We start from the raw sequence: 54,440 nt of genomic DNA, 5'->3' as shown, positions 1-54,440 counted from the left end.
CGCCTGGGCGATGCTCAACAACCGCCGCAGCCGCGCCGAGAAACAGCGCACCGAGGAAGCGACGCGCATCCGCCGCGAACAGGAAGACCGCGACCAGAAGGCGCGCGAGGCGGAGGGCGGCGCGGCCTGACGCGCGCCATCGCGCCGCGCCTCCGCCGGGGCTAAACGCCCCGGCCGCGCGGCGAACCGCTGCCGGGAACCGCGGCGCCATGCTATGATGCGCGGCGAAAGGAGAAAGCCCATGCAGGCCGTAACCGAAGGCGACCGCCGCAGGGAGGTGAAGATCCTCCTCGACCGGATCCGGGCGCATCCCGAGCGCGACTGGAGCGAAGCGCGACGACGCATCGCGACGCTCAACAAGCTGATCGTCGCCCCGCCGCGCGCGCATACGCACTAGCCGAGGGCATTTATCGAGAGGAGCGGTGGAGCCTCAGCCTCCGTTCTCGCGCCCCCCCCTCGCCATTCGTCGCCCGCGAGCGGCCGCTCGTCGCATTCGGGCGCGGCGCGATGCAACGAGCGGAGTTCGCGCCGGTTTCTCCGTCGAAGGCATCGTCGCCGCCCTCTTCCCCCCCCCCCCGGGGCGTCGACGATGCCGACCCATCATGGAGAGAGAGATGCGCAAGCCCCCCGCTCTTGGCGCGCTGGCCCTTTTGGCGGCCGCCCCCGCCCTTCTCGCCGCAACCCCCGCGCTGGCCCAGGCCACGTCCGCCGCGTCCGCGTCCGATGCCGCGATCGGCCGCGACGGCGTCGCGAACGTCAACCTTGTCGGCAAGGTCGGGCTGGGCGGCAATGCCGCGGTTCAGGACGCGACCGACCCCGTCGGCGGCATGGTCGATCAGGTCGATGGCGCGGTGCAGAAAAGCGTCGATGCCGCGAACCTGACCCTCGCGACGCGCGAACAGGTGCGCGCCGGCGCCGAGCTTTACGGCACCGACGGCAACAGCGTCGGCACGGTGCAGAGCGTCGAGGGCGACACCGCGGTCGTCGTCCGCGGCGGCAAGCTCTACAATGTGCCGCTCGCCGAAATCTATCATGGCGCCGTCGGCGCCACCCACGGGCTTGTCACCAAGCTGTCGCAGGCCGAAATCCAGGCGCGCACGACCGCCGAGGTCGAATCGCGCTGACCCCACAAGCCGCGGCGACCTCCCGCACGGAGAGATGTCGCCGCGCGCTGGGGGAGCCGGGTGCACCTGGCTCCCCGCCCGACAGATTTTGAAGAGACCGCATCGCGTCCGCGATCGGGGAGGGAGCCGGAATGCCGGCTCCCTTTCGCCGTTTCAGCCGCCGCCGTTTCAGCCGCCCGGAAATCGCGGCCCTGCGGTCACGTCGATCGCGGTGTCGCCGCCCGTCGGGATCACGGTGCGGCCGAACCACACATAGCGCGCCGTCGGCTGCGTCAGGTCCTCGTCGTATCGCGCCGCGACCGCTGCCGGGTCATAGCCCATCCACGCCAACGTCGCGGGAAAGATCTGGCTCGTCGAATGCCCCCTGCGCGGCGCCCCGGCATGGCGCGCCGCCTCGCCGGCGGGCAGGAAGGCGAGCAGCGGCACGCGAAACTCGTCGGCCACCGCCTCGCGGCTGCAATGCGGCAGCGCGCCGGGGGTCAGATTCTGCCCATGGTCCGATGTGTAGACGATCGCCACCGTCTCGCGGTCGACCCCCGCCAGCAATCGCGCAAAGAAACGGCGCTTCGACCATGAAAGCGCAGCATCATATTGCCGTCGCACCGGGCTGTCCGCCGCGATCGCGCCTTCGGGATAATGGTCGCGATACTGGAAATGGACCCCGCGCAGCACCGCAAAGGTGAAGCTGCGCCCGCCGCCCTTCATCGCGGCATTGAGCGCATCGGCGATCTTCAGGTCGGTGTCGATCCCGCCCGGCATCGGCCGGTAATCGTCGATCAGCGCGCGCTCGGGCGGCAGCATCAGATTCTGCGGCGCCCCCGACGTCTGCCCGTCGATCAGCAGCGTCCGGTATCCCGCCGCCTGGGCATAGGCCCAGATCGACGGCGTCGCGCGAAGATCCGTCGCCGCCGACACGCGCCGCACATCGACCCCCGACCGCAGCGCGACCTGCGCCGGCGCGCTGCAATGCCCCATCGCCGCCGCGATCCCGAAATCGCTGTGCGGCACATGGGCGATCGTCGGCGCGATCAGCCGGCGGAACGGCGCCTCGGCGACGCTCTCGTCGATCACCCAGACGATATGCCGCGGCGTGTCGGCGCGGGCTGCGGGCTTCAGCGTCACCGGCGCGCGCGCCGGCGGCGGCGGCGCGGTGGCGAGGTCCCAGCCGAGCCCGTAAAGATTGCGTTCGGCGGCTTCCGGCCACACCGCGGCGTGGCGATAGAGCGCGCCCGGCACGACAAGCAGGATCGGCAGCATCGCCGCGATCGCGCGCCCCCACGGCATCGTCGCCGCGCCGCGCGCCAGCGTCCGCGCCGCGACGAACAGCGCCAGCGCCGCCGCGACCTGCGCCGCAACCCACAGCAATTCGGCGCCGAACTCGCCGGCGGCATTGCCCGCCTGCGCCGTCTCGGCGAGCAGCCATGCCAGCGAGCCCGCATCGAGCAGCGCGCCGACGATCTGGCTATAGCCAAGGTTGATCAGGATCGAGCCGCCCGCGAGCGTCAGCAGCGCCGCCGCCCAGCGGCGCGGGAACAGGAACAGCGCCGCCATCAGGATCGCCGCCTGAAACGCCAGGAACAGAAAGGCCGTCAGCGCGCTTTGCGGGTCGCCTGCGGCAAGGCGATAGGCAACGCTTTGCGTCAGCTGGAACCGGTTCGCGATCGCATATCCGGCGCCGAACAGCAGCGTCGCCGCGATCAGCCGCCACCGGCGACCGCGCGGCCGCGTTTCTTGTCCCCCCTGTGCCATCGCGTGGCACCCTAAAGCCGGGACGTTCAAAATTCACATAGGAAAATGGCCCGCCCCAGGGGAAAGGGCGGGCCAGTTCGGTGCCGGCGCGCCCGATTGCGCCTCCGGCCCTCTGTTGTTCGCGGGTTCGGCTATTCGGCTTCCTCGAACAGGTCGATCGCGTTGGCGGCGTTCGCCGACAGGCGCACCGTGTCGCCTTCGACCGCGGCGACCAGGCCCGCAGGCAGATAATGATGCTTGCCATCGACGCTGTCGGCCTTGGTCAGCTTGATGCGTTCGCCTTCGAGATGGTCGACGGTGCCGAGATGGACGCCGTCGGCGCCCACGACATTCATATCTTCCTTGATCGCGCTATGGTCATGCTCTGCCATGGTCATTCTCCTTGCCGCTCCGGGGAGGGAGCCCGCCGATCATACGCATGGAATCCGAGTCGGCTCCATAGAGCAGGACAGGGCGCCCGAAAGCCGCGCCGGCTTTCCAAACGGCGGCCGCGAGGCTAGCCTCCGCCCATGCGCCTTCTCCTCTCCGCCGCCGGCCTCGTACTCTTCGCCGCGCCGCTTCCCGCCCTCGCCTGCTCGGTTGCGCCGGGCTATCGCGTGCCGACCAACTTGGAACTCGTCGAACGCAGCGAGCTCATCCTGCTCGCCACCGTCGCCCCCGGCGATGTCGAACGCGGCAGCGACGAACAACCGACGATCGCGATCGAACCCGTCGCGGCGCTGAAGGGCGCGATGCCCTCGACCCCGATCGCCCTCTCCGCGATGATCGCGACCGGCGACGAGGTGCAGCTCAGCAATCCCTATGAACTCAAGGAGGCGCACCCGCAAAGCTTCGCCGGCGCGTGCACGCGCTATGCCTTTCCCAGCGGATCGCGCGTGCTCTTCTTCCTCGACCGGGACGAGGGCCAGTGGCGCGGCGCCGGCGGCGCGTTCAGCCGCTGGGCCGAGGATGTGCTGACCGATGACGCGCCGTGGCTGCAGGCGGTGCGCTTCTACATCGAGGTCGCAAGCCTGCCGGCGGACGAGCGCCTCGCCGCGCTGGCCGCGCGCCGCGACGAGCTCGGCGCGCTCGGCGACGATCCTGTCGCGCAACTGGTCGCGGCGGACATCGGCCGCCAGATGGCAGGCCCGAACGCCGCGCTGCGCGGCGAACGCCCCGCGCCGCCGGACGGCGACGCCGCGACGGCCTCCGACGACGCCGAACCGGCCGCCCCCGGCCCCGAAGCCTGACGCCGATGCGGCTGCCGACCTATGTCTACAGCCTGATCTACCCCGCCTTCCTCGGCAGCTTCCTCTACGGCTCGCTGACCGCACCTTTCCCCGACGCGCTTCACGTCTGGGCCGCGCTGCTGATGCTCCTCTATTTCGGCGCCCAATATGGCGAGGGCGCGATCGCGGCTTTCCCCGGCGCCGACGGCGTGCCGCGCTATGGCGCGCCCGAAGCCGCGGTCGATCTTGCCGAAACGCTCGCGATGACGGCGATCATGGCGGCGCTCGGCGTGTTCGGCGGCGCCCCGACGGGGCTCGTCGGGCGTCTGTTCGACGCGGGCAACGACCGCGACCACTGGCTCTGGATGGCGCTCGCCTTCGCGCTGCCGCCGATCATGCGCGTCGCGCTGTCGATCGTCGGCCGCGCGCCCGACCGGCGCAGCCACGATGTCAAGGCGCACGCACGGTTGACCCTGCTCTCGCTCTCCGCTGCCGCAGGCGCGATCATCGGGCTCGTCGTCAATCCGGTCGCGGGGCTCGTCGTGATCAGCCTCGCGCTCGGCGTCTATCTTGTCGCCTTCATCTTCAAACCCGCGCTTGGCCGCGGCACGGTGCACGAGGCGCTGTGGGGAACCCCCGGCGAGGATTAGGGCGGCGGCGAGGCCCTTCGCTCAGGGCGCCCCGCGCGGTTCGTCGTCGTCGACCCCGCCGGGGCCGAGTTCGTCCTCCTCATCGTCGTCGCTGCGTTCGCCGCGATAGGCATCCATGTCGATGCGGCCCGACCGCTCCATCTGGCGCATATGGTCGACCAGATCCTGCACATCGTCATTCGCGTCGCCGCTGCGCTTCTTGTCGCTGTCCTCCAGCCGCGCCTCGCCCCGTGCGGCGGCCGCGACGCTCTGCGCCTGCGCCTCCTCATCGTCCTGCTCGCGGTTGCGAGCCTCGGGGGCATCTGCTTGGGGCTTGCGGGAATCGTCGATCATGGCCGGCTCCTTTCAGGGGGTGGCCGGAAAACGCGCAGGTCGGCGCCGACGTTCCTCAGGCGGCCGCCGCCAGCACCTTATTCTCGATCACGCGAATGAAAACCTCGGGATCCTGCGCGCCCGGAACCAGCATCCGCCCGCCGAGGATGAAGGCGGGCACGCCGGTGATGTTCCGGTCCGCCCAATAGGCTTCCTCGGTGCGCACCATTTCGCCGAATTCGCCCGAGCCCAGGATCGCGGCCGCCCGCGCGCGGTCGAGCCCGACCGACGCCGCGATATCGGCGAGTACCTGCATGTCGCCGACATCGCGGTTGTCGGTAAAATGCGCCTGGAACAAAGCCAGCTTCAGCGCGGTCTGAACGCCGGTCGGTCCTTCCTGTTCGGGTTCCTCGATCGCTCCCGCCCAGGTCAGCAGGCGGTGCGCGTCGAAACTGTTGCGCATCCGGAAATCCGGACCGCGGTTGAAGGTGAAACCCAGCTCGCCCGCGATGGCGGCGAGCCGCCCCGTGTTCGCGCGGCTCTGTTCGGCGCTGATGCCATATTTGCGCATCACATGGCTTGCCGCATCCTCGCCTTCGGGCGGCATGTCGGGATTGAGCTCGAACGGATGCCACTGGACGCGAAAGTCCAGCCGGCCCGCGAAATGATCGATCACCTTGCGGAATTTCAGCCAGCCGATGATGCACCAGGGGCACATCACGTCGGACACGATATCGACGCTGAGGCGCGGCACGCGCGGTTCGGTCACAATTCTTCTCCTGCCGGCGCGCGCCGCCGCGCTCAGTCGGAGCGACGATCCTTGTCCGTTCGCCGGTCGCCCTTGCGACGATCCGGCCCATTGTAATTCGGGTCTTCGGCGACGCGGCGGTTGCCCGCCCGCCGGTCCGTACTCGACCTCTTGTCCTCTTCGCTCGTCATACGCTTCCTCCCCACCACAAAGGAAAACAGAAGCGACCCGGCCCCCAGTAACTCACATAATGGTTAAAAAGACAAGCAACGCCGGAATTCCGGCGATTATGGACGGGTCGGCTTTGGGGGTAGAAAGCGGACATAGCTTTTGCGCTTGGGAGTGCCTTCAATCAAAGCCTAGATTGATTGAGAAGCGTCAGCACCTTCGGCCATTTCTGGTACTCGCTCCACCCTCTCAGGGTTTTTCCGTCTGCGGGCCTAACCGCCCCCATGTCAGCGCCGCGAGAAATGAGCAATAGCGCAACCTCTTCATCTGAAATGTTGAAAAGGACATGTTCTCCTTCATTGTCCTTGAAGTCTGGATTGGCTCCAGCGTCCAACAGCAGTTTCGCGACGCCAGCGTCACTCACCTGCCACAAGACGCTATCGCAGTAGCCGTTTTGGCAATGCTCGATGTTTGCTCCCGCAGCCAATAGCAGCCGTATAACTGCTCTGCGATCGGTGGTGGCAGGATGCTTTTCGTCATTGCTCATCAAACCGTTGGCAGCTTCAAAGAGTGGAGGGTCGATTGGAGTGCGACTACCGTTATCTCCGTTCGGGTTCGCCCCCAGTCGGAGCATGTCGCTAACAATCTGGGGGTCTGCGTTCGCAGCCGCACTCGTTAGAAGCTTTGTTGCGAAGGCGCGGTCAATCCCACTGGAATTCTGCGGCTGATACAAAGCGTCGTACGCGGCGTGATTATCTGAATCCACTGCCTCCTGCAGCGCGCTCTTCCGCTGCGCTGCGTCCGCGATCCCTCCGTTAGCAATCAGCCATTTGATCGCATCGCGATGTCCTTCGTAGATTGCTGTTCTTAGTGGGCTCGGCCCTTCCGCGAGAAAAACCGGAGCCCCCAAATCCTTCAAGCGCTGCATCGTCCGCACGTCGTTGCGCTCGGCCGCAGCGTCCATGAGTTCGAGCCCCAACGTACCCGCGAAGTCAGCGCCCTCTTCTTGAAGCATCGGGATGACCTGCGGTGTCCCCTTGATCCAGCGATCAGTTCCCGCTGCCGTATCAATTGCATCTTGAAGCGCTGTCACCGACGCAGGCATCCCCGCTTTCTTGCCGACATAGTCGACGAGCGATTTCTTGCCGTTGCCAGTATCAATCGTCACCACATAGGTTGGGTTGTCAGTAACCTCCGCTCGATACTCATCGCGGAGGGAGAAGAATCGAGCTTCTTCGAATTGTGCCAGAAGTTGGTCGATCACCTGTGGCTCTACGGTCGTCTCGTGAGTGCCGGGGACTCGGACGCCACTTTCTGTCGAGTTTGCGCGATGAACATTCGCTACGTCATCGAGGGCGAGATGTGGCGCGGTTTCAAAAACCACGCGACCGCTTCCTGTGATTGTGACCTTGTAATCTGGACAAGATCCAAAGCAGGCAGTCCTTTGGAGGCTGATTACAAGCTTATCCCTGTTAACATCGGGAAAGGGAGCGCTCAAGAAATGGCAGGCACTTAGCGACAAACTGCAAATTCCAATCAAGATGGCTCGCAAATTTGCACTCCTACACTTCATTCGCGCTCGCTTGCTTATCAAACAAATGACGAATGTCGGCACTAATACCCTGCCCCTGCCGCCGCATCGACCGGCGGCCGCGACAGCACCCACCAGCTGCCGATCATCAGCAGGACCGACAATGCCTCGACGATCATGCCCTGCACGATGCCGAAGTTGGTCGGGTCGCCCATCGCGACGCCGATCAGCCGTCCCGCCAGCGCGGTGCCGTAAAGCGCCGCGGGCACCAGCAACGCGCGTACCCACGCCGGGACCAGCGCGCCGAGCGCCGCAGCGCCCGCCGAGACGAGAAAGAAGGACGACAGATCGGCGCGCAGCGTGTTGATCGCGACGCCGCTGATCGTGAAGCCGAAGGTCTCGGTATAGCTCGCCGGGTCCAACAACCCGCGCGCGCCGACGATGCCAAAGAACAGCGCCCACAGCAGGACGGCGCCGCGCAAGACCATATTGACCATCATTCTTCTCCCCTGTTTGCGCAGCAGGCTGCGGCATCGGGGCGAAAAGTTCAATCTATTCCGCTGCGAACGTCTCTTCGATCCAGCCGCCGCCGAGCACGCGCGCGCTGTCGGCCGGGTCGTACAGCACCGCCGCCTGCCCGGGCGCAACGCCATATTCGGCCGCGGCAAAGATCAGCCGGTCGCCCGCCACCCGCGCCGGCACCGGCTTCGCCATGCTGCGCACTTTCGCCAGAACCTCGCGCCCCTCGACCGCGGCGAGCCAGTTCGCCTCGCCGAGCCGCGCGCCCGAAACGCCAAGCGCGCGCCGCGGCCCGACGATCACTTCCTTCTTCGCCGCATCGAGCCGCACCACATAAAGCGGCTCGGCCTGCCCGCCGATCTCGATCCCGCGCCGTTGCCCGACCGTATAGTGGATCAGCCCCTTGTGCGCGCCGAGCACATGGCCGTCGACATGGACGATCGCCCCCTGGTCGTCGGCCTCGGGGCGCAGCTTCTTCACCAGCGTCGCATAGTCGCCGTCTGGGACGAAACAGATGTCCTGGCTGTCGGGCTTGCTGGCGACGCCAAGGCCCAGTTCGCGCGCGATCTCGCGCACAACGCTCTTCTCCATTCCGCCGAGCGGAAAGCGCAGGAAGTCGAGCTGCTCCTGCGTCGTCGCGAACAGGAAATAGCTCTGGTCGCGCGCCGGATCGACCGCGCGGTGCAGCTCGGCGCCCGCGGGCCCCATCACGCGCCGGACATAATGGCCGGTCGCAAGGCAGTCGGCGCCCAGATCCTTCGCAAGGGCGAACAGGTCGGTGAACTTCACCCCCATGTTGCAGCGCACGCAGGGGATCGGCGTCCGTCCGGCGAGATATTCGTCGGCGAACTGGTCGATCACCGTGTCGCGGAACCGGCTTTCATGGTCATAGACATGATGCGCGAAGCCCAGCCGGTCGGCGACCGCGCGCGCGTCGCGAATGTCCTGCCCGGCGCAGCAGGCGCCGACGCGCTTCGCCTTGGCGCCGTGATCGTAGAGCTGCAGCGTCACGCCGATCACTTCGGCGCCCGATCGCGCGGCGAGCGCGGCGACGACGCTCGAGTCGACTCCGCCGGACATGGCAACGACGATTCGCCGGTCCTTCAGCGGCTCGGCCAGCTGAAAGTCGGCCCGGGCGAGCCCGGCGGGGGTGGAAATCGTCTCGATCATGGTCGGCGCCATCTAGGGATGCGGAGGGCAAAATGCCAGCTTTTCCGCGCACCCTGTCAAGATATTGACGCGGGTTAAGCTTCGCTAACAGGTGCTGAAACAGGCATTTACGGGACTTTAGCTCCTCTCGCGTAGACGAGTCGCATGAACCTTGACCCGTCCGATCTTCCGCGCATCGCCGGTGCGGCCCGATTGTCGAAGCCCGGCTTCGACATCATTCTGGCCGTCTCCAGCACGCGTCAGGCGACGCTGCCGACGGTGCGCCACTTGCGGGCGCAGGCGCAGCGCGATCGCCATGCGGCAAAGCTTAATGCGCTGCGCAGCATCCTCTGCGGCAGGCGCGGTTCGGCGGAACAAAAAGCTCCGTCCGTCGTTCGCTTTCTCGATTTGTCGGAGGATGCGAACGCCCTGCCCGAAACTATGAACGACCTGTTTACCAGAGGATTTCAGCCGATGTTGAATCCCTCTGTTCTAGAGCAAGAAGCGTCGGACACACCCCCCTCCGACGTTGCAAATATGGAATGAAGCATGATCGAGAATCAGAAAATCCGTCCCGCACAGGTCATCGGCCCCTTGGGCGAACCGCTGACGCTGGACTCGCTGCCCCCGCCCTCGACGACCCGCTGGGTCGTGCGTCGCAAGGCAGAGGTCGTCGCGGCCGTCAACGGCGGGCTCCTGTCCGTCGATGAAGCGTGCGAACGCTATGGGCTGACCCTCGAGGAATTTGCCAGCTGGCAACGGTCGATCGACCGCAGCGGCATGCCCGGGCTGCGCGTGACGCGCATCCAGCACTACCGCGACCTTTACGAGCGCCAACAGCGCTTCTGACGGGCCGCGGGACCGGACCAGGCATGAAGGAGGGCGCTTCGGGCGCCCTCTTTTTTTTGTCCTCAGCGGCTGGACAGGTGACGGGCGCGCCCGCTACCGGCGCGCCATGTCTATCACCGCGACGATCATGAACACCGCCACCGGCCAGCCGATCCAGAAGATGAGCTTCGGCCGCATGCCCAAGCCGTGGGCCAGCTTCAACCTCGCGACCGGCGAGCTGGTCACCGCCGAGCGCATCGACGTCACGCCGCCCGCGCCGGGCAAGTTCGCGGCGACGGTTCAGGTGTGGGTGAAGGTCAAAACAGGGGCCTGACCACCCCGCTCCAATAAAAACCCATTATTTCCCAACAGCTTGACAATTTTGTTGCAACCCAAACGTTCATCCCGCGTTAAGCCCCCGAGTCAACTTTGGGAGTCACTCAATATGCGCAAGATGTTCATCACCCTCGCCGCCACCTCGGCCCTCGCTCTCGGCGCCTGCCAGAGCCCCGCTGCCGACAAGGTCGAGGATCAGGCTGAGGCCCAGGCCGAAGCCATCGACGATCAGGCCGACGCCATGCCCGAAGGCGCGGCAAAGGACGCCATGGAAAACAAGGCTGACGTCGTCGAGGAAATGGGCGAGGAAAAGGCCAACGCGATGGACGACAACGGCGAGATCGCCCCGTCCGAAAGCGGCGTCGGCGACACGCAGACGAAATAAGGGCTGCCTTCCCTAAAGGGCAGGGCGAAGGGCGCCGGTTTGTTCCGGCGCCCTTTGTTTTGCGCGCGATATATTCGGGCCATCCTGTGATCGCCGTCACCGCCGCGTCCTGCCATCAGGGTTAACACCGGATTCGGGACGTGCACCCGCTTTCAGCGACCGCTTTACGGACCACCCTTCCGCCGTCCCAAGCGACCCGGGGCGGCGGGAGGGACTAGCCGTTCGCCCGTTCGAGCGCCTTGAGCACATCCTGGACGCCCGGCGCGTCCGCGTCCGCCCGCAACGCGTCAAGACCTGCGGCGACATCGAAACGATAGTCGGCCACCCCGGCGGTTTCGCCCGCCCAGGTCGCGCCGAGCGCCTTGACGAGGCGCCGCGCCGCCGCATTTTCGGACAGCATATGCACGTCGAGTTCGACCAGCCCCTCGGCGCGGCAATGGACGAGCAGCGCCGCCGTCATCATTCGCGCGAGCCCCTGCCCGTGAAATTCGTCGAGCACCGCGACCGAGAACTCGCCCACCGGCCCGTCGGCGCGATGCCGTACCGCATGTACGGCGCCGATCGCCGGCCGATCGGGGCATGAACTGCAGATTGCCCCCCATGCGATATGATTGTGTCCATCGACGTCGACGAGGCGGTCGATGACCGCGTCGGGCAACGTCGCCGCCGGCGAAAAGAAGCGCAGATAGCGCGACTCGGCCGACAATCTGGCGATGCCTTCGCGGATCAGCGGGGCATCGTCGGGGGTGATCGTGCGCAGGCACACCGCGGTGCCGTCGTTCAGCCGGCTGTGCACCGCGATATCCTCGATCCGCGGCGGCCTTTTCCCCGCCCGCTGCCTGTCCGTGCCGGTCATCGCAGTCTCCCGATGCGCCGACGATAGGCAAGACAGGTCATCACCGCAATCGCCTGCACCGCCAAGCCCTCAGCAATTTCCCCGGCCGCGATCGGTGAAATGTTGAAAGCGGTTGGGGCTTAACTTCGCTATTGTTGCATCCCCAAGTCCGAAAGGTTGCACCTCTGTGATCCATGCCCACCCGGACAACAGCCTATCCTACGAGGTGCTCGGCGACCGGCTGGCGCGGCTGCGCCAGGCGCGGGGATATAGCAAGACCGATCTCGCCGACCGGCTCGGCGTCACCGTGACCTCGATCTGCTATTGGGAACAGGGCCGCTCGCGCCCGCGGCTCGCGCGGCTTCAGGCGCTCGCCGATCTCCTCGGCACCTCGCCGACCGAGCTTCTGAGCCGCGACACTCCGCCGAGCGGCGACCATCTCGCCGATCTCGTCAGCCGGATGCGCGCCGAAATCGCTTATGCTGCGGGCACCACCCCGTCGAAAGTACGCATCACGATCGAAATGTAGGCCGCCCCGTCTCTACAGCCGGTCGATGCGCAGCCAGCGCCGGTCGCCGAGCCACGCCTTCGACAGCGCCTTGCCCGCCGCCGCGGCCTCGAGCCGCTTGCCCTGCATCGCCTCGCTGCGCTGGAGGCCATAGAGCGCCCAGCCATTGTTCGGCGTCTGCGCCAGCGCGCCGCGGAACGCCTCGCTCGCCTCGCCATAGCGCCGCTGCCGGAACAGCGCGGCGCCGAGCGACTGCCGGACCGGGAAATACCAATAGGCGGGCTCCTGATAAGGCAGCTTGTCCTCGATCGCGATCGCCTGGCGATAGAGCCCGGCCGCCTCGTCATACCGCCCCTCCCCCGCGGCAAGGCGCCCGCGCGCGACCGCTTCGGCGAGCAGCACCAGGTCGGGGCCCGGCACGCCCTGATCGACCATCGCCTGGAACGCGCCCGACGTGCGCAGCGTCGCCATCGCCGCCAGTTCGCCGTCGAACCCCTTGCGATCGCGCAGCCGCGCAAAGGCGACGGCCCGCGCATAATGGCGCATCGCGGCCGGATAGGGCAGCCGCGCGTCGGGTGCGGGCATCGCCAGGATCGCCTTCGGCTCGGCGAACTGCGCCATCGCGAAATAAGGCGCGGCGTCGATCGACTGGATCCACGCGATCGCCGCCGACGTGTCGGGGTCGAGCAAGGTCCGCAGCCGCCGCGCCTCCTCGATCGCGGTGCGAGGGTCGCCCGCCATCTGCGCCGAGGTCACGATGAAATGGACATTGTGCGGATAATAGCCATAGCGCACGAGCCCCTGATCGCCCGCATCGCGGATATAGGCCTCGTCGGCGCGCGCCGCCGCGACATTGACGCGGATCGAATCGGCGTGGCGCCCGCGCCGCTGATAGATATGCCCCGGCATATGGACGAGGTGCGCCGCGCTCGGCGCCAGCGGGTTCGCCAGTCGGTCGGCCGCCGCCTCGGCGCGCGCCGGATCGCTCGCCTCGACGAGGTGGATATAGAGATGGTTCGCCTGCACATGATCGGGGTTGCGTGCGAGCACGCCCTCGACCAGCCGCACCGCTTCGCCGCTCCGCCCGATCGGCGTCCGCTTATCCGCCTCCCAATAATTCCACGGCGTCGTGTCCATCGCCGCCTCGGCCGCAAGCACCGCGACATCGTCGTCGCCCGGAAAACGGCGCGCGACCTCCAGCATCGCGTCGGCATAGGCGGCGTCGAGCGCCGCGCGATCCTGCTCCGCCGCGCGCGAATAGCGCAGCGCCACCGCCTCGATCAACGCGCGCTCCATCGGCGTCGCCTCCGCGCGCAGCGCCATCGCGCGGTCCATCGCACCCAGCGCCGCCGCCCGGTCGCGGTCGTCCATCGGCGCGTTGATGTTCGGCCCCAGCGCCACCGCCTCGCCCCACCAGCACATCGCGCATTCGGGGTCGAGCCGCTGCGCCTCGCGGAACGAGCGCACCGCGCCCGCATGGTTGAAGCCATAGGACATCAGCAGGCCCTGGCTGAAATAGCGCCGCGCCTGTGCATCGCGCGTCGTCACCGGAAAGGGCGATGTCCCCAGGTCGGGATAGAGCGCGATCGTCCGCCCCGCGCTCGCCGGCGCCGCGACCGCCGCCGCGATCAGCAGCTCGTTCGCCAGCATCGACCCCGCGCGCCGCGCGCCGCACGACAGGCTCGCGATCCGGCTCGGGTCGAGCGCGTCGAGCGCCGCCGCCGAAAAGCCCGCAGGCGGTGTGAAACTCGCGGCCGACAGCCCGATGCCGAGGGCCGCGGCGATCTGGAACGGATGACGCATGACAATTCCCCTTCCCCAGGGTGAACCGAAGCAGCGTGCCGTCCTTACCACGAAAGCCGGGGCGCCCAAAACCCCGGACTTTTCCCCATTTCGCGGACGATAGGGGAAAGAGGGTCAGGCCCTGACCCTAGGCATCATCCCCCATCCGCAGCGCGGCGATGAACGCCTCCTGCGGAATGTTCACATTCCCATATTCGCGCATCCGCTTCTTGCCCTCTTTCTGCTTTTCGAGGAGCTTCTTCTTGCGGGTCGCGTCGCCGCCATAGCATTTGGCGGTCACGTCCTTGCGCAGCGCGGCGATGGTTTCGCGGGCGATCACCTTGCCGCCGATCGCCGCCTGGATCGGGATCTTGAACATGTGGCGCGGGATCAGGTCCTTCAGCCGCTCGCACATGCCGCGGCCGCGGCTTTCGGCGCTGCCGCGGTGGACGATCATGCTCAGCGCGTCGACCGGCTCGTTGTTGACGAGAATGCTCATCTTGACGAGGTCGCCGGGGCGATGGCCGATCTGGTGATAGTCGAACGACGCATAACCGCGGCTGATGCTCTTCAGCCGGTCATAGAAGTCGAACACGACTTCGTTGAGCGGCAGTTCATAGGTGATCTGCGCGCGGCCGCCCACATAAGTGAGGTTCTTCTGCACCCCGCGGCGGTCCTGGCACAGCTTCAGGATCGGGCCCAGATATTCGTCGGGGACATAGATCACCGCCTCGATCCACGGCTCCTCGATCTCGTCGATGCGGTTGGGGTCGGGCATGTCGGCGGGGTTGTGGAGCTCGATCTCCTTCGTCGCCTCATTCTTGGTATGACCCAGCTTCAGCTTGTAGACCACCGACGGCGCGGTGGTGATCAGGTCGAGGTCATATTCGCGGGTCAGCCGCTCCTGGATGATCTCGAGGTGGAGGAGCCCCAGGAAGCCGCAGCGGAAGCCGAAACCGAGCGCGGCGCTGCTTTCCATCTCGAAGCTGAAGCTCGCATCGTTCAGCCGCAGCTTCTGGATGCTCTCGCGCAATTTCTCGAAATCATTGGCGTCGGTCGGGAACAGGCCGCAGAAGACGACCGGCTGGACTTCCTTGAACCCCGGCAGCGGCGTCGCGGCGGGTTTCTTGGCATCGGTCACCGTGTCGCCGACGCGCGCCTGCGCGACGTCCTTGATCTGCGCGGTGATGAAGCCGATCTCGCCGGCGCCGATCTCGGTCAGCTCCTCGCGCTTGGGCGTGAAACAGCCGACGCGGTCGATCAGATGGGTGGTGCCCGCCTGCATGAACTTGATCTGCTGCCCTTTTTTCAGCACGCCGTCGATCACGCGGATCAAAATCACAACACCCAGATAGGGATCGTACCAGCTGTCGACGAGCATCGCGACGAGCGGCGCGGCGGCGTCGCCCTTCGGCGGCGGAATTTTGGTGACGATCGCTTCCAGCGCTTCCTCGATGCCGATCCCCGCCTTGGCGGACGCGAGCACCGCGTCGTCGGCGGGCAGCCCGATGATGTCCTCGATCTCGGCCTTCACCTTGTCGACGTCGGCCGCGGGCAGGTCGATCTTGTTGATCACCGGCACGATCTCGTGATCATGCTCGATCGACTGATAGACGTTGGCGAGCGTCTGCGCCTCGACCCCCTGCGCCGCATCGACGACGAGCAATGCGCCCTCGCACGCCGCGAGGCTGCGCGACACTTCATAGGCGAAGTCGACGTGACCGGGCGTGTCCATCAGGTTCAGCTGATAGGTTTCGCCGTCGTGCGCCTTGTATTTCAGGCGCACCGTCTGCGCCTTGATCGTGATCCCGCGCTCCTTCTCGATGTCCATATTATCAAGGACTTGCGCCGACATCTCGCGCGCGGTCAGCCCGCCGGTGAACTGGATCAGCCGGTCGGCGAGCGTCGACTTGCCATGGTCGATGTGCGCGATGATCGAAAAATTGCGAATATGCGAAAGGGGAGTCGTCATCGGGCGCCGTTAGCAGCGGAAAGCCGCGCTGTCAGCAGGCTTGACCATCGGCCAGCCAACGCGCGCAATCATCGCGCACCCGCGCGTCTGCATCGGCCATCCCGCGTTCGAGAACGCCCCCCGGATCGACCACAACCGCCGCCAGCGCCGCGATCGCATTCGCGCGCACCCTCGGCACCGGGTGCGCTCTCGCGAATTGTTCGGCAATGTCCCTGCCATTCCCGGTCAGATGCACCGCGCAGCGCAGCAGCATTTCGCCGCTGGTCAGCGTCGGGCGCCGCGCGATCGTGCCGCGCTCGTCGGTTTTCTGCCCGAGATCGACGATATATTGGTCGCGCCAGGGGACATGCTCGCCCTCGTCCATGATGTTGAGGCTGAGTGACAGGCTTTCGGGCGGGAGCTGGCGGTGGATGTCGCGGTGCGCGCGGTAGAGTAGCATCCTGCCTTCGATGAGGGTGCTGCGCTCGACGAAGCGCAGGTCCAGCGGCTCGCCGAGGCGGCCGTCGATCGCCTCGGGGTCATGGTCATAATAGTCGCTGACATAGCCGGGGCCGAAATAGCCGGCGGTCAGAAAGCTGAAATTATGGTCGTGCGGGACGCCGTAGGAAAAGGCCGCGGGGCCGCTCGCGGCATAGACGGCGTCGGTCGCGGCGGGCCAGAGGTTGGCGCGCAGGTAAAAGCCGCGCGGGCTGCGGTGGAGAAGGAAGACCTGCGCCGAATAGCGGTTGATTTCGAGCTGGTCGGCGTAACTCGCCTGAAGCGCGGCGATGACCCGGGTTGCGAGGAAGTCGCGGTTGCGCTGGAGCCCGGCGAGCAGCGCGGCGCACCGCGCGATAGTGTCCTCTTGCGTCAGGTCGACCCCGCTTTCGTCGAGCCGCGCCGCGACTTCGGCAAGGTCGAGCGCGGAGCCGGCCGGCGGGTCGATGGTCACGGGCATGGGGATTCTCCTGCTCCCCTCGCGCTTGCGGGCGGGGATGAAAGGAACGCCAGCGTCGCTTGCGCCGCCTGGCGCACCTCGGGATGCGGATCGCCCGCCGCCATCGCGGCAAGATGCGGGCGCGCGGCGGCGGGATCGAGCGCGACCAGCTCGCGCAGCGCGTGCCAGCGCGCGGCGAAATCTTCGCTTTGGGCTTCGGCGACGAAAAGCGGCGCCGCGCCGGTGCGGCCGAGGTGACGGAGCAGCGTCAGCGCGACCCCACGAAAGCTGCTGTCGCGGCGCGACGCGCTGACATGCGCGAGACGGCCGCTCGCGACGTCATAGGCACGGATCGGCAGCGGCGACGGCGGCTGGACCGCGAGTTCGAGCAGCAATATGTCGCGGCGCGCGCCGATCAGGCTGTAGCTTTGCCGCGCGGTATCGAGGCGGATGAGCTCGCCGGTGCGCAAGGGGCGCGGCGGCTCGCTGCGGCACGGTGCGGCGGCCGACGCGGTGAAGCCGCCCGCTTCCTCGGCGCCGCCGACCGCGACATGGTGCGCGATGAGCGATGCGCCGCCGCTCGCCAGAATGCGGATCGCGGCGCGGCCGGGGACGAAGACGGCGCTGGCGGGCGCCGCGGCGCAGCTCCCCGCCGGACGGACGAGCAGCGTGAGGCGAACGCCGCCGCGATCGGCGAGGACGAGTCCGCCCGCGCCGCCTTCCCCGCCGCCCACGAGCCGCAGCGGGGGTCGCGCGAAGGGATCGGCGGCGAGCAGCGCGAGCGCGTCGTCCAGCCGCGCTTGCAGCCACGCCATGTCGTCCAGCCACGGCAGGAGCCGCGCGAGCGCGATGTCGGGGACGGCGTCCCGGGCCGCGTCGATCGCGGCGAGCAGGCCGCCGGGCGCCTTGTCGGCGGTGCGCCATGCCGCGTCGGCGGCGGCGACGCTTTCGCGGATACGGCGGCGGCGCGCGCCGTCTTCGCGAGGGAAATGGTCGTGACGCGAGCGCGCGGCGGTCATGCGAAACGCGGGGCCGGGCGAGCGGGCGAACCCGCCGCCCGGCCCCGCCCGCGATCAGTCGTGGACGATCAGCGCGATGGTGACCGCGATCTCGAAGACCGATGGTCCCGACGTCGCGCTTTCGCCGACCAGCGACCCGAACAGCCCGACCGCGGTGTCGAGCAACGGCAGCGCGGCGATATCAACGGGTGGCAATTCCATAATCCCCCTCCTGTCTGACAGGCGGCGCGACCTGCCGCCGTGGGAAGGGCTAGGTGCGCGCGCGCCGAACGCCGAGTTAACTTTGCTTAATTCGTCTATGTCGCCGGTCGAAGCGCGGTTGCCGCGACGGCGGCGCGGGGTAGGATGCGCCATCACCACCGGGAGATTGCCCATGCGCCGTGCCGTCATCGCCGCCCTCTCCGCCCTTTCCGGCGTCCTCGTCGCGGCTCCCGCGGCCGCCGAAACGCTGCTCGTCGGCAACAAGGGCGAAAACACGCTCAGCGTCATCGCGCTGGACAGCGGCGCGGAACTCGCGCGGTTGCCGACGGGCCCGATGCCGCACGAGATCGCGGTCTCGCCCGACGGCAAACAGGCGGCGGTGGTCGCCTATGGCGGGACGACGATCGATGTGTTCGACGTCGCGACGCGAACGAAGCTCCGGACGATCGACCTCAGCCCCAACCGCCGGCCGCACGGGCTGCTGTGGCTCGCCGACGGGCGGCTCGTCGCGACGGCAGAGGGCAGCACTTCGGTCGCGGTGGTGGCGCCCGACGGCAAGCTCACCTCGATCCCCACCGGGCAGGAGGGCACGCACATGGTCGTCGTCGCCCCGGACAATCGCACCGCCTACACCGCCAATATCGCGGCGGGGACGGTGAGCGTGCTCGACCTCGCCGAAGGCCGGAAGCTGCGCGACCTGGCGGTCGGCGGCAAGCCCGAGGGGCTGGCGCTGACAAAGGGCGGGCGCGAGCTGTGGGTCGGCGATTTGGACGCGCCGCGCGTGTCGATCTGGAATACCGCGACCGGCGAGAAGGTCGCCGAGCAGCCGGTCGATCCGGTCGCGATCCGCGTGCTCGCGAGCCCCGACGGCAAGCTTGTCGCGACGAGCAACATCGCATCGGGCACGATCAGCCTGTTCGACGCCGAAACGCGCGCGCCGCTGAAGACGATCACAGTGTCGGGCGAAGCGGCGAAGGGACAGGTGACCTTGCTGTTCAGCCCCGATTCGAAGCGGCTCTATGCCGCCGAGACGGGGCACGACAAGATCGCCGAGATCGACGTCGCGAGCGGCGAAGTGCTGCGCCGGATCGCGGCGGGGAAGAATGGCGACGGACTGGCGATCGCGCCCTAGGCGGGTCGGGATGGGGAGCGGCCGCTTACCCCGCCAGCACCTTCGCGATCATCCGTTCTTCCTTGGCGATCCACGGCGCCATGCTCGGCCGCGACAGGATCGCCTCGCTCCATGCCGCGATCTTCGGGTGCACCGCCGCATCGATGCCCGCGCCGCAGTGGCGGAAATTCATCAGCGGCGACGCGACCGCCAGGTCGGCGAGCGTCAGCCGGTCGCCGACGAGGAAACCCGACGCGGGAATCGCGCTTTCCAGATAGGCGAGCAGCTTCGGCAATTCCTCGCTCTCGGCGGCTGTCGCCGCGGCCAGATCGCCCTCGCGCCCCAGGAATTTGGGCGCGACGATGCGGTTGAAGAATATCTTGCCGCTGCACGCCGCGAACACCGTGTCGGCGAATTCCTCCCACCAGATCACCCGCCCGCGCTGCTGCGGGTCGGCGGGGATCAGCGCAGGTTCGGGGTGCTTCGCCTCGATATATTGGATGATCGCGCTCGAATCGGCGAGCAGGAAGCCGTCGTCGTCCATCGCGGGCATCTTGCCGAGCGGCGACGCCGCGCGGAACCCCGGATCGGGGTCGCCGATGCCGACCCCCTTCAGTTCGAACTCGATCCCCTTCTCGCCCAGATAACCGAGCAATTTGCGCACGAACGGCGATACCACCGACCCGTAAATGATCATTGTACATCCTTTCCCAGATTCGACCCGACCATATGCGAAAGGTTGCGGATCGCAACCCGCGCATCGCTGCCGCATGGGCACGAAATAAACTTGCCATCGGCGGCGCGGCATGGAACATCCGGGATCAGAGGGGGGCGCTGCCGCGGCAGCCATCAGGCAGGATGAATACATGCGCCCTTCGTTGTGGGCAGATCGGCTGCTGGCGCTTTCCGCCCGCTTCGTGGGTCTTGTCATACTGATCGCCACGCTGCTCGCGGCGGGGGCGAGCTTTCTCTATAATCGCGGCGAAGAGGCCGACCGCGCCGACCGCGTCGCGATGCAGGTCAACATGCGGCTGCGCGATCATATCGCGGTGCTCGAAGGCGTGCGCGCCCTCTATCAATCGGACAGCCAGTCGAGCGGGCCCGGCATCCGCGCCTATCTCGCGTCGCTGCGGCCGCAGGTGCACGCGCCGGGGATGGAGGGGATCGGCATCGCGGTGGCGATGCGGCAGGGCACCCCCGCGGCGGCGGAGGCGCTGCTGCGCCAGAATTACGGGCGCGACATTCGCGTCTGGCCCGCGACCAGCCAGCCGATCGGCTTTCCGATCGTGCTCGTCGAACCCTATACGCCGCGCCGCAACAGCGCGCTCGGCTATGACATGTACAGCGAGCGGGTCCGGCGCGAGGCGATGCGCCGCGCGTGGCAGACCGGCCAGCCGGCGGCGAGCGGCATCGTCGAGCTCGTCCAGGAACAGGGCGTTTCGACGCGGCAGCCCGGTTTCCTGATCTATGTCCCCATCTATGCCGGCCGCGCCGCGCCCCGCGCGGCGGAACGCGCCGACGAACCGCCGCCGCAGCCGCCCGCGGTCTTCGCCACCGCGCCGAACGCGCGGCCGATCGAGGCGTTCGTCTATGCCCCCTTCCGCATCCGCGACCTGATGGCCGCGGTGCTCGGGCCGCAGCTCGACGCGATCGAGGGGCTCGAAATCTACGCCGGCGAGGGCCCTTCGGCGCCGCTCATCTTCCGCCACGGCACGATGGGCTGGGACACGCACGAACAGAAGCTGCGTATCGCCGACCGCCAATGGACGATGCGCATATCCTACGGCCGGCTGCTCGAGCGGATCGGGCGGCCGTTCGCCATCTTCCTCTTCGGCTTCGCGATCATGCTGCTCGCGATGCAGCTCCACCGCCTCCAGCAACGCCGCGTCGGCGCCTTCCAGGCGCTCGCCGACGAACAGGCGCTGCGCGCCGCCGACCGCGAGCTGATGATCGGCGAGATGGCGCACCGGATGAAGAACGCCTTCGCGCGCATCGGCGCGCTCGCGCGCATCACCTTGCGCGAATCGACGAGCCTCGAGGATTTCGAGGCCAGGTTCGACGGCCGCATGCGCGCGCTGTCCGATGCCAAGCAGATGCTCGTCACCGGCGCGCTCGACAGCGTCGATCTTCGCCAGATCGTTCACCGCGAACTCGAGCTCGCGGGCGTATCCGCCGAACAGCTTGCCGCCATCGCCGGCCCCGACGTGCGCCTCGACGACGAGGGGGCGCAGGCGATTTCGCTCGCGGTCCACGAATTCGTCACCAACAGCATCAAATATGGCGCGCTCGCGGGGCAGGGCCGCCTCGCGGTCGGCTGGCATCGCGACGGCGGCGACATCGAGCTGAACTGGGTCGAAAGCGACCTCGCCGAAACGCCGCATATCGAAAGCGAGAGCTTCGGCACCCAGTTCATCCGCACGCTGATCGAGCGGCAGCTGAAGGGCAGCTGGAGCCGCACCGCGGTTGACAACAGCCTCGCCATCGTCATTCGCTGGCCGGACAATGTCCCGACAAACTGACGAGTGCTGGCACATCTGGATCGACCGCGGCGGCACCTTCACCGATGTGGTCGCGCGCAGCCCCGACGGCGGCGTCGTCACCACCAAATATCTGAGCGAAGACCCCGCGCGCCCCGGCGACGCCGCGGTGGGTGCGATCCGCGAGCTGACCGGCGCAGGCCAGGGCACACTTCCCCCCCTCGCGATCCGCATGGGGAGCACCGTCGCGACCAATGCCCTCCTCGAACGCAAGGGCGAACCGACCCTGCTCGCCATAACGCGCGGCTTCGGCGACGCGCTCACCATCGGCTATCAGGACCGCCCCGACCTCTTCGCGCGGCGGCTCGACCGCATCGCGCCGCCGCATGCCGCCGTCGCCGAAATCGCCGAACGCATGAGCCCCGAGGGCGATGTGCTGACGCCGCTCGACGAAGCCGCCGCCCGCGCCGCGCTGCAAGCCGCGCGCGACAATGGCCTCACCAGCATCGCGATCGTGCTGATGCACGGCTACGCCCACCCCGCGCACGAGGCGCGCCTCGCCGCCATCGCCGCCGAAATCGGCTTCACCCAGATCTCGACCAGCCACGACGTCAGCGCGCTGATCAAGCTGATCGGCCGCGGCGACACGACGCTCGCCGACGCCTATCTCTCGCCTGTCCTCCACCATTATGTCCGACAGTTCGTCGCGCAGCTCGGCGGCGGGCCGGAGGGGGACGCCCAGCCGCAATTCATGAAGAGCTCGGGCGGCCTCGCATCGGCGGCCGCCTTCCACGGCCGCGACGCGATCCTCTCGGGGCCCGCGGGCGGCATCGTCGGCATGGTCGGCAGCGCCGCGCCCTTGGGCAAGACGCGGCTGATCGGCTTCGACATGGGCGGCACCTCGACCGACGTCAGCCATTATGCCGGCCGCCTCGAACGCGACAATGAAACCATCGTCGCGGGCACGCGCATCCGTGCGCCGATGCTGCGCATCCACACGGTTGCCGCAGGGGGAGGCTCGATCTGCCGCTGGGACGGCGCGCGCCTGCTCGTCGGCCCCGAAAGCGCGGGCGCGAACCCCGGCCCCGCCGCCTATGGCCGCGGCGGTCCGCTCACCGTCACCGACTGCAACGTCCTGCTCGGCAAGATCCAGCCCGCGCATTTCCCCCAACTCTTCGGCCCGAACGGCGACCAGCCGCTCGACCGCGATGTGGTCGTGCGGAAATTCGCCGCCATGGCCGCCGAAGTCGGCAATATCACCCCCGAAGCGCTCGCCGAAGGCCTCCTGAGCATCGCGGTCCAGCAGATGGCGAACGCGATCAAGCGCATCACCATCGCGCGCGGCCATGACGTGTCGCAGGGCTACAGCCTCGTCGGTTTCGGCGGCGCCGCGGGCCAGCATGTGTGCCTCGTCGCCGACGCGCTCGGGGTCGACGAAATCCTGCTCCACCCGCTCGCGGGGGTGCTCTCGGCCTATGGCATGGGCCTCGCGCGTCCCTCGGCGATCCGCGAGCGCACGCTCGGCCTCACGCTCGACGGCGATTGCACCGCCACGCTCGCCGACGTCGAAGCCGAACTCGCCGCCCACGCGCGCGCCGACCTGTCGCCCGACGCCGAAACCAGCCGCGAAACCCTGCTATTCGTCCGCCTCGCCGACAGCGACAATGCGATCGAACTCCCCCTCGCCCCGCCCGCCGAGGTCGCATCGGCCTTCGCCGCCGCCTTCCGCCAACGCTTCGGCTACGCCCCGCACGCCAACCTCGTCGTCGACCGCATCCGCGTCGAGCTGACCGAGGCGGGCGATGCGGCCGCCGCGCTGCCCACGCCGTCTGCGACGTCCGAAACCCTACCCGAAACCGTCACCGCCTGGCTAGCCGGCGCCTCGCACACCGTCCCCCTCCACCAGCGCAGCGCCCTCGCCCCCGGCCGCACCGTCGCCGGCCCGGCAATCATCATCGACGCGCTGTCGACCACCATCGTCGAACCCGGCTGGCGCGCCGAGGTCCAGAGCGAGGGCACATTGCTCCTCGCCCGCACTCGCGCGGCCGAAACGCACGCCGCCGCAATCGACGACCTCACGCAACCCGACCCGATCCGCCTCGAAATCTTCAACAGCCTGTTCATGGCGATCGCCGAGGAAATGGGCGGCGCGCTCCAGCACAGCGCCTCGTCGATCAACATCCGCGAGCGGCTCGACTTCTCGTGCGCGATCTTCGACGGCGAAGGGCGCCTCGTCGCCAACGCGCCGCACATGCCCGTCCACCTCGGCTCGATGGGCGAAAGCGTGCGTACCATCCTGCGCCAGCGCGCCAAAGACGACCGCGGCATCCGGCGCGGCGACGCCTATGCGCTCAACGCTCCCTATGACGGCGGCACCCACCTCCCCGACATCACCGTCATCATGCCGGTGTTCGTTGGCGACGCGAGCGCCCCCGCCTTCTTCGTCGCCGCGCGCGGCCACCACGCCGACCTCGGGGGCATCGCCCCCGGCTCGATGCCCCCCGACAGCAAGAGCATCGAAGACGAAGGCATCCTGTTCGACAATTTCCTCCTCGTCGACGACGGCCATTTCCGCGACGCTAAAGTCCACGCCCACCTCACCGCCGGCGACTGGCCTGCGCGCAACCCCGCGCTCAACATCGCCGATCTGAAGGCCCAGGTCGCCGCGTGCCAGCGCGGCGCGAGCGCGCTCGCAGACCTCTCGGCAACGCATGGCGCCGCGACCGTCGCCGCCTATATGGCGCACGGCCAGCGGCAGGCCGAGGCGGCCGTCCGCCAGCTCATCGCGCGCCTCGACGACGGCGCCTTCCGCTACGCGATGGACAATGGCGCCGAGGTTGTCGTCGCCGTCAAAGTCGACCGCAAGGCCCGCCACGTCACCATCGACTTCACCGGATCCAGCGCCACCCTCCCCGACAATTTCAACGCCCCGATGCCGGTCGTCCGCGCTGCCGTCCTCTATGTCCTGCGCACGATGCTCGACGATCCGATCCCGATGAACGAGGGCTGCCTCGCCCCCGTCACGCTGATCGTCCCGCCCGATTCAATGCTGTCCCCCACCTATCCCGCCGCGGTCGTCGCGGGCAATGTCGAGACGAGCCAGGTTATCACCGACGCACTCTTCGCCGCCTTCGGCGCGATGGCGCCCGCGCAGGGGACGATGAACAACTTCACCTTCGGCAATGCCGCTTACCAATATTATGAAACGATCGCCGGCGGCTCGGGCGCCGGTCCCGGCTTCGACGGCACCGGCGTCATCCAGACGCACATGACCAACAGCCGGATGACCGACCCGGAGGTTATGGAAACGCGCTTCCCCGTCATCGTCGAAGAATTCTCGATCCGCCAGGGCTCGGGCGGCACCGGCCAATGGCACGGCGGCGACGGCGCCACCCGCCGCATCCGTTTCCGCGAGCCGATGGCGGCAAACATCCTCGCGAACCGCCGCCAGATCGCGCCAAAGGGTCTCGCGGGAGGCCAGGATGCCGCGCCCGGCCGCAACTGGGTCGAGCGCGCCGATGGCTCGGTCGAAATACTGGGTGCAACCGGCAGCGCGAACCTCGACGCAGGCGACGCCTTCGTGATCGAAACCCCCGGCGGCGGCGGTTATGGCGAGGCGGGGGGAGATTAATTTGAGATCGGCATCACCCAAACCGTCGTCATTCCCGCGAAAGCGGGAACCCAGCGAGCTACCGTTGCAACTGGGTTCCCGCTTTCGCGGGAATGACCAAGGGGGATAGTCCATGCTCGTCCTGATCGGCATCCTCATCATCATCGCGGGCTTCCTGCTCCGCTTCAATCCGTTGCTCGTCATCATGGCCTCGGCGCTCGCCACCGGGCTCGCCGCGGGGCTCGATATCGCCGCGATCATCGCCGCCTTCGGCAAGGCGTTCAACGACACGCGCTATGTCTCGATCATCTGGATCGTCCTTCCGGTCATCGGCCTGCTCGAAGCATATGGCCTGCAACAGCATGCGCGCACGCTGATCGACCGTATGAAGGGCGCGACGCTCGGCCGCCTGCTCACCTCCTACCTCCTGCTCCGTCAGGCGATGGCCGCGGTCGGCCTCACCTCGGTCGCTGGCCACGCCCAGACCGTGCGCCCGCTCGTCGCCCCGATGGCCGAGGCCGCCGCCGAGGCCAAGAACGACGCACTCACCGCCGACCAGCGCGAGGAGGTCAAGGCCTTCGCCGCCGCGACCGACAATGTCGGCCTCTTCTTCGGCGAGGATATCTTCCTCGCGATCGGCTCGATCCTGCTGATGAAGGGCGTGCTCGAAGGCTATGGCTATGTCATCGAACCGCTGCACTTCTCGCTCTGGGCGATCCCGACCGCGATCGCCGCCTTCCTCATCCACGGCCTCCGCCTCCGCCGTCTCGAAAAACGGATGGCGCAAAAGGCCATGGGACAGGAGGCGGGCGCATGATCACGCTCGGCTTCGTCTATGTCCTCGCAGGGCTCACCTTCGCGCTGTTCGCGGTCCTTGGCCTTCTCGACCGCAGCAATCCCAAACGCTTCGGCAACGGCATCTTCTGGGGCCTGCTCGCGCTGTCGATGCTTGGCGGCGACCATCTCGGCGATTTCGGCAATGGCTGCCTCGTCCTCGCGCTCGTCGCGATCGCCGGCACGGGACAGATCGGCCGCGCCCCCGGCGGCGACGTCGCGCCCGACGTACAGGCGGCGCGCGCCGCGCAGCACGGCCCCTTCCTGCTTCTCGTCGCCCTCATCATCCCGGCGGTCGCGCTCGCGGGCACGTTCCTCTTCAAATGGGTGCCCGGCCTCGCCGATCCCAAACAGGCGACGCTCATCTCGCTCGCCATCGGCGTGCTCATCGCGCTTGCCGTCGGCATGGCGCGCCTCAAACCGCCGCCTTTGCTCCCGCTTCAGCAGGGCCGCCGCCTGCTCGACGCGGTCGGCTGGGCGGCGATCCTGCCGCAGATGCTCGCCAGCCTCGGCGCGGTGTTCGCGTTGGCCGGCGTCGGCGAAGTCGTCGGCGGCCTCATCGGCACGACAATCCCCGAAGGCAGCCTGTTCGGCGCGACGCTTGCCTTCGGGCTTGGCATGGCGCTGTTCACGATGGTCATGGGCAACGCCTTCGCCGCCTTCCCGGTGATGCTCGCCGCGGTCGGCATGCCCTTGCTTATCAAGCAGTACGACGGCGATCCCGCGGTGGTCGCGGCGATCGGAATGCTCGCGGGCTTCTGCGGCACGCTGATGACCCCGATGGCGGCGAACTTCAACCTCGTCCCCGCGGCCTTGCTCGAACTCAAGAACCCCTATGGCGTGATCAAGGCGCAGATCGGCACCGCGGTCCCGCTGCTCGCGGTGAACATCGTCTTCATCTGGCTGTTCGCTTTCTGACCATGACCACCCTCACCCCCAACCACGCCGCCCGTTTCGCAACCGCGACCCTCGCCCACCTCGGCCGCGAATATCCGTACAAGATGGACCTCGTCCTCACCGGCCCCGAGGACGCCAAACCTCCGCGCGAGCATCACCCGATCTTCCACGGCAGTTTCGACTGGCACAGCTGCGTCCACGGCTGGTGGCAGATATTGCGCCTCGCGCGCCGCTTCCCCGATCTCGCCATCGCCGCCGACATCGGCGCCCGCGCCGACGAAATGCTCGTCCCCGAAAAGGTCGCGGGCGAACGCGCCTTCCTCGATCGTCCTTACTCGGCCGCCTTCGAGCGCCCCTATGGCTGGGCCTGGCTGCTCGCGCTCCATGCCGAGACCGAACGCCATAACGCCCCCTGGGCCGCCGCGCTCGAACCCCTCGCCGCCGCCTTTGCCCAGCGTTTCCACGCCTTCCTGCCGAAGCTCACCTATCCCTTGCGCGTCGGCACCCATTTCAACATCGCCTTCGCCCTCCTCCTCGCGCGCCACTGGGCCGAGCCCCGCGACCCCGCGCTCGTCGCGCTCATCGACGCCCGCGCCCGCGACTGGTTCGCCGGTGACCGCGACTGTCAGGCGTGGGAGCCCGGCGGCGACGAATTCCTCTCCTCCGCGCTCACCGAGGCGCATCTGATGGCGATCGTCCTCGGCGACGACTTCCCCCGCTGGTTCGACGCCTTCCTCCCCCGCGCCGCACAGCAGCAGCCCGCGACCCTCTTCACCCCCGCCACCGTCTCCGACCGCAGCGATGGCAAGATCGCGCACCTCGACGGTCTCAACCTCAGCCGCGCGTGGAGCTGGCGCGCCATCGCATCGGCGCTCGGCCCCGCGCACCCCGTCGCCCCCGTCGCCGAAGCCGCCGCCCAGCGCCACCTCGCCGCCGCGCTGCCCCACGTCACCGGCGACTATATGGGCGAGCACTGGCTCGCGAGCTTCGCCTTGCTCGCACTCGACGGCCTCGCCGATTGACAAGCCCCGCGCTCGCGGCAACAGACGGCGCGAAGGGGGAGAGGCCGGAGGTGAACGGAAAGATGCTGCGTCCCACATCGTTCGACGTCGCCGAGCGCGCCGGCGTGTCGCAATCGACCGTCTCGCGCGCGCTCCGCAACTCGCCCGGCGTCAACGCCGAAACGCGCGCGCGCGTCACCGCGGCCGCGCGCGAGCTGGGCTATGTCGTCGACCGCCACGCCTCGTCGCTGCGGCTCAAGAGCAGCGAGACGATCGCGCTCGTCACCATCTGCCGCCCCGGCGAGGATCGCAGCGCGATCAACCCCTTCTACTTCGCGCTGCTCGGCAGCATCGCCGCCGCAACCTCGGCGCGCGGCTTCAACCTGCTCGTCTCGTTCCAGGAGAATCCCGACAATTTCCGCGCCGATTTCGTCGCCTCGGGGCTCGCCGACGCGATGATCGTCATCGGCACGACCAGCAACCGCGAAGCGTGGACATATTTCGCCGAGGCGCAGGCGTCCGGCCTCGACTTCGTCTGCTGGGGCAGCCCCGGCAGCCCCTTCCACTGGATGCGCAGCGAGAATGACATCGGCGGCCAGCTCGCCGCCGAACATTTCGTGCGTGACGGCCGCCGCCACATCGCCTTCGTCGGGCCGCAGCAATCGCCGCAGCGCCAGTTCGACGAGCGCCGCGACGGCTTCACCGCCGCGCTCGCCGCGCGCGGCCTCACCCCGATCCTCGCCGAGCCGCCCGCCGCCGCCGACCGCCACGCCCAGGGCGTCGCCGCGGTGCAGGCGCTGCTCGCAGCGCATCCCGAAACCGACGCGATCTTCGCCGCCAGCGACATGCTCGCGCTCGGCGTGCTCCAGGGCCTCAAGGACGCCGGCCGCCGCGTGCCGCAGGACGTCGCGCTGATCGGCTTCGACGGCATCCGCGCCGGCACCCTCGCCGACCCCGCGCTCACCACGCTCGAGCCCGACCTCGACGCCGCGGGCGAAGCGCTCGTCGCGATGGCATTGGAGGATGACGAACGCACGCGCAGCGGCACGCGCATCCCCGTCCACCTCGTTGTGCGCGGCTCCGCCTGAGCGCGCGGCGCGCGCGCCGCAATCGACAATATTGTCAGCGCGTTAAGCCTCTTCCTCAACCCCCGCCACACACGCGCCACCCTATTGCGGCGGGACGCGAACAGGACCGCACGCGAACAGGGCGGCACGGGGGAGGATCGGGCGATGCGCGGACGGACAGTGTGGAGCGACCGGCGCGGCGCGACCGCGATCGAATATGGGCTGATCGCGGCGCTGATCGCGCTCGCGTGCCTCATCGCCTTTCAGACGCTCGGGCTCAATCTCGAAACCATCTTCACGACGATCAACGACGCGCTCAATCGCTAGCGGGATCGCCCCCGCCCGCATCGCCCGCGCCCGCATCGCCCCCACCCGCACCGCCCGCGCGCTGCGCGGCGAGCCGCGCGGCGGCCTCGCCCGCCGCCGGCTGGCCGCATCGCATGCACAGGCCCGTCGCGGCCTCCTCCTCGTCCCGCTGGGTGGCGAACGCGGCGCGCATGCGTTCGAGCTTGCCGAGCAGCTTTTCGGTCGCGCTGCCCGGATGGAAATATTTGATTCCCGCGCTGTCGAAGCGCCAGCCCTCCATATGCTCCTCGGCGCTGATCACCGCATCGCCGTCATAGCGCCGGTAATGCGCCCTCGCCGCGCCGCCGCCACCCTCTCCCGGCCCCAGCTCGCCGCGCTTCAGCAACAGCCCGAGCATCGAATCCGACGGCATGATCCGCCGCTCGACCTCCTTGCCGCCCCGGATCACCACCATTTCGCGCCCCACGACCGCGCGCTCATAGGCGACCGCCTGCAACCCGCGCAGCGCACGCGCCAGCGCGGTCGAACAGGCGCGATCGAATTCGGGAAAGCGCCGGCGCGCGTCGTTGACCGCCTTGCGGCTCATCCCCGCCACGCGCGCCGCATCGGTCACGCACCCCGACTGCGCGAGCACCGCCAGAAACGTCCGCGTCCGCGCCTCGGTCCACCCATCCTCGCGAACGCGCAGGCCGGGCATGAAGGGATTGGCGCCCTTCCCCCCAGCATCGCCGCCCGTCGTGCCCCCCTCCCGCTTGCGGGAGGGGGTGGTCGGAGACCCGTGGCTCCGGCCACGGCAGGGCCTGTTCCGATCCTCACCTCCGCCCTTCTCACCCGATTGCTTCCGCAAACCCCGCTCCACCTTATCCGTCATAGCTCCACCTCCCGAATCACCTTGGAATGAATCGGAACAGTTTTGAACCTATTTGGATAATGTAGGAAAGCGAAATATCCGGGCCGCTCGATCTCCGTCATCCCGGACTTGATCGGCGATTGGCCCGCACCGGCAAATAGCGGTTCCCCGGCGAAAGCCGGGGCCCGGATCGCGCAGCGCTACCTCGCATGGCCCCCGGCTTTCGCCGGGGAGCACGAGCTAGCGTGTCCAGAGGGTGTAATCGCCGAGTTTTTGCACCGGTCATCGCTATTCCCCTACGACGCTATCGCGCCGCGCGCCCTTCACCTAGGCAAGTTCGGATTGGGAAACCAAAAATAGCATCGCCGCGGCGGTTTGATGCAGTTGATACGCCGCCAGCTCCTTGCTAATCTTCCGGGGCGCTGCCCCCGCACCGTGGCTAGCTTCTTTGTTCCTTACAGTGGGAGCACCCTGAAGCATCGACTTGAGCCCCTTCATTTGCTCCTGCATCCACGAGGGAATAAGGTCATGTCGATAAAGCGCCTCTATCAGTTTAGAGGCGGGATCGGTCGGTTTCACGTCATCCCAACCCTTTTGGGCTGCGATAACCTTGATGACACTTTCAAACGCGTTGCCGCAGTCTGCTATGCAGTCTTCATAATTGCGCTTCTTGAACTCTTCGAATGCGTCACGAAATTCATCGTCGGCCGCTTCAAATAATGGATTAGCAAGAAGGGTCAGAGTGGGTTCGATCACCTCTGCATAGGTGAACTCTGAGGTGATTTCGATGAGCTGACCATTTTGAAACTGGAACCCAAAGCCGTCTTCGAGCATCCGCTCGTTAATGACATTCACGGCATTATTCACCGCCGGTGATGCACGACTTCTGCTGTGGGCCATCCCTGCCAGACGGTCCATCTGAGCAGCCTTCTGAAGGCCAATCTCACAAGCCAGCTCAATCGCGCTGAGCCGCATGTCGTGCTCTTCATCGGTAGGGTAGGGTTGACGCTCGTTAAACCACCAGACAGCAAAATCTTTCGATAGATCTCGTTGATTCGCCAGTGACAAAACACCGATCTCTTCACGTAAAGCTACGGCGAGTTTATCAATCATTTTATTCTCGTACGAGAACTGTGCATCTATCACTTCGAAAGTCTGAAAAAGCTGAGTCAGCAGTTTATTGCCGACCGGCTTCTCACGAAACATCTTCGCATTTCCAGCCTCCGCACGTTGTCGCTTTCTCCGCGCGTAAGTCTGACGCAATGCCATAATCTATTTCCCTGCTAGTCCTTCGACCACACCGACCTACATCCCCTTCCCAGTCTGACAAGGGTGCAAATGTAGCGACCGCGCCACTAGTTTTCGTAGTTAGTGAGAGGGATAAGGGTGCGAAGACGGGCGAATGCGGGTGACAGCAGCAACAATCCCCAAATGGGCCACCCTCACCCTCAAACCAGATCACCCACCCTAACCCCGAGCGCCTCCGCCAGCTTGCGCACCGTCTCCACCGAGCCCTTGCCGCGCCCGGCCTCGATATCGGCGATCTGCACCCGGTTGACCCCCGACACCGCGCCCAGCCTCACCTGCGACAACCCGCGCAACTCGCGCCAGACGCGCAGCGGGCTTTCGCCGGCGATCAGCCGCTTGGCATAGTCGGCGGGCACCAGTTCCTCCTCGCCCGCCGCCAGCGCCGCCAGCGCCGCCTTGGCACCATCATAGGCGCGCAGGTCGGCGACGGCCGCTTCGCGCAGGCGATCATATTCTTCGCGGGGGATCGTCACCATCAACCGACGATCTCGACCGGCACCCCAATGCCCATATTTGCCACCAAGCCCCGGTCGAAGGTCACAAACGCCTCGACGCCCTTCGCCGCGACCAGATGGATATGATCGGCAAAATCGCCGCTCTTCGCAAAAGCCGCAACGGCGCTCCGCACCGCGTCGTCATCGTCCAGCACGACCCCCGGCACGTCGAAAAGGTCCAGCAGCGAAGAGGCCAGATGCCCCCGCTCCATTCCGTAGCGCGATTGCAGCAGCCATCCGAGTTCGAGCAACACGGTCAGCGGGACGAAAACACCGACCTTCACCAGATCGCGCGCGATCGGCGACTGCACTGGATCGTCGTCGAGCATGAACCGCGCAAGAATATTGGTATCGGCCGCCTTCAAGTCGGCGGGTCCCAGCTCTTGTCCTCGCGAAACATCCGGTCGATCGCGGCATGGGCGTCCTCGTCGCTGATCCGCGGCCCCTTATAGTTCACGGTCTTGCGCATTTTCGCCATGGCTTCGTCGAAACTCAGCGCCTTTTTCGCCTTGGGCTTGGCGCGCAGCATCACGCCGGCGGGGCCGTCGACGACCTCCAGCACCGTGCCGACGTCCCAATGCAGCCGGTCGCGCACATCCTTGGGGATGACAACCTGGCCCTTGGCCGATACTCTGGTTTCCTTGGTCATACCGGTAAGATAGCATCCGAAAGCGTCGCAGACAATCCGCCCTCGCTATTATCGTGTGGGAGCCGGACGCCTTTGTGTCCTTGTGTGAAAAATCATCGCGCCGTCGCCGGTCCAAGACCACCCACGCGCGAACCAACCACCCCCACCCCCTTGCATTTCCCACCCCCCGGCGTAAGGCGGCGCCAACATAAACCCGCGCGTGCGACTCCCGTTGGCCCCGCTCTCCCGCTTCGCCATCGGACAGTCATTCCCCGCCGCGCCAACATGGGGACTGCAATCCTATGACGACCACGGGCAACGACACGCTTGCGACCCGCTCGACGCTGAGCGTCGGCGGCAAGGACTATGCTTATTATTCGCTCGACAAGGCCGCGGCCAAGCTGGGCGACGTCTCGCGCCTGCCGTTCAGCATGAAGGTGCTGCTCGAAAACCTGCTGCGGTTCGAGGATGGCGGCTTCACCGTGTCGACCGACGATGTCCAGGCGCTCGTCGACTGGCAGAAGGACCCGCATTCGAACCGCGAGATCCAGTATCGCCCCGCGCGCGTGCTGCTTCAGGATTTCACCGGCGTTCCCTGCGTCGTCGACCTCGCCGCGATGCGCGATGCGATCGCCAAGCTGGGCGGCGACACGTCGAAGATCAACCCGCTCGTCCCCGTCCACCTCGTCATCGACCACAGCGTCATGGTCGACGAATTCGGCCATCCCAAGGCGTTCGAGCAGAATGTCGAGATCGAATATTATCGCAACGGCGAACGCTATGACTTCCTGAAATGGGGATCGAAGTCGCTGTCGAATTTCAAGGCGGTGCCCCCGGGCACCGGCATCTGCCACCAGGTCAACCTCGAACATATCGCGCAGGCGGTGTGGTCGAGCGAGGATGCGTCGGGCCAGGTCGTCGCCTATCCCGACACCTGCGTCGGCACCGACAGCCACACGACGATGATCAACGGGCTCGGCGTGCTCGGCTGGGGCGTCGGCGGGATCGAGGCCGAGGCCGCGATGCTCGGCCAGCCGGTGTCGATGCTCATCCCCGAAGTCGTCGGCTTCAAATTCACCGGCAAGCTGAAGGAAGGCGTCACCGCGACCGACCTCGTGCTCACCGCGACGCAGATGCTGCGCGCCAAGGGCGTCGTCGGGCGCTTCGTCGAATATTTCGGCCCCGGCCTCGCCTCGCTGAGCCTCGCGGATCGTGCGACGCTCGCAAACATGGCGCCCGAATATGGCGCGACCTGCGGCTTCTTTGGCGTCGATGACAAGACGCTCGACTATATGCGCCTGACCGGGCGCAGCGACGAGAATATCGCGCTGGTCGAGGCCTATGCGAAGGCGCAGGGGCTGTGGATCGTCGAGGGCGCCGCGGACCCCGTGTTCACCGACACGCTCGAACTCGACCTTGCCACCGTCGTGCCGTCGCTCGCGGGGCCGAAGCGGCCGCAGGACCGCGTCTCGCTTCCCGACGTCGACGATGTGTTCAACGCCGACATGGCGAATGTCTATAAAAAGACGCAGCAGCGCGTGCCGGTCGAGGGCAAGGATTTCGACATCGGCGACGGCGACGTCACCATCGCCGCGATCACCAGCTGCACCAACACCTCGAACCCCGGCGTGCTCGTCGCCGCGGGGCTCGTCGCGAAGAAAGCCGATGCGCTGGGGCTGAAGCCCAAGCCGTGGGTCAAGACCTCGCTCGCGCCGGGGTCGCAGGTCGTGACCGACTATCTGATCAAGGCGGGCCTGCAGCAGCATCTCGACAATATCGGCTTCAACCTCGTCGGCTATGGCTGCACCACCTGCATCGGCAATTCGGGGCCGCTGGCCGAGCCGATTTCCAGGGCGATCAACGAAAATGGCCTCGTCGCCGCGGCGGTGATTTCGGGCAACCGCAACTTCGAAGGCCGCGTGTCGCCCGACGTGCGCGCGAACTTCCTCGCCTCGCCGCCGCTCGTCGTCGCCTATGCGCTCAAGGGCACGGTGATCGAGGATTTCACCACCACGCCGATCGGGCAGGACCAGCAGGGCAAGGACGTGTTCCTCGCCGACATCTGGCCGACCAACCTCGAAGTCGCCGACGCCGTCGCGGGCGCGGTCGACCGCGAGATGTTCGAGGCGCGCTACGCCCATGTCTACAAGGGCGACGAGCATTGGCAGAAGATCGAGGTCGAGGGCTCGGATACCTATCAGTGGCGCGCCGGGTCGACCTATGTGGCGAACCCGCCCTACTTCGAGGGCATGACGATGACCCCCGCGCCGGTGGCCGATATCGTGAACGCCAAGCCGCTCGCGATCCTCGGCGACAGCATCACGACCGACCACATCAGCCCCGCCGGTTCGATCAAGGCGGACTCGCCGGCCGGAAAATGGCTTATGGAACATCAGGTTAACAAGGCCGACTTCAACAGCTACGGCGCCCGCCGCGGCCACCACGACGTCATGATGCGCGGCACCTTCGCCAACATCCGCATCAAAAACGAAATGGTCCCCGGCATCGAAGGCGGCATGTCGCGCTATGGCGCGGAAGTCATGCCGATCTACGACGCCGCGATGCGCCACAAGGCCGACGGCACCCCGCTCGTCGTCATCGCGGGCAAGGAATATGGCACCGGCTCGTCGCGCGACTGGGCGGCGAAGGGCACGAACCTGCTCGGCGTCCGCGCGGTGATCGTCGAAAGCTTCGAGCGCATCCACCGCTCGAACCTCGTCGGCATGGGCGTGCTCCCGCTGCAGTTCGTCGATGGCCAGACGCGCGAGACGCTCGGCCTGACCGGCGACGACCAGTTCACGATCACCGGCGTCGCGGACCTCAAGCCGCGCCAGACGGTGACCGTCAACGTCACCCGCGCCGACGGCTCGACCTTCAGCTTCGACACGCTCTGCCGCATCGATACCGCGAACGAGGTCGAATATTATATGAACGGCGGCATCCTGCACTATGTGCTGCGCAAGCTTGCGGCCTGACGCGGCGCCGGCTGATGCCATGAGCGCCCGCCCCCTCATCGGGGGCGGGCGTTTTCATTGGGAGAGGTAGCGCATGAGCGCGGAAATCATCGTCGTGGAAGTCATGGGCTGGACCGCCGCCGCAACCATCCTTGCCGCCTATGTCCTATTGTCGCTCGGCAGGCTCGAAGCACGCGGCTATCTCTATCAATGGATGAACGTGATCGGCGCGGGCGGTTTCATTATCAATTCGGGCTATAATGGCGCAATCCCGTCAGCGGTCCTCAATGTCGTCTGGGCGGCGATGGGGCTGTTCACTCTGCGGAGTGTGTGGCGCGCGCGGCAAAAGGCGCGCGCGCCTGCACCTTAGGGCTCGGCCGTCGCATTCCACGCCGCGACCTTCACCCTGGTGTCGGCCAGCATCTTGTCGAGCGCTGCGCGGTCCAGCACTTCGCCGCGCAGCACCACGGTATCGATCGCACGCGTCGCCGCGATATCCTCCAGCGGATTCTTCGTCAGCAGCACCAGATCGGCTGCCATGCCCGGCTTCACCGCACCATAGCGATCAAGCCATCCGAACCACGCCGGCCCCGCGCGGGTCGCCGAGGCGAGCGCTTGCGCGGGGGTCAACCCCTTCTGCGTGAACAGCTCGATCTCGTCGTGCAAGCCGAAGCCCGGATAATTGAAGCTGTTGAGGAACCCCGCGTCGGTCCCCGCGATGATCGGCACGCCTGCCTCGGCCAGCATCGGGAGGATCGTCGCGACATCCTCGATCTGCTTCTGCCGCGCCGCAATGGCGACCGCGTCGGCCTTTGCCGCACGCTCGATACGCCACGCATAGGTCTTGCGCAGCTTCGGCCCGATATAGGCGAGACCTTCATCCTTCGAATGATCGTCGCGGTCGAGATAGGCGATGATCCGGCTGCCATTGAGCGTCGGCGTCACGGCGACGCCCTTGGCCGCGAAGCGGCGGTACGCGGCCATCGCCGTTTCCCGGTCGAACCCGGCGTCGAGCCGACGGTTCGCCTCGGCGCGGTCGATACGCTTTGCGGCAAAATCGGCGGCGATCGCCGCCTCGTTCTTCGCGCCGGCGTTATAGGCATAGTCAAGATGCTCGATCGAGCTGATCCCGGCGTCGACCGCCTGCTCGGTGGTCAGCGCCATGGGGATATGGCCCGAGGTTTTCAGCCCGAGCGCCTTCGCCCGCCCCAGCGCATAAAGGAACAATTCGGGCTTCAGTGTGCTATCGGTGATCTTGACGAAATCGACCTGGTCGCGCGTCTTGAGCCGAGCGAGCGCCGCATCGACATCCGCCTCGCTGCCGACTTCGATCGTGCCCTTCCAGACCGGCGCAATCCCTTCGATCTTGGCGCCCGAGGTCAACAGCCGGGGCCCGAACAGCTTTCCGCTGGCAATATCGCCGCGCCATGCAAGCACCTGATCGGGCAGGTCGCCCGACGCGTCGCGAATCGTCGTGATGCCGTTCGCGACATAGAGCGGCAGCAGCGCCCTATTCTCCTCGATCAATTCGGGTCCGCCGCCGAAGTGAACGTGCATGTCCCAAAGGCCGGGGACGAGGTAACGCCCCTCGCCTTCGACCGTCCGCGCCGCGCGCCAGCCTTTTGCGATCGCCTCGTCAGCGCCTATCGCGACAATATCGTCGCCTTTCAGCACCACCGCCTGCGCGGCGACCGTCTTCGCCGCTTCGACATCGACGACCGTGACATGGCGGATGATGACATCGCCCTGTTTCGGAGCGGCGCACGCGGGCGAAGAGAAGGCAAACCACACAGTGGCGAGCGAGGCGAGCAGATGTTTCATTGGGAACAACCTTTCCGAACGGCCTTCCCTTAATCCCATCGCGCGCGAGATCAAGCGACCCAGACGCCTTCATCCTTGTGCCAATCCTCGATCGATTTTTCGGGGTAGAGATCAAACATGGCATCGTCTGGCCCGATGTCCGGAACCGCCCAACCAGCCTTATATTTGAGCATCAGATGGACGCGCGACGACGGCACCGGAAGGTCCGAGTCGATCGCGCTCGCGAAAGGATGGACGAGGTCGGGCCAATTCGGATCGTAAAGCCATAGCGCCGATCCGCATTCGCGACAGAAACGGCGCTCGCCACTCGACAGTTGGCACTTCGGATGCTCGCCATCTTCGATCTGCGCACGATAGAGGCCCAGATGTCTTTCGGCCTCGACCTGCAGGCTTTTCGCGTCAGCACCGATGTTGATCGCATAACCCCCGCCGCCCTGTTGCTTGCGGCAGATCGAACAATAGCAGAGCTGATACGGCACCGGCGTGTGGCTCATGACCGAAAAGCGAACCGCGCCGCACCGGCAAGAGCCTTCGAGTTTGATCGGCATGGAATGTCCTTTCGCGCCATGGCGGGCCGCTAACGCAAACGCGCGATCGAAAGGAAGGTTCTTGGTGGGCGATGACGGGCTCGAACCGCCGACATCCTCGGTGTAAACGAGGCGCTCTACCAACTGAGCTAATCGCCCCCGAAGGGAAGCGCGCCCTGCCACAAGCCGCCATCGCTGGCAAGCGGTGCGTCGAAAGTCAGAGCCAGCCGATGTGCTTGAAGCGCCAGAAGACGAGCCCCGAGCCGCCGAAGATCAGGGCCAGCGCGAACGGATAGCCAAAGGCCCAGTCGAGTTCGGGCATGAACTCGAAATTCATCCCGTAGATGCCGGCGATCGCCGTCGGCACGGCCAGGATCGCGGCCCAGGCTGCGAGTTGGCGCGTGATCACACCCTGACGTTGCTGCTCGAGCATGCCGTTGGTCTCGATCACCGACGCGGCAATGTCGCGCAGCCCGGTGAGGCGATATTCAGCGCGCTGAACATGGTCCCATACATCGCGATAGAAAGGACGCACCGCGGGGTCGATATTGGGCAGGTCATCGTCGGTGGCCAGGCGGCCGGCGACTTCCTTCATCATCCCGACCAGCCGTTGGAAACGGATGATCTCGTGCCGCTGCTTGTAGAGGTGGCGAATTTCCGAGGCATCGAGCGGCGTATCCATCACACTGTCCTCGACCCCCAGCATCCGTTCCTCGATCGCATCGATCACCGGGAAATAGCCGTCAACGATGAAGTCGAGCACCGCATAAAGGACGTAGTCGGGGCCGTGCGCGAGCTTCGCCGGCAGGCTTTCGAGCCGCGCCCGGACGTCGGTGTGCGTCCTCGCAGAGCCGTGACGGACGCTGACGAAGAAATGCGGGCCGAGGAAAAAGGCGGTCTCGCCCGGCTGGATCGTATCGCCGTCAAGATTGGCGGTCCGGGTAATGACGAAAAGCTGGTCGCCATAGGCCTCGACCTTGGGCAGCTGGTTCGCCTTCAGCGCATCCTCCACCGCGAGCGGATGCAGGCCGAACCGCTTGGCGATGCCGGCAAGCTCGCCCGGCGTCGGCTCGTAGAGGCCGAGCCAGAAGAAATCGCCGGGATCGCACTCCTCCGGAACCGCCTCGTCGGGGCCGAGGTCCCGGACGAGCTGGCCGTCATGATAAACGCGTGCGGCCATGATCGGCATTCGGCGAAAACTCCCTTGCTGCGGAGCGTCTACATAGTGTGCGCCGCGCGGAAGGGAAATCGCCTCTTCGGCCGGCTAGATATCGCGGCTGTCATACGCCCATTGGAGCAGCGCCTGCCGCTGCTTCGGACGGCAAAAGGGATCGCCGGGTTCGCAATGCTTGCGAACCTGCGCCGCATGACGACGGAACGCGCGCCATCGCGCGATCTGGCGTCGGTCTTCGTCGGGCACCCGCCGCCCCGAATAATAGCGACAATACCATTGAAACCAGCCGCGCGGATCGTCGGGATGTATCCAGCCCTTCTCTATCCAGACCCGCAAAGGCACGCTCGCCCGGATACCGAAATAATTGAGCGAGCAGTCGGCGCGTCCGGGCGCGAGCTTTGCGCCTTGGAACCAGCTTGCAGGAAATTCGTCCGCGCAGTCGGTCATATATTTACCGCAGAACACGCCCAGCTTCAGCATCTCGGACGGCGTCAACTCGGGCTCGAAATCGGGGTCGAACGCCTGCCCGATCGGCGCGGTGCGCGTGTAACGATACCACTTCTGCATCCGGTCATTCACGACCACTTCGACGTCGTTCTTCATCGCCCGAAACTAGCGCCCCGGTCGCAACCGGGCCATGACTATTCGTCGAGCGCTTCGAAATAACGGGCAAGCGCATCATAAGCCCCCTCCGCGAGCGCGATGAAGATGCGCCGGCCGTCGTGCGGGTCGGCCTCGCGCACAAAGAGTCCCGCGTCGGTCATTGTCTTGATCCATCGCAACGCTGTGGTTGCCGGTACCGCTGCCGCGATGCACAGGCTCGACACGGAAACCGGTTGGCGCTCAAGCCGCGCGGCGTAGAGGTCGAGCAACATGTCCCACGCCGGATCGGCAAACAGGTCGGCGGGGAAATATTGTTCGCGCATCCGCCGCTGGCGCAGCATCCGTCGCACCGCTTTCGCGCGCTGCCGGTCAAGCGTGCGCTCCTCCGGAACGAAGCTACGCGGCATCGCCGCATAATCACGCGGCGGCGTGCGGACCTGCCCCGAATGGTCGGCCGAATCCGCGTCCCATGATGCCAGGCCGGCCGGTGTGCCCCGAAGCCCGCCCCGCTGCCCCGCGAGATCGCCGAGCAGGCGCGAGATACGCGCGACTTCCTCCTGCAGCCGATCGATCCGCTCCATCGCATCGTCGCGCGCCACATCATTGAGCACCCCGTGCCGCGTCCGCCGCGCGGCCGCAAGCGCGACAAGCTTGTCGGTAGGGTCGGCGTCGACCAGCAATTGGGCCGGGAACGCGGCAGGAATGGCGGCGACAACCTGGTCGAGTCTCGACAGCGAAGTTTCGCAAATCAAATTGCACCCCTGCTCACCCGCCGCCGCGCAGATATCGGCCAGCATTTCGCCTTCGATTGCGTCCGCCCTCGTCAGCCATACGATATCGAGCGTATCGGTTTGTCGGATATGGGCCGCCGCTCGCGACGCTGCGAGCGTTGCGGCCACACGTATGTCCGGGAGGAGAGCCATATCGGGCAAGGCCGATGGGATGCCGACGAACAGAAGCGGAGATGCGACGGCTTTTTGGATCGGATCGTCGTTTGGGTGCCCCGCCCAGCCCTTACCCGGATGATAGTCGTGTTCGGGCAGCGTCACCTTGTCAAAGTCGATTTGCGTCTTCCGGTCCATCATGCTGCAGTCCCCCGTTTCTATCGCCCCACCTTGGCGTAACTATGTCGTCATTCCGGCGCCATTCACCTTTTGTTCGTTCCTGTTTGCCGCCATTCCGGACCCAAGCAGGTGACTGGCATGAGTCGGCGGTATGCTGGCGGGAGCGGATGGATCCATTTTGGACATGATTTGTTCTCCTCGTCAATATTTGGCGTTATTATACTTGACATACCCAACGGAAAATGGCAGAAAACTCCCATAAGGAGTTAAGTCGATGGTTTCCGCCCTTTCTGCCCCGCACTTTCACAACGAAGAAGCCGCCTTCGCTTATGTCGAGGCGCGCGTCTGGCCCGAAGGTCCGGTTTGCCCTCATTGCGGTGGCGTCGAGCGCATCGGCAAGATGGGCGGCAAATCTACCCGCCTTGGCCTCTACAAGTGCTATCAGTGCCGCAAGCCCTTCACCGTGCGGATCGGAACCATCTTCGAGAGTAGCCACGTTGCCCTGCATATCTGGCTACAGGCCATGTATCTGATCGCGGGCAGCAAGAAGGGCATTTCGAGCAACCAGCTCCACCGCACCCTTGGCGTCACCCTCAAGACCGCTTGGTTCATGTCGCACCGCATCCGCGAGGCGATGCGTTCGGATGACATGACCCCGTTTGGCGGTGAAGGCGGCATTGTCGAAGCGGACGAAACCTACATTGGCCACAAGAAGGACGTGGAAACCCGCCGCGCCGGTGGCCAGCACAAGATGAAGGTTCTTTCGCTCGTTGATCGTGCCAGCGGCGCCGCGCGCAGCTACGTTCTCGATACCGTCACCCTCAAGGAATTGGCGCCGATCTTGGACGCGAACATTTCGCGCGAGGCGCATCTGATGACCGACGAGCACCGCGTCTATCGCGGCCTTGGCTGGAACTTCGCCGCCCACAGCGCCGTCGCGCACACCAATGGCCAGTATGCCATCCCCGGTCGCCCGGAACTGCACACCAACACCATCGAAGGCTATTTCAGCATCTTCAAGCGCGGGATGAAGGGCGTCTATCAGCATTGCCAAGAAAAGCACCTCCACCGCTATCTGGCTGAATTTGACTTCCGCTACACCAACCGTCAGGCTCTTGGTTGCAACGATGGCGACCGCGCCGATGCGCTGTTGAAGGGCGTCGTCGGCAAGCGCCTCACCTACGAAACGACTGGTCGAGGGGCCTAAGCGCCATGCCAAAGAAGAAAAATCAGGAGACGCAAGCCCAGCAAAGCGAGCGGTTCAAAAAGGCCGTCCGCGAGCTAATAGACGCTGGCGAACTAAATCCCACCGAGGCAGATAGCGCTTTTGATGCTCTAATTACCCGACGGGGGCTGACGCGGGAATCCCGTCAAGGAGCGCGGCGGCAAGGGGCGAAACCGGAACGGGAATCTCCTTGAGCATGTAGCCGATAGCGCAGCGTATCGCCGCCATTAGGTCGATTGCCTCTTCCACCGTTTCCAGTGATTGTTCGGGGTGCATCAACGGATTGCGATGGAAATCCTTGATGCTTTGCAGGTGCGCCCTGACGGACTTGTTGCCCTTGTCCAATCTTTCCAGTTCTCTCAGATAAACCCCCATATTATTCTCTTTGGGGCGCTTCACGCCGTTCGTGACGTGATCCCAATACGCACGGAGCACGGATTCATTCGCCCGATGGAGGTGGAATCCGGCAGCGGTCGGCACTTCGAATGCGATGCAACGCATCGCTTGTTCTAAATCCGGGATAGCGGTCGGCACCTTTGCCTCTAAATCCTTGGAGAAGAATAACTTACCAGCATCAACCATAGCCTCGGTGTCAAAGCCGCCCTTTTTGGTTACGATATAGCTTGAGATTGATTGAAGCTCGGAGATCAGAATGGTCTCGAACTTCGTATAAGCGGAATTTAAGACGTTTATCTCCCACGCAGCCAAGTCCTGCCCATCTCCCTCTTTGGGGTAGAGTTTTCCTTGGTAGCCCTCGGCTAACTCAATGAGTTTCCTCGCGGCGTGAATCAGGGGAGCATGAAAGTGTTCGCGATAGATACTTTGGTAGACGCAGGTATTCACGGCGGTCACGCCAGAGTTGAGGGCGAGCCAAACATCAATGCGTTCTTGCCCCTCAAAAATTCGCCGAAACGAACGAGCAGCATCGCCGCTTTCAAAAAGAAATGCCGGGTCAACTTTCTGCACGACCAAATTCCCACGCGAACAAAAGCCGAGTCGGCTCATTGAAGGGCTAAACATTTAGCACCTCCAATCCGGCTTGGGTATGGCAAATATAACAACGCCCAATATTTTATTCGGACTTGCCAACCTTGCCGCGCCGGGGGCAGTCGGGGACCATGATCCGCAGCCCGTCTCCCCTCACCCGTTTGCGTTGGCGGCGGCGCTTGCGATCGACCGCCGCATTGCTGTTGCTCGCAGTCTTCGCGCTGGCGGCGTGGACGTGGTTCCCGGCGCCCGTCGCGACCGTGCCGCTCGTCCATGTCATCGATGGCGACAGCCTGACCGTTCGGCACGACGGTACCACACTGACCATCCGCCTGACCGGTATCGACGCGGCCGAGTATCGGCAGGACTGCGGGCGGGGCGATGCGAGCCGCTGGCCCTGCGGCCGCGAGGCGCGCACGATGCTCGAAAAGCTCGCGGGCCGCGGCCCACTCCAATGCGAAGTCGCAGCGAAGGATCGTTACGGTCGCACCCTCGCCGCCTGCCGCACCCGCCCCCTCCCCGACGGTATCGACCTTGGCGCCGAGATGGTGCGGCTCGGCGGCGCGATCGCGACCAGCGACGCCTATATGGTCGAGGAGGCCGAAGCGCAGGCGCAGCGGAGCGGGATCTGGCAAGGCGACTTCGTGCGGCCCGCCGATTGGCGCGCAACGCATGAACGGCCGACCGACGCGCCGGCCCCGCCCGACGCTTAGGGTCGGGTCCCGCCAGCCGCGACGCACCCGCTATGCCTCGCCGCAGTTTCCGGCTAGGGCGGACCTTATGAACAGCCTTTTTCCTGTGATGATAGGCGGCGCGATTGGCGCCGGCGCGCGCCATCTGGCCGGGCAGGCGATGCTTGCGCGGCTCGGCCCCGGTTTTCCCTGGTGGACACTATCGATCAATATCGCCGGTAGCCTCCTGATGGGTTTGTTGATCAGCATTCTGGCTCGCAGCGGCGGCGGCGAGACGACCCGACTCTTCGTCGGAGTTGGCGTGCTGGGCGGCTTCACCACCTTTTCGACATTCAGCCTTGAGTTCTGGACGCTTTTCGAACGCGGACAGATCGGGCAAGCCAGCTTCTATGTCCTCGCCTCGGTGGTCGGCGCGATCCTCGCTTGCGGCCTCGGCATTTTTGTCATGCGCCAGGTGCCGGCATGAGCGAGCCAGGGATCAGGCCCGACGGCGCGACGATCGCGGACGAGGATGACGGCATCCGTCTCGACCGCTGGTTCAAACGCTACCGGCCGGGAACGCCGCACGCGCTGCTCGCGCGCTGGGCGCGGTCGGGACAGCTGACCCTGGACGGGAAAAAGGCCGATGTGTCCGACCGGATCGCGGCGGGCCAAAAGCTCGTTATGCCGACCCCTCCAGTAGAGGCCGAGGCGCGTCCGGCGCGCAAGGGTCGCCCGCTGACCGACGCCGACGTCGCGCTCGCCGAATCGATGCTCATCCACCGCGACGCCAGCGCGATCGTGCTCAACAAGCTGCCCGGTCTCGCGACGCAGGGCGGGACGAAGACCGAACAACATGTCGACGGCCTGCTCGACGCGCTGAAATTCGACGGGCCGACGCGGCCCAAGCTCGTCCACCGGCTCGACAAGGACACGTCAGGGGCGCTGCTGGTGGCGCGCACGCCGCGCGCCGCGGCCTATTTCGCCAAGAGCTTTTCGAACCGCAGCGCAAAAAAGACCTATTGGGCAATCATCGTCGGCGTTCCCGATATCCAGCAGGGCGAGATTGCCCTGCCGCTCGCCAAGCAGCCGGGATCGGGCGGCGAGAAGATGCATGTGCATGACAGCGGCCTTGCTTCGAAGACGCGCTACCGCGTGATCGAGCGGGCGGGGAACAGTGCCGCGTGGGTCGAACTGCAACCGCTCACCGGGCGCACCCACCAGCTACGCGTCCATATGGCAGCGATCGGCCACCCCATCGTCGGCGATGGCAAATATGGCGGCAAGGGCGCTTTCCTGACCGGGACGATCAGCCGCAAGATGCACCTGCACAGCCGCCGCCTGCGCATAGACCATCCCGACGGCGGCGCGATCGACATCAGCGCCGAGGTGCCCGAGCATTTCGCCGCGAGCCTCGACGCGCTCGGCTTCGACCTGTTGCTTGGCGAGGTCGGGATCGACCCGGCCGAAAAGGGCCCGCCCCCCAAATCGGCGCTGAAAGCGCAGGCGAAGGCGCACAGCAAGCAGATCCGCAAGGCGCGGCGCGGCGAGCGGCGAGGCCGCACCGCGGAGAGCAAGCCGACCGACTTTGTCGGCAAGCCGAAGCCCAAGGCGAAGGCGAAACCGGGCAAGTCCGGCAAACCGGCGCCCGGGAAGCCCGCGGGCAAAAAACCGAGTGCCAAGAAACATCCCGCGCGCGCGCCCAAAGCGAGCTGATGCACCCGAACTCCGCCTTCCGCCCGCGGCAAGACGATCTTGCCGAATTGCTGGTGCGCGAGATTGGTTTTGCCGCGATCTTTGCAAATACCCCCGATGGCCCGCGCGTCGCGCATGCGCCGGTGGTGCTGGGCGACGACCGGACGACGCTGCAATTCCACCTTGCGCGCGGCAACGCGCTCACGCGCCACCTGGGCGGCGCAAATGCGCTCGCGGTCGTTCAGGGGCCCGACGCCTATGTCAGCGCGAGCTGGTACGCCGACGCCGACCAGGTGCCGACGTGGAATTATGTCGCGATCGAGATGGAAGGTGTGACGCGCAAGCTCGACGACTCCGAACTGGTCGCGCAGCTCGACACGCTGTCAGCGGCGCATGAAGCGCGCATTGGTACGAATCCGCCATGGACGCGCGAAAAGATGAACCCGGCACAGTTCAGCAAGATGACCGGCGCCATTGTCGGTTTCGAAATGCGGATCGCGGCGTGGCGCCCCACCATCAAGCTGTCGCAGAACAAATCCGCCGACGAGCGCGACCGCGTGATTGCGGGCGTCGAGGCGACCGGCCACGGCGCGATCGCCCAGTTGATGCGCCACCTCGGCGGCGATAGGAAGGACGCATGACTCAAGCCGATGACGCCCTCGCCCGGAAACGCTTTTTCGCCATCACGTTGATGCGGCTGATGGGCGCCGCCTTTGTTATGATCGGCTTTATCCTGATCGGCGGCGGCTTCACCTTCGCGGGCCAGCCGGCGGACCGCTGGATCGGCGTCGCCATCGTGCTCGTCGGCGCGTTCGATTTTGCCGTCATGCCGTTGCTTCTCGCGCGCCGGTGGCGCTCGCCCAAAGAACTGTGAAGCGCTTCTGGAAAGAGGTGGCCGTCGCTCCCGAGGGCGACGGTTGGGGCATCGCGCTCGACGGCCGGCCGGTACGCACGCCGCAGCGCGCGCCGCTGGCGGTCGCGAGCATCGCGCTCGCCGAAGCCATCGCGGCCGAATGGCGCGATGTCGGCGAGACGATCGACCCGGCGGCGATGCCGATCAACGGACTCACCAACGCCGCGATCGACCTTGCCGCGCCTGACATCGCCGCCTTTGCCGCGCCGATCGCGGCGTATGCGACGAGCGACCTCTTATGCTATCGCGACGCGCGCGATGCCGCGTTGCAGACCGAGCAGGCGGCGGCATGGAACCCGCTGCTCGCCTGGGCCGAGACGCGGCACGGGATCGAATTCGCGCTGACGCAGGGCGTGCTGCCGGTCGATCAGCCCGAGGCGACGGTCGCCGCGCTGCACGACGCGGTGTTTGCGCACGACCATTGGCGGATCACCGCGCTGACGCCCTTGGTGACGATCGGCGGATCGCTCGTCGCGGGCCTCGCGCTTGTCGAGGAGGCGTTCGATGCCGAGATGCTTTGGGAAGCCGTCAGCCTCGACGAGATGTATCAGGAACGCCGTTGGGGCGCCGACAGCGAAGCGCAGAAAGCACGCGCCGCGAACAAGCGCGACTGGGACAATGCAGTGCGGTTCTTGGGGCTGCTCTAGTCGGCGAAATTGGGTTTGCGCTTCTGCATCCCGGCCATCACCGCCTCCATCTGGTTCGGGGTGCGGATGACTTTGACCTGTTCGTCGCTTTCGGCCTGCAATATTTCGGCGTCGCTCGCATGGCCGAGCATATTGCACAGCCGCTTGGCGCCGCGGATCGCATGCGGATTCTTGTCGGCGATCGCCTCCGCAAGTTCCATCGCCTTCGCGAGCGGATCATCCGAGACGTGCGTCGCGAACCCGAGCAGCTTCGCCTCCGACCCGTTGAATTCGCGGTTGGTGTAGATCAACTCGCGCAGCACATCGTCGGCGACCTGCGTGCGCCACAGCGCCATGCCCGCGACGTCGGGGACGAGGCCCCAGCGCATTTCCATGATCGCGATGCGCGTGTCGGGGTGGACGATGCGGATGTCGGCGGCGGCCATGATCTGGCTGCCCGCACCGAAGGCGACCCCGTGCACCGCCGCGATCACCGGCACCGGCAGCTCGCGCCAGCCCCACGCCGCATATTGGGCATTGTTGGCGATGCCCCGCGTGCGGTCGGACAGGCTGCCGCCCGCGCTGCTCGCGCCGGGGTCGCGATCGTTGCTGAGGCTCGATAGATCGAGTCCGGCGCAGAAGGCCCGGCCTTCGCCCGACAGGACGACGACGCGCAGGCCCGAGGTGGCCTTCAACTGATCGACCGCCTCGGCGAGCGCTTCCCACATCGCGGTGTCGAGCGCATTCATCTTGTCGGCGCGGATCAGCCGGACGTCGGCGATGCCGCCTTCGAGCATCGTGATCGAAATACGGTCGTTCATGGGAGAGTCCTCTTGAGAGCGGCTTCGACGAGCGGGAGTTGGTCGTTGCCGAAATACATCTCGTCCTGATCGACGAAGATCGTCGGCGAACCATAGCCGCCGCGTGCGATAACTTCATCGGTATTCGCGCGCAGCCGCGCCTTGACCGCGTCGCTGCCTGCCGTGGTGGCGAGCGCCGCACCGTCGAGCCCCTCGGCATCGGCGACCGCCGCCAGCACCGCGGGGTCGTCGAGATTTTCCTGCCGATCGAAATAACTCGCGAAGGCGCCGCGCGCGAACCGCACCAGCGCCGCCTGATCCGTTTCGAGCGCGCAGCAGAAGCGCATCGCGGCGATGCTCTTCGCCGGATGCCACTGCGATGGGAAATTCATCGGCACGCCCGCGAGCCGCGCCCAGTCCTTCAGTATCTTCCAGCTATGCTGAAGTCGGCGATTGTCGGCCTGTTCGCGAGCCGCATAGACGGCGGGGTTGACGGCATTGAACACGCCGCCGACGAGGATCGGCCGGTACACCGCCGTCGCGCCCGTCCGTTCGAGCACGCTTGGCAGATTATGGAAGGCGAGACAGGTCCAGGGTGAGGAAAGGTCGAAGAAGAATTCGACGCGCGCACTCATCGAATCAAGCCTCCGCCTTTGCCTTTTCCCAATATTGGTCACGGAGCAGGCGCTTGTAGAGCTTGCCCGTATCGTGGCGCGGCAAGGCTTCGAGGAAATCGATGCGGCGCGGGATCTTCACCCCCGACAATTTTTCGCGCGCATAGGCGATCAGCTCGTCGCGCAGCGCGTCGCCCGCTTCGGCCATGTCGGCAGGCTGGACTACCGCGATCACTTCTTCGCCCATCTCGTCGTGCGGCCCGCCGACCACCGCGACGTCGGCGACCTTAGGATGGGTGACGAGGTGGTTCTCGATTTCCTGCGGATAGATATTCACCCCGCCCGAGATGATCATGAAGCTCTTGCGGTCGGTGAGGTAGAGAAAGCCCTCATCGTCAACTTTGCCGACGTCGCCGAGAGTCGACCAGCCTTTCGCATTGCGACTGGAGGCCGTTTTTTCGTTATCACCGTGATATTCAAAGACGTTTTCGCTTTCGAAGAAAACCGTGCCTTCCTCGTTCGGACCGAGTTCGGTCTCATTATCCTCGCCCATGATATGCACGGTGCCGAGGATCGGGCAGCCGACGCTGCCCTTGTGCGTGAGCCAGTCGGCGCTGGAGATGAACGTCATGCCATTGCCTTCCGAGCCCGCATAATATTCGAAGAGCACCGGCCCCCACCAGTCGATCATCGCCTGCTTGACCGGCACGGGGCACGGCGCCGCGGCGTGGATCGCGACCTTGAGCGACGACGTGTCGTAGCGGGCGCGGACCTCGTCGGGCAGTTTGAGCATCCGCACGAAATGCGTCGGAACCCACTGACTCGAATTCACGCGATACGTCTCGATATGCGACAGCGCCGCTTCGGGATCGAATTTCTTCATCAGGACGACGGTGCCGCCAAGCCGATGGATCGTCATCGACCAGCGCAAGGGTGCGGCGTGATAGAGCGGCGCGGGCGACAGATAGACGCTGTCCGAATTGATCTGGAACACCGCCGAGGCGAGCATCACGAGGCTGTTGACCGCATCGATCGCCGGATCCTCCGGCAGCGGCACACGCACGCCCTTGGGCCGTCCGGTGGTGCCTGACGAATAGAGCATGTCAACCCCGGCGCGCTCGTCGGCGACCGGCGTAGCAGGCATCGCGCCGACGGCGCCTTCCCAACTGGCATATCCGGCGATGTCGCCGTCCATCGCAAAGCGTTTGATGCCGGTCGTGAGTTGCTGCGCCGCGCTGGCGAGGCTCGCCGACACAACGAGGATCTGCGCGCCCGAATTTTCGAGGATATAGTCGGTCTCGTCCTGCGTCAGCCGCGACGAGATGCAGACGTAGCGCAGCCCCGCGCGCTGCGCGCCCCAGGTCAGGCCGTAATAATGCGGCGTGTTGTCGAGCATGAAGGCGACGACATCCTCATGAACCAACCCGTGCGCGCGAAACAGCTGGGCAGCGCGGTTCGAGGCGGCGTCGAGTTCGCCATAGCTGATTTCTTCACCCGTCTCGGCGACGATGATCGCGGGTTTGTCTGGGTTGCTACGCGCATGGACTGAGGGGTGCATCGGGCATCATCTCCGGGAATCGTTCGTTTCTTTATGTTGAAGATGAGTAGCAACCTGAAACTTTTGGTCAAGCAAGCTGCGGCTCGTGACAGGATCGTCAACCGCGACGCGAGCGCAGCGTGTAACCCACACCCTTGACTGTATGCAGCATCGGCCAATCGAACCCGCGGTCAACCTTTGCGCGCAACCGCGACATGTGAACCTCGACCCGGTTCGTCCCCGGATCGAAATCGATCCGCCACACCGCCTTCAACAGCGCATCGCGCGACAGCGGGCGGTCGGGAACACGCGCGAGGTTTGCAAGCAGGTCGAATTCGCGCAGCGGCAAGCGGATCACCTGCCCCGCACGTTCGACGCGCCGGTCGATCAGGTCGATACGCAGTTCGCCCGCGCCGAGATGGCCCGCCGCGATGCGGCTGCGGCGGAGTAGTCCGGCGATGCGTGCCAGCAGTTCGGGAAGATTATCGGTCAAGCCAATGGCATCGTCGGCCCCTGCAGCAAGCGCTAGCATCCGGTCGTCGACCGAGTCGCGATCGGACATCACGATGAGAGGCCGCCGACCAGCGACCGAAGCGGCAAGACTGACGAAGGCGAAGGGATCCTGCCATTCGAGGAACGGATTGACGAGCAGCAGGTCGAAACAGCAATCGAGCCATGGACGCAGCCCGTTCACATGCGGCGGCAGCATCTGTACCGCCAACCCCGACTGCTCGATCGCGGCGCAAAGCCTGTCGGTCCGTTCCACGCGCGGATGATAGACGGCGACGAGCAATTTCCGGTCGTCTTCCGCGCCACTGTTTGACGATGCCATCCCTATCCCCCATCGTCGACGTAACATTCAGGGCCCTTGACCCTCATCGTCCCGCCGCCCCACCCGGCATTGCACAGCCTTTCGGCTGTGCTAGTCCATAGGCATGACGAGTATCGAAATGCTTGACGGCACCTTCGCCACCCTGCCCGACCTGGTCCGTGCCCACGCAGCGGAACGTCCCGATGCCGTAGCGGCTGCCGATGCCGAGCGGCGGCTGAGCTGGTCCGAACTGGATCAATTGACCGACCGAATCGCCGCCCGGCTGCAAGAGGACGGATTCGCGAAGGGCGACCGCACCGCCATCGCGGGGCTCAACAGCGTCGAGCAGATGGCGGTCATCCTCGGCACTTTACGCGCCGGCGGGGTCGCGGGGCTCGTCACCAACAGTGCGACGGGCGCACAGATGGCGGCGATGATCGCCGACACCGGTGCGCGCCACCTGTTCCTCGACAGCACCGCGAAGGCCAGTCTCGACGGGCAGGCCATCACGGCGAGCGACCTGGTGGCGATGGACGGCAGCGACGCCGGCACACCGCTCGATGCCTGGCTGTCGCTGGCGGGGACGAAGCCCGCACCGGTCGATATCGGGCCCGAAGATGGCTTCAACATCATCTATTCCTCGGGCACGACCGGGACGCCCAAGGGCATCGTCCACAGCCATGCGATGCGCTGGCAGCATATCCAGCGCGGCGCCCCCGCCTATGGCCCGAACGCGGTGACGATCCTGTCGACGCCGCTTTATTCGAACACGACGATGGCGAGCTTCATGCCGACTGTGGGCTCGGGCGGGCAGGTCGTGCTGATGAAGAAATTCGACGCGCGCGGTTTCCTCGAACTCGCCGAGCGAGAACGCGCGACCAATTGCATGCTCGTGCCGGTGCAATATCGCCGCATCATGGCGCTCGACGATTTCGGCCGCTTCGACCTGTCGAGCTTCGTGATGAAATATTGCACCTCGGCGCCCTTCCCCGCCACGCTGAAAGCCGATGTGCTGGAACGTTGGCCCGGCGGGCTGGTCGAGATTTACGGCATGACCGAGGGCGGCGCCGCCTTCATCCTTGAGGCGCATCAGTTCCCCGACAAGCTCCACACGGTCGGCACACCCGCGCCCGGGCATATTGCGAAAGTGATCGACGAGGAGGGCAAGGAATTGCCGCAAGGGTCGGTCGGCGAAGTCGTCGGCCGCAGCCCCGCGATGATGACCGGATACAATAACCGCCCCGACGCGACCAAGGCGATGCATTGGTACGATTCGGACGGAAATCTCTTCTATCGCCACGGCGACATCGGCCGCATGGACGAGGATGGGTTCCTGACGCTGATGGACCGCGCGAAGGACATGATCATCTCGGGCGGGTTCAACATCTTTCCGAGCGACCTCGAAGCCATATTGATCGCCGACGAGCGCGTCGTCGAAGCCGCGGTCGTGGGGATGCCGAGCGAGGAATGGGGCGAGACGCCGGTGGCATTCGTCGTATTGAAGGAGGGTGCCGATGCCGAAAGCGTGCGTGCCGATTGCAACACGAAGGTCGGCAAGACGCAGCGTTTGAGCGCGATCCGGCGAGTCGATGAGTTGCCGCGCAGCCCGATCGGCAAGGTGCTGAAGCGCAAATTGCGGGACGCCTATGCCGCGTGAATGGCTTGGCAGGGCCCCCCGGTGGCGTGGCCGGGAAACGAAGGGCCGGAGCGTGCCCTAGCCTAGCCCGCCAGTGCCTTGTACAATCCGAACGCGCTCGTCACGGTCAGGACGGCGCCGACCAGCATCAGCATGACTTTGGGCGAGAAGCGTTTCGCCATCATCGCGCCGATCGGGGCGGCGACGACGCCGCCGATGATCAGCCCGAGCGTCGGGCCGAGAATGTCGTCGATGCCGAGGTGCCAGACGAAGGCGAGCGAGACCGCGACGGCGAGGAAGAATTCGACGCTGTTGACCGTGCCGACGACCTTGCGCGGCTCGCCGCCCTGGACGAGCAGGTTCGAAGTGACGACGGGCCCCCATCCGCCGCCGCCCGCGGCGTCGAGGAAGCCGCCAAGGACCGCGAGCGGGCCGACGACCTTGGGCTTGGAAAATTTGGGCGGATAGAGCACGCCGCGGATCAGCAGCCAGATGCCGATCAGCACGAGATAGCCGAGTACGAAGGGCTTCACGACCTCGGCATGCAGCGACGAGAGCACATAGGCGCCGAGCACGCCGCCGATCACCCCCGGGACGAGCAGGCGAAAGAAGAGCGGCCAGTCGATGTTGCGATGGAACACATGGCTCAACCCCGAAACGCCGGTGGTGAAAATCTCGACGACATGGATGCGCGCCGACGCGGTCGCGGGAGGGACGCCGAGCACCGCGACGAGCAACGTGTTGCAGATCACGCCGAACGCCATCCCCAGCGCGCCGTCGACGAGCTGCGCCGCGAAGCCGATCAGGATGAATGGCAGAAGCGCGGTAAAGTCGATGGCCGCGAGGTCTATCATGATTCTTCCCAACTCTTTTAGTTGACAACTTGCTGCCGTGATTTTGGGCGATGCGCCAGCGCAAATTTTCTGCTGACGGTAAAGGGATTTGTTTTCGCGCCGCGCCGAAGCCGGTCAGCGATCAGCCCGAGATCTCGTCGGGCAGATATTCGCGCACATAGTCGATGAAGGCGCGCAGCTTGGGCATCACCTGCTTACGCCCCGGATAATAGAGGAAAAGCCCGGAGGTCGCGGCGGCATAATCGGTGAGCACCAGTTCGAGGTCGCCGGCCTCGACCATCGCCTTCGCCATCGGTTCGGCCATCATGCCCATTGCCACGCCGGTGCGGATCGCGACCAGCGCGGCGATCCAGTCGTTGACGATCACCGGCCCGGTGACGCCGACGTCATATTCGCGGTTTCCCTTTTCGAACGTCCACGGCATCAACGCCCCGGTGGCGAGGCGAAAGCGGATGCAACGATGGTCGCGCAGATCTTCGGGCGTTTCCGGGCGCCCGTGCTTGCCCAGATAGGCGGGCGCCGCCGCGACGACGAAACGGAAGGGGCCGGTCAGGCGGACGGCGATCACGTCGGCGTCGAGCGATTCGCCCATTCGCACACCGGCATCGAAGCCGCCGGCGCTGAGGTCAGCCAAGGCATCGTCGGCGTAGATCTCGAGTTCGATGTCGGGATAGGTTTCACAAAAGCCCGCGATGATCGGCTCGAATAACGGCTGGACCGCGCCGCGCATCAAATTGATCCGCAGCCGCCCCGCGGGCCGGTTGCCGAGGTTGCGCGCCGCCTCATAGGCGTCGGCGAGCCCCGTATAGGCAGGCGCCGCGCGCTCGAGGAACATTTCGCCCGCTTGCGTCAGGCCGACGCTGCGTGTCGTGCGCATGAACAGCGGCGCGCCGACGCGTGCCTCGAGGGCCTTGACCGTCTGGCTGATGGCGGAGGGGGAAACACCGAGATCGGCGGCCGCGGCGGAAAAGCTGCGCCTTTCCGCGACACGCAGGAAGGCTTCGATCCCGTCGAGCGCCCCATGGGGGATTGTTAAATCCTGCTTCAAAGCACTTGCAGATTATAGAGGATTATCTATCTGCGCAACCGCGCCTAAAAAGGTTGCACAACGAAACGAAAGGAAACCTCTCCCATGTCCTATCAGCTCTCCTCTTTCCGCCGCTTTCCCACCGCCTTTGCCGTCGTCGCCGCTTCGGCGCTCGCCTTCACCGGCCTGATGGCGTCGACGACCCCCGCTTATGCCCAGTCGGGCGGCGACTATCGCTGCGCCGGTCTCGCCGAGCAGGCGCATGTCGCCGCGAACGGCGTCGAAGGCACCAAGCAGTCGAGCGCCAAGCGCTTCGTTTCGACCGGCAAGAAGCTGTGCGAAGCGGGCAACGAACGCGCCGCCGCCAAGCAGTTCCGC

60 protein-coding genes and 1 tRNA gene (2 of these 61 only partly in view) are annotated in these 54,440 nt (G+C 66.1%); 29 read left to right on the top strand and 32 right to left on the bottom strand.

Features of this window, described 5'->3' with window-relative positions; translation table 11 throughout:
• From VSX79_RS01330 to VSX79_RS01320, 3 genes are all read left to right on the top strand, one after another.
• Window positions 1-130, top strand: the 3' portion of a protein-coding gene (locus tag VSX79_RS01330) for a hypothetical protein (protein WP_179498610.1). It extends 53 nt beyond the left edge of the window; the window shows 130 of its 183 coding nt (coding positions 54-183); its start codon lies off the left edge, out of view; it ends in the stop codon at window positions 128-130.
• Window positions 131-241: 111 nt separating this feature from the next.
• The gene (locus VSX79_RS01325) at window positions 242-397 is read left to right on the top strand and encodes a hypothetical protein (RefSeq protein ID WP_326914189.1); all 156 of its coding nucleotides are present in this window, start codon (window positions 242-244) and stop codon (window positions 395-397) included.
• A gap of 217 nt (window positions 398-614) precedes the next feature.
• Window positions 615-1,124 (top strand): hypothetical protein, encoded by a 510-nt coding sequence (locus VSX79_RS01320; RefSeq protein ID WP_179498606.1) that lies wholly within the window; start codon window positions 615-617, stop codon window positions 1,122-1,124.
• A gap of 168 nt (window positions 1,125-1,292) precedes the next feature.
• Here VSX79_RS01320 and VSX79_RS01315 read toward each other — a convergent pair whose 3' ends face one another.
• Together VSX79_RS01315 and VSX79_RS01310 are read right to left on the bottom strand one after the other, a co-directional pair.
• Window positions 1,293-2,873 (bottom strand): sulfatase-like hydrolase/transferase, encoded by a 1,581-nt coding sequence (locus tag VSX79_RS01315; RefSeq protein ID WP_326914188.1) that lies wholly within the window; start codon window positions 2,871-2,873, stop codon window positions 1,293-1,295.
• A gap of 131 nt (window positions 2,874-3,004) precedes the next feature.
• Window positions 3,005-3,244: a DUF2171 domain-containing protein gene (locus tag VSX79_RS01310; RefSeq protein ID WP_179498602.1), complete on the bottom strand. Its 240-nt coding sequence runs from the start codon at window positions 3,242-3,244 to the stop codon at window positions 3,005-3,007.
• Window positions 3,245-3,382: 138 nt separating this feature from the next.
• On the opposite strand from VSX79_RS01310, the gene VSX79_RS01305 reads away from it, so the two are divergent.
• Both VSX79_RS01305 and VSX79_RS01300 read left to right on the top strand, forming a co-directional pair.
• Window positions 3,383-4,102: a hypothetical protein gene (locus tag VSX79_RS01305; protein ID WP_326914187.1), complete on the top strand. Its 720-nt coding sequence runs from the start codon at window positions 3,383-3,385 to the stop codon at window positions 4,100-4,102.
• Between the two features lie 5 nt (window positions 4,103-4,107).
• Window positions 4,108-4,731, top strand: coding sequence for a hypothetical protein (locus VSX79_RS01300; protein WP_179498598.1), 624 nt, complete (start codon window positions 4,108-4,110; stop codon window positions 4,729-4,731).
• 21 nt (window positions 4,732-4,752) lie between these two features.
• On the opposite strand, the gene VSX79_RS01295 is transcribed toward VSX79_RS01300, so the two are convergent.
• The 5 genes from VSX79_RS01295 to mnmA all read right to left on the bottom strand — a co-directional run bounded on the left by VSX79_RS01295 (window position 4,753) and on the right by mnmA (window position 9,179).
• Window positions 4,753-5,064, bottom strand: a complete 312-nt coding sequence (locus VSX79_RS01295; RefSeq protein ID WP_179498596.1) for a hypothetical protein — start codon at window positions 5,062-5,064, stop codon at window positions 4,753-4,755.
• A 55-nt stretch (window positions 5,065-5,119) separates the two neighbouring features.
• Window positions 5,120-5,812, bottom strand: coding sequence for a DsbA family oxidoreductase (locus VSX79_RS01290; protein ID WP_326914186.1), 693 nt, complete (start codon window positions 5,810-5,812; stop codon window positions 5,120-5,122).
• Between the two features lie 331 nt (window positions 5,813-6,143).
• A complete protein-coding gene (locus VSX79_RS01285) occupies window positions 6,144-7,532 on the bottom strand; it encodes a DUF6438 domain-containing protein (protein WP_326914185.1) in 1,389 nt (462 codons plus the stop codon).
• Between the two features lie 41 nt (window positions 7,533-7,573).
• Entirely contained in the window at window positions 7,574-7,987 is a 414-nt protein-coding gene (locus VSX79_RS01280) for a hypothetical protein (protein WP_179498958.1), read from the bottom strand.
• Between the two features lie 55 nt (window positions 7,988-8,042).
• Window positions 8,043-9,179: a tRNA 2-thiouridine(34) synthase MnmA gene (mnmA, locus tag VSX79_RS01275; protein ID WP_407697236.1), complete on the bottom strand. Its 1,137-nt coding sequence runs from the start codon at window positions 9,177-9,179 to the stop codon at window positions 8,043-8,045.
• Window positions 9,180-9,323: 144 nt separating this feature from the next.
• Here mnmA and VSX79_RS01270 point away from each other — a divergent pair, with 144 nt between their 5' ends.
• The 4 genes from VSX79_RS01270 to VSX79_RS01255 all read left to right on the top strand — a co-directional run bounded on the left by VSX79_RS01270 (window position 9,324) and on the right by VSX79_RS01255 (window position 10,707).
• Window positions 9,324-9,704: a hypothetical protein gene (locus VSX79_RS01270; protein ID WP_179498588.1), complete on the top strand. Its 381-nt coding sequence runs from the start codon at window positions 9,324-9,326 to the stop codon at window positions 9,702-9,704.
• Between the two features lie 3 nt (window positions 9,705-9,707).
• The gene (gene sciP / locus VSX79_RS01265) at window positions 9,708-10,007 is read left to right on the top strand and encodes a CtrA inhibitor SciP (RefSeq protein ID WP_179498586.1); all 300 of its coding nucleotides are present in this window, start codon (window positions 9,708-9,710) and stop codon (window positions 10,005-10,007) included.
• A gap of 106 nt (window positions 10,008-10,113) precedes the next feature.
• On the top strand, window positions 10,114-10,320 hold the full coding sequence (locus tag VSX79_RS01260; protein WP_179498584.1) for a hypothetical protein: 207 nt from the start codon (window positions 10,114-10,116) through the stop codon (window positions 10,318-10,320).
• Between the two features lie 111 nt (window positions 10,321-10,431).
• The gene (locus VSX79_RS01255) at window positions 10,432-10,707 is read left to right on the top strand and encodes a hypothetical protein (RefSeq protein ID WP_179498582.1); all 276 of its coding nucleotides are present in this window, start codon (window positions 10,432-10,434) and stop codon (window positions 10,705-10,707) included.
• Between the two features lie 214 nt (window positions 10,708-10,921).
• Here VSX79_RS01255 and VSX79_RS01250 read toward each other — a convergent pair whose 3' ends face one another.
• Window positions 10,922-11,563, bottom strand: coding sequence for a GNAT family N-acetyltransferase (locus tag VSX79_RS01250; protein ID WP_326914183.1), 642 nt, complete (start codon window positions 11,561-11,563; stop codon window positions 10,922-10,924).
• 166 nt (window positions 11,564-11,729) lie between these two features.
• Between VSX79_RS01250 and VSX79_RS01245 the strand changes: the two genes are divergently transcribed.
• Entirely contained in the window at window positions 11,730-12,071 is a 342-nt protein-coding gene (locus VSX79_RS01245) for a helix-turn-helix domain-containing protein (RefSeq protein ID WP_179498578.1), read from the top strand.
• Window positions 12,072-12,083: 12 nt separating this feature from the next.
• Here the strand turns inward: VSX79_RS01245 and VSX79_RS01240 are convergent, their stop codons facing one another.
• The 5 genes from VSX79_RS01240 to VSX79_RS01220 form a co-directional block, all read right to left on the bottom strand.
• Complete coding sequence (locus VSX79_RS01240) at window positions 12,084-13,853, bottom strand: tetratricopeptide repeat protein (RefSeq protein ID WP_326914182.1); 1,770 nt, start codon at window positions 13,851-13,853, stop codon at window positions 12,084-12,086.
• Window positions 13,854-13,980: 127 nt separating this feature from the next.
• A complete protein-coding gene (lepA, locus tag VSX79_RS01235) occupies window positions 13,981-15,804 on the bottom strand; it encodes a translation elongation factor 4 (protein ID WP_326914181.1) in 1,824 nt (607 codons plus the stop codon).
• Between the two features lie 31 nt (window positions 15,805-15,835).
• On the bottom strand, window positions 15,836-16,741 hold the full coding sequence (locus VSX79_RS01230) for a transposase (RefSeq protein WP_326914180.1): 906 nt from the start codon (window positions 16,739-16,741) through the stop codon (window positions 15,836-15,838).
• On the bottom strand, window positions 16,732-17,739 hold the full coding sequence (locus VSX79_RS01225) for a HEAT repeat domain-containing protein (RefSeq protein WP_326914179.1): 1,008 nt from the start codon (window positions 17,737-17,739) through the stop codon (window positions 16,732-16,734). The genes VSX79_RS01230 and VSX79_RS01225 overlap by 10 nt, the downstream gene beginning before the upstream one ends.
• A 54-nt stretch (window positions 17,740-17,793) precedes the next feature.
• Entirely contained in the window at window positions 17,794-17,940 is a 147-nt protein-coding gene (locus VSX79_RS01220; RefSeq protein WP_179498568.1) for a hypothetical protein, read from the bottom strand.
• A 172-nt stretch (window positions 17,941-18,112) separates the two neighbouring features.
• On the opposite strand from VSX79_RS01220, the gene VSX79_RS01215 reads away from it, so the two are divergent.
• On the top strand, window positions 18,113-19,072 hold the full coding sequence (locus VSX79_RS01215) for a YVTN family beta-propeller repeat protein (RefSeq protein WP_326914178.1): 960 nt from the start codon (window positions 18,113-18,115) through the stop codon (window positions 19,070-19,072).
• A gap of 25 nt (window positions 19,073-19,097) precedes the next feature.
• Here VSX79_RS01215 and VSX79_RS01210 read toward each other — a convergent pair whose 3' ends face one another.
• Window positions 19,098-19,748 carry a glutathione S-transferase family protein gene (locus VSX79_RS01210; RefSeq protein WP_326914177.1) on the bottom strand — a complete coding sequence of 217 codons (651 nt, stop codon included), beginning with the start codon at window positions 19,746-19,748 and terminating at the stop codon, window positions 19,098-19,100.
• A 169-nt stretch (window positions 19,749-19,917) separates the two neighbouring features.
• On the opposite strand from VSX79_RS01210, the gene VSX79_RS01205 reads away from it, so the two are divergent.
• From VSX79_RS01205 to VSX79_RS01175, 7 genes are all read left to right on the top strand, one after another.
• The gene (locus VSX79_RS01205; RefSeq protein ID WP_326914176.1) at window positions 19,918-21,570 is read left to right on the top strand and encodes a CHASE domain-containing protein; all 1,653 of its coding nucleotides are present in this window, start codon (window positions 19,918-19,920) and stop codon (window positions 21,568-21,570) included.
• A complete protein-coding gene (locus VSX79_RS01200) occupies window positions 21,554-25,159 on the top strand; it encodes a hydantoinase B/oxoprolinase family protein (RefSeq protein ID WP_326914175.1) in 3,606 nt (1,201 codons plus the stop codon). The genes VSX79_RS01205 and VSX79_RS01200 overlap by 17 nt, the downstream gene beginning before the upstream one ends.
• 112 nt (window positions 25,160-25,271) lie before the next feature.
• Window positions 25,272-25,955: a DUF969 domain-containing protein gene (locus VSX79_RS01195; RefSeq protein ID WP_326914174.1), complete on the top strand. Its 684-nt coding sequence runs from the start codon at window positions 25,272-25,274 to the stop codon at window positions 25,953-25,955.
• Window positions 25,952-26,890: a DUF979 domain-containing protein gene (locus VSX79_RS01190; RefSeq protein ID WP_326914173.1), complete on the top strand. Its 939-nt coding sequence runs from the start codon at window positions 25,952-25,954 to the stop codon at window positions 26,888-26,890. The genes VSX79_RS01195 and VSX79_RS01190 overlap by 4 nt, the downstream gene beginning before the upstream one ends.
• A 2-nt stretch (window positions 26,891-26,892) precedes the next feature.
• Window positions 26,893-27,891, top strand: coding sequence for a DUF2891 domain-containing protein (locus tag VSX79_RS01185; RefSeq protein ID WP_326914172.1), 999 nt, complete (start codon window positions 26,893-26,895; stop codon window positions 27,889-27,891).
• A gap of 62 nt (window positions 27,892-27,953) precedes the next feature.
• Window positions 27,954-28,958: a LacI family DNA-binding transcriptional regulator gene (locus VSX79_RS01180; protein ID WP_326914171.1), complete on the top strand. Its 1,005-nt coding sequence runs from the start codon at window positions 27,954-27,956 to the stop codon at window positions 28,956-28,958.
• A 144-nt stretch (window positions 28,959-29,102) separates the two neighbouring features.
• The gene (locus VSX79_RS01175; RefSeq protein ID WP_179498550.1) at window positions 29,103-29,264 is read left to right on the top strand and encodes a Flp family type IVb pilin; all 162 of its coding nucleotides are present in this window, start codon (window positions 29,103-29,105) and stop codon (window positions 29,262-29,264) included.
• On the opposite strand, the gene VSX79_RS01170 is transcribed toward VSX79_RS01175, so the two are convergent.
• From VSX79_RS01170 to VSX79_RS01150, 5 genes are all read right to left on the bottom strand, one after another.
• Window positions 29,254-29,940, bottom strand: coding sequence for a hypothetical protein (locus VSX79_RS01170; RefSeq protein WP_179498548.1), 687 nt, complete (start codon window positions 29,938-29,940; stop codon window positions 29,254-29,256). The genes VSX79_RS01175 and VSX79_RS01170 overlap by 11 nt on opposite strands.
• Before the next feature lie 480 nt (window positions 29,941-30,420).
• On the bottom strand, window positions 30,421-31,362 hold the full coding sequence (locus tag VSX79_RS01165; protein WP_179498546.1) for an STM4504/CBY_0614 family protein: 942 nt from the start codon (window positions 31,360-31,362) through the stop codon (window positions 30,421-30,423).
• Between the two features lie 179 nt (window positions 31,363-31,541).
• On the bottom strand, window positions 31,542-31,877 hold the full coding sequence (locus VSX79_RS01160; protein ID WP_326914170.1) for a helix-turn-helix transcriptional regulator: 336 nt from the start codon (window positions 31,875-31,877) through the stop codon (window positions 31,542-31,544).
• Window positions 31,877-32,260, bottom strand: coding sequence for a type II toxin-antitoxin system VapC family toxin (locus tag VSX79_RS01155; RefSeq protein ID WP_179498542.1), 384 nt, complete (start codon window positions 32,258-32,260; stop codon window positions 31,877-31,879). The genes VSX79_RS01160 and VSX79_RS01155 overlap by 1 nt, the downstream gene beginning before the upstream one ends.
• Window positions 32,257-32,544 carry an AbrB/MazE/SpoVT family DNA-binding domain-containing protein gene (locus VSX79_RS01150; RefSeq protein ID WP_179498540.1) on the bottom strand — a complete coding sequence of 96 codons (288 nt, stop codon included), beginning with the start codon at window positions 32,542-32,544 and terminating at the stop codon, window positions 32,257-32,259. Before VSX79_RS01150 ends, VSX79_RS01155 begins: the two co-directional genes overlap by 4 nt.
• Window positions 32,545-32,825: 281 nt before the next feature.
• Between VSX79_RS01150 and acnA the strand changes: the two genes are divergently transcribed.
• Window positions 32,826-35,498: an aconitate hydratase AcnA gene (gene acnA, locus VSX79_RS01145; protein WP_179498538.1), complete on the top strand. Its 2,673-nt coding sequence runs from the start codon at window positions 32,826-32,828 to the stop codon at window positions 35,496-35,498.
• A 73-nt stretch (window positions 35,499-35,571) separates the two neighbouring features.
• A complete protein-coding gene (locus VSX79_RS01140; protein ID WP_179498536.1) occupies window positions 35,572-35,847 on the top strand; it encodes a CBU_0592 family membrane protein in 276 nt (91 codons plus the stop codon).
• Here the strand turns inward: VSX79_RS01140 and VSX79_RS01135 are convergent.
• From VSX79_RS01135 to VSX79_RS01110, 6 genes are all read right to left on the bottom strand, one after another.
• The gene (locus VSX79_RS01135; protein ID WP_326914169.1) at window positions 35,844-37,298 is read right to left on the bottom strand and encodes an amidohydrolase family protein; all 1,455 of its coding nucleotides are present in this window, start codon (window positions 37,296-37,298) and stop codon (window positions 35,844-35,846) included. The two genes, VSX79_RS01140 and VSX79_RS01135, sit on opposite strands and share 4 nt — an antisense overlap.
• A 50-nt stretch (window positions 37,299-37,348) precedes the next feature.
• Entirely contained in the window at window positions 37,349-37,846 is a 498-nt protein-coding gene (locus VSX79_RS01130; protein ID WP_326914168.1) for a GFA family protein, read from the bottom strand.
• Window positions 37,847-37,908: 62 nt separating this feature from the next.
• Window positions 37,909-37,984, bottom strand: a tRNA-Val gene (locus VSX79_RS01125).
• A 58-nt stretch (window positions 37,985-38,042) separates the two neighbouring features.
• Complete coding sequence (locus tag VSX79_RS01120) at window positions 38,043-39,014, bottom strand: magnesium and cobalt transport protein CorA (RefSeq protein ID WP_179498522.1); 972 nt, start codon at window positions 39,012-39,014, stop codon at window positions 38,043-38,045.
• A gap of 75 nt (window positions 39,015-39,089) precedes the next feature.
• On the bottom strand, window positions 39,090-39,602 hold the full coding sequence (locus VSX79_RS01115; RefSeq protein WP_326914167.1) for a hypothetical protein: 513 nt from the start codon (window positions 39,600-39,602) through the stop codon (window positions 39,090-39,092).
• A gap of 38 nt (window positions 39,603-39,640) precedes the next feature.
• A complete protein-coding gene (locus VSX79_RS01110) occupies window positions 39,641-40,399 on the bottom strand; it encodes a winged helix DNA-binding protein (protein ID WP_326914166.1) in 759 nt (252 codons plus the stop codon).
• Window positions 40,400-40,940: 541 nt separating this feature from the next.
• Between VSX79_RS01110 and VSX79_RS01105 the strand changes: the two genes are divergently transcribed.
• Window positions 40,941-41,873, top strand: coding sequence for an IS1595 family transposase (locus tag VSX79_RS01105; RefSeq protein ID WP_326914165.1), 933 nt, complete (start codon window positions 40,941-40,943; stop codon window positions 41,871-41,873).
• Window positions 41,874-42,005: 132 nt separating this feature from the next.
• Here VSX79_RS01105 and VSX79_RS01100 read toward each other — a convergent pair whose 3' ends face one another.
• The gene (locus VSX79_RS01100; RefSeq protein WP_326914164.1) at window positions 42,006-42,857 is read right to left on the bottom strand and encodes a hypothetical protein; all 852 of its coding nucleotides are present in this window, start codon (window positions 42,855-42,857) and stop codon (window positions 42,006-42,008) included.
• 200 nt (window positions 42,858-43,057) lie between these two features.
• On the opposite strand from VSX79_RS01100, the gene VSX79_RS01095 reads away from it, so the two are divergent.
• The 6 genes from VSX79_RS01095 (at window position 43,058) to VSX79_RS01070 (ending at window position 46,804) form a co-directional block, all read left to right on the top strand.
• A complete protein-coding gene (locus VSX79_RS01095) occupies window positions 43,058-43,591 on the top strand; it encodes a thermonuclease family protein (protein WP_179498514.1) in 534 nt (177 codons plus the stop codon).
• 67 nt (window positions 43,592-43,658) lie between these two features.
• Entirely contained in the window at window positions 43,659-44,036 is a 378-nt protein-coding gene (gene crcB / locus VSX79_RS01090) for a fluoride efflux transporter CrcB (RefSeq protein WP_179498512.1), read from the top strand.
• Complete coding sequence (locus tag VSX79_RS01085; protein WP_179498510.1) at window positions 44,033-45,265, top strand: RluA family pseudouridine synthase; 1,233 nt, start codon at window positions 44,033-44,035, stop codon at window positions 45,263-45,265. The genes crcB and VSX79_RS01085 overlap by 4 nt, the downstream gene beginning before the upstream one ends.
• Window positions 45,265-45,885 (top strand): FMN-binding negative transcriptional regulator, encoded by a 621-nt coding sequence (locus VSX79_RS01080; RefSeq protein ID WP_326914163.1) that lies wholly within the window; start codon window positions 45,265-45,267, stop codon window positions 45,883-45,885. The genes VSX79_RS01085 and VSX79_RS01080 overlap by 1 nt, the downstream gene beginning before the upstream one ends.
• Window positions 45,882-46,118: a hypothetical protein gene (locus VSX79_RS01075; protein ID WP_179498506.1), complete on the top strand. Its 237-nt coding sequence runs from the start codon at window positions 45,882-45,884 to the stop codon at window positions 46,116-46,118. The genes VSX79_RS01080 and VSX79_RS01075 overlap by 4 nt, the downstream gene beginning before the upstream one ends.
• Window positions 46,115-46,804, top strand: a complete 690-nt coding sequence (locus VSX79_RS01070; RefSeq protein ID WP_179498504.1) for an ATP12 family chaperone protein — start codon at window positions 46,115-46,117, stop codon at window positions 46,802-46,804. The genes VSX79_RS01075 and VSX79_RS01070 overlap by 4 nt, the downstream gene beginning before the upstream one ends.
• Here the strand turns inward: VSX79_RS01070 and VSX79_RS01065 are convergent.
• The 4 genes from VSX79_RS01065 to VSX79_RS01050 all read right to left on the bottom strand — a co-directional run bounded on the left by VSX79_RS01065 (window position 46,801) and on the right by VSX79_RS01050 (window position 50,566).
• Window positions 46,801-47,604 (bottom strand): crotonase/enoyl-CoA hydratase family protein, encoded by an 804-nt coding sequence (locus VSX79_RS01065; protein ID WP_179498502.1) that lies wholly within the window; start codon window positions 47,602-47,604, stop codon window positions 46,801-46,803. The genes VSX79_RS01070 and VSX79_RS01065 overlap by 4 nt on opposite strands.
• On the bottom strand, window positions 47,601-48,218 hold the full coding sequence (locus VSX79_RS01060; protein ID WP_326914162.1) for a 2-hydroxychromene-2-carboxylate isomerase: 618 nt from the start codon (window positions 48,216-48,218) through the stop codon (window positions 47,601-47,603). The genes VSX79_RS01065 and VSX79_RS01060 overlap by 4 nt, the downstream gene beginning before the upstream one ends.
• 4 nt (window positions 48,219-48,222) lie before the next feature.
• Window positions 48,223-49,755, bottom strand: a complete 1,533-nt coding sequence (locus VSX79_RS01055; protein ID WP_326914161.1) for an acyl-CoA synthetase — start codon at window positions 49,753-49,755, stop codon at window positions 48,223-48,225.
• A gap of 97 nt (window positions 49,756-49,852) precedes the next feature.
• Window positions 49,853-50,566 carry a response regulator transcription factor gene (locus tag VSX79_RS01050; RefSeq protein ID WP_257018283.1) on the bottom strand — a complete coding sequence of 238 codons (714 nt, stop codon included), beginning with the start codon at window positions 50,564-50,566 and terminating at the stop codon, window positions 49,853-49,855.
• A 103-nt stretch (window positions 50,567-50,669) separates the two neighbouring features.
• Between VSX79_RS01050 and VSX79_RS01045 the strand changes: the two genes are divergently transcribed.
• On the top strand, window positions 50,670-52,202 hold the full coding sequence (locus VSX79_RS01045; protein WP_179498495.1) for a class I adenylate-forming enzyme family protein: 1,533 nt from the start codon (window positions 50,670-50,672) through the stop codon (window positions 52,200-52,202).
• Between the two features lie 62 nt (window positions 52,203-52,264).
• On the opposite strand, the gene VSX79_RS01040 is transcribed toward VSX79_RS01045, so the two are convergent.
• Both VSX79_RS01040 and VSX79_RS01035 read right to left on the bottom strand, forming a co-directional pair.
• Window positions 52,265-53,035, bottom strand: coding sequence for a sulfite exporter TauE/SafE family protein (locus tag VSX79_RS01040; protein WP_179498493.1), 771 nt, complete (start codon window positions 53,033-53,035; stop codon window positions 52,265-52,267).
• Between the two features lie 121 nt (window positions 53,036-53,156).
• Window positions 53,157-54,083, bottom strand: a complete 927-nt coding sequence (locus VSX79_RS01035) for a LysR family transcriptional regulator (RefSeq protein WP_179498491.1) — start codon at window positions 54,081-54,083, stop codon at window positions 53,157-53,159.
• 84 nt (window positions 54,084-54,167) lie between these two features.
• Between VSX79_RS01035 and VSX79_RS01030 the strand changes: the two genes are divergently transcribed.
• Window positions 54,168-54,440, top strand: partial view of a hypothetical protein gene (locus VSX79_RS01030; RefSeq protein ID WP_179498489.1) — the 5' portion only. It continues 63 nt past the right edge of the window; 273 of the gene's 336 nt are visible here — the first part of the coding sequence; the start codon lies at window positions 54,168-54,170; the stop codon falls past the right edge of the window.

The organism is Sphingopyxis chilensis, assembly GCF_035930445.1.
GTDB lineage: Bacteria > Pseudomonadota > Alphaproteobacteria > Sphingomonadales > Sphingomonadaceae > Sphingopyxis > Sphingopyxis chilensis.
The sequence above is the reverse complement of the archived record's forward strand: the minus strand, read 5'-3'. Positions and strand labels throughout refer to the sequence as shown.

Bases quoted from the DNA above. Each gene is read 5' to 3' on its own strand.
- VSX79_RS01215 (WP_326914178.1), top strand. From the start codon at position 18,113: ATGCGCCGTGCCGTCATCGCCGCCCTCTCCGCCCTTTCCGGCGTCCTC.
- VSX79_RS01195 (WP_326914174.1), top strand. From the start codon at position 25,272: ATGCTCGTCCTGATCGGCATCCTCATCATCATCGCGGGCTTCCTGCTC.
- VSX79_RS01160 (WP_326914170.1), bottom strand. From the start codon at position 31,877: ATGGTGACGATCCCCCGCGAAGAATATGATCGCCTGCGCGAAGCGGCC.
- VSX79_RS01240 (WP_326914182.1), bottom strand. From the start codon at position 13,853: ATGCGTCATCCGTTCCAGATCGCCGCGGCCCTCGGCATCGGGCTGTCG.
- VSX79_RS01050 (WP_257018283.1), bottom strand. From the start codon at position 50,566: ATGGCATCGTCAAACAGTGGCGCGGAAGACGACCGGAAATTGCTCGTC.
- VSX79_RS01135 (WP_326914169.1), bottom strand. From the start codon at position 37,298: ATGAAACATCTGCTCGCCTCGCTCGCCACTGTGTGGTTTGCCTTCTCT.
- VSX79_RS01040 (WP_179498493.1), bottom strand. From the start codon at position 53,035: ATGATAGACCTCGCGGCCATCGACTTTACCGCGCTTCTGCCATTCATC.
- VSX79_RS01220 (WP_179498568.1), bottom strand. From the start codon at position 17,940: ATGGAATTGCCACCCGTTGATATCGCCGCGCTGCCGTTGCTCGACACC.
- VSX79_RS01165 (WP_179498546.1), bottom strand. From the start codon at position 31,362: ATGGCATTGCGTCAGACTTACGCGCGGAGAAAGCGACAACGTGCGGAG.
- VSX79_RS01250 (WP_326914183.1), bottom strand. From the start codon at position 11,563: ATGACCGGCACGGACAGGCAGCGGGCGGGGAAAAGGCCGCCGCGGATC.
- VSX79_RS01150 (WP_179498540.1), bottom strand. From the start codon at position 32,544: ATGACCAAGGAAACCAGAGTATCGGCCAAGGGCCAGGTTGTCATCCCC.
- VSX79_RS01325 (WP_326914189.1), top strand. From the start codon at position 242: ATGCAGGCCGTAACCGAAGGCGACCGCCGCAGGGAGGTGAAGATCCTC.
- VSX79_RS01300 (WP_179498598.1), top strand. From the start codon at position 4,108: ATGCGGCTGCCGACCTATGTCTACAGCCTGATCTACCCCGCCTTCCTC.
- acnA (WP_179498538.1), top strand. From the start codon at position 32,826: ATGACGACCACGGGCAACGACACGCTTGCGACCCGCTCGACGCTGAGC.
- VSX79_RS01085 (WP_179498510.1), top strand. From the start codon at position 44,033: ATGAGCGAGCCAGGGATCAGGCCCGACGGCGCGACGATCGCGGACGAG.
- VSX79_RS01230 (WP_326914180.1), bottom strand. From the start codon at position 16,741: ATGCCCGTGACCATCGACCCGCCGGCCGGCTCCGCGCTCGACCTTGCC.
- VSX79_RS01180 (WP_326914171.1), top strand. From the start codon at position 27,954: ATGCTGCGTCCCACATCGTTCGACGTCGCCGAGCGCGCCGGCGTGTCG.
- VSX79_RS01055 (WP_326914161.1), bottom strand. From the start codon at position 49,755: ATGCACCCCTCAGTCCATGCGCGTAGCAACCCAGACAAACCCGCGATC.
- VSX79_RS01045 (WP_179498495.1), top strand. From the start codon at position 50,670: ATGACGAGTATCGAAATGCTTGACGGCACCTTCGCCACCCTGCCCGAC.
- VSX79_RS01060 (WP_326914162.1), bottom strand. From the start codon at position 48,218: ATGAGTGCGCGCGTCGAATTCTTCTTCGACCTTTCCTCACCCTGGACC.
- VSX79_RS01065 (WP_179498502.1), bottom strand. From the start codon at position 47,604: ATGAACGACCGTATTTCGATCACGATGCTCGAAGGCGGCATCGCCGAC.
- VSX79_RS01285 (WP_326914185.1), bottom strand. From the start codon at position 7,532: ATGAAGTGTAGGAGTGCAAATTTGCGAGCCATCTTGATTGGAATTTGC.
- VSX79_RS01270 (WP_179498588.1), top strand. From the start codon at position 9,324: ATGAACCTTGACCCGTCCGATCTTCCGCGCATCGCCGGTGCGGCCCGA.
- VSX79_RS01280 (WP_179498958.1), bottom strand. From the start codon at position 7,987: ATGGTCAATATGGTCTTGCGCGGCGCCGTCCTGCTGTGGGCGCTGTTC.
- VSX79_RS01105 (WP_326914165.1), top strand. From the start codon at position 40,941: ATGGTTTCCGCCCTTTCTGCCCCGCACTTTCACAACGAAGAAGCCGCC.
- sciP (WP_179498586.1), top strand. From the start codon at position 9,708: ATGATCGAGAATCAGAAAATCCGTCCCGCACAGGTCATCGGCCCCTTG.
- VSX79_RS01205 (WP_326914176.1), top strand. From the start codon at position 19,918: ATGCGCCCTTCGTTGTGGGCAGATCGGCTGCTGGCGCTTTCCGCCCGC.
- VSX79_RS01185 (WP_326914172.1), top strand. From the start codon at position 26,893: ATGACCACCCTCACCCCCAACCACGCCGCCCGTTTCGCAACCGCGACC.
- crcB (WP_179498512.1), top strand. From the start codon at position 43,659: ATGAACAGCCTTTTTCCTGTGATGATAGGCGGCGCGATTGGCGCCGGC.
- VSX79_RS01315 (WP_326914188.1), bottom strand. From the start codon at position 2,873: ATGGCACAGGGGGGACAAGAAACGCGGCCGCGCGGTCGCCGGTGGCGG.
- VSX79_RS01110 (WP_326914166.1), bottom strand. From the start codon at position 40,399: ATGCTGGCCGATATCTGCGCGGCGGCGGGTGAGCAGGGGTGCAATTTG.
- VSX79_RS01140 (WP_179498536.1), top strand. From the start codon at position 35,572: ATGAGCGCGGAAATCATCGTCGTGGAAGTCATGGGCTGGACCGCCGCC.
- VSX79_RS01080 (WP_326914163.1), top strand. From the start codon at position 45,265: ATGCACCCGAACTCCGCCTTCCGCCCGCGGCAAGACGATCTTGCCGAA.
- VSX79_RS01210 (WP_326914177.1), bottom strand. From the start codon at position 19,748: ATGATCATTTACGGGTCGGTGGTATCGCCGTTCGTGCGCAAATTGCTC.
- VSX79_RS01190 (WP_326914173.1), top strand. From the start codon at position 25,952: ATGATCACGCTCGGCTTCGTCTATGTCCTCGCAGGGCTCACCTTCGCG.
- VSX79_RS01305 (WP_326914187.1), top strand. From the start codon at position 3,383: ATGCGCCTTCTCCTCTCCGCCGCCGGCCTCGTACTCTTCGCCGCGCCG.
- VSX79_RS01225 (WP_326914179.1), bottom strand. From the start codon at position 17,739: ATGACCGCCGCGCGCTCGCGTCACGACCATTTCCCTCGCGAAGACGGC.
- VSX79_RS01130 (WP_326914168.1), bottom strand. From the start codon at position 37,846: ATGCCGATCAAACTCGAAGGCTCTTGCCGGTGCGGCGCGGTTCGCTTT.
- VSX79_RS01320 (WP_179498606.1), top strand. From the start codon at position 615: ATGCGCAAGCCCCCCGCTCTTGGCGCGCTGGCCCTTTTGGCGGCCGCC.
- VSX79_RS01295 (WP_179498596.1), bottom strand. From the start codon at position 5,064: ATGATCGACGATTCCCGCAAGCCCCAAGCAGATGCCCCCGAGGCTCGC.
- VSX79_RS01170 (WP_179498548.1), bottom strand. From the start codon at position 29,940: ATGCCCGGCCTGCGCGTTCGCGAGGATGGGTGGACCGAGGCGCGGACG.
- lepA (WP_326914181.1), bottom strand. From the start codon at position 15,804: ATGACGACTCCCCTTTCGCATATTCGCAATTTTTCGATCATCGCGCAC.
- VSX79_RS01075 (WP_179498506.1), top strand. From the start codon at position 45,882: ATGACTCAAGCCGATGACGCCCTCGCCCGGAAACGCTTTTTCGCCATC.
- VSX79_RS01115 (WP_326914167.1), bottom strand. From the start codon at position 39,602: ATGAAGAACGACGTCGAAGTGGTCGTGAATGACCGGATGCAGAAGTGG.
- VSX79_RS01120 (WP_179498522.1), bottom strand. From the start codon at position 39,014: ATGCCGATCATGGCCGCACGCGTTTATCATGACGGCCAGCTCGTCCGG.
- mnmA (WP_407697236.1), bottom strand. From the start codon at position 9,179: ATGATCGAGACGATTTCCACCCCCGCCGGGCTCGCCCGGGCCGACTTT.
- VSX79_RS01260 (WP_179498584.1), top strand. From the start codon at position 10,114: ATGTCTATCACCGCGACGATCATGAACACCGCCACCGGCCAGCCGATC.
- VSX79_RS01200 (WP_326914175.1), top strand. From the start codon at position 21,554: ATGTCCCGACAAACTGACGAGTGCTGGCACATCTGGATCGACCGCGGC.
- VSX79_RS01310 (WP_179498602.1), bottom strand. From the start codon at position 3,244: ATGGCAGAGCATGACCATAGCGCGATCAAGGAAGATATGAATGTCGTG.
- VSX79_RS01255 (WP_179498582.1), top strand. From the start codon at position 10,432: ATGCGCAAGATGTTCATCACCCTCGCCGCCACCTCGGCCCTCGCTCTC.
- VSX79_RS01175 (WP_179498550.1), top strand. From the start codon at position 29,103: ATGCGCGGACGGACAGTGTGGAGCGACCGGCGCGGCGCGACCGCGATC.